Genomic DNA, 57,671 nt, shown 5'->3' on the forward strand with positions numbered 1-57,671 from the left:
CGCGGCGACCCGGTCGGCGAGCGCGGCGCCGAGGGCGGCGATGGTGGGGTGCTGGAAGAGTTCGGCCGTCGAGATCGCGATGCGCAGCCGCGCCTCCAGCGTGCGGCGCACCTCGATGGCGAGCAGGGAGCTGAGGCCGAGATCGTTGAAATCGTCGGTCGGGCCGATCGTTTCGGCGGGCAGATCCAGGGTCGCCGCCAGTACGCGGCGGATCGCGGCGGTGATCGGCTCGGGTTCGGCCGGTGCGCCTCCGGGTCGGCGGATCGGGTTGTCGGTATCGCCGACCCCTGTAGCGGAAGCGCCGACCGTCGCAGTGGAAGCGCCGACCCCTGTAGCGGAAGCGCCGACCGCGTTAGCGGAAGAGCCGAGCGCCGCAGCGGAAGCGCCCGCCGCCGTAGCGGAAACGCCCGCCGCCGTGGCAGAAGCGCCCGCCGTCGTAGCGTAAGCGCCGGTCGCCGTAGCGGAAGAGCCGAGCGCCGCAGCGGAAGCGCCCGCCGCCGTGGCAGAAGCGCCCGTCGTCGTAGCGTAAGCGCCGGTCGCCGTAGCGGAAGAGCCGAGCGCCGCAGCGGAAGCGCCCGTCGTCGTAGCGGAAGCGCCGGTCGCCGTAGCGGAAGCGCCGAGCGCCGCAGCGGAAGCGCCCGCCGTCGTAGCGTAAGCGCCGGTCGTCGTAGCGGAAACGCGCGCCGTCGTAGCGTAAGCGCCGGTCGTAGTCCGCGATCGCTCGTAGACGGACGGTTCGCCGAGGAGCTCGCGAAGCCGGGCCGCCACCGGCGACCGGTCGTCGGTCGGCGTGTAGCCCAGAGCGAGCAGATACGGTCCGCGGTACCGCAAAGCCTTGCCCAGCATCGCGGTGCCACGATCCACGTCGATGGCGTTGATCCCCGCCCGGCGCAGGTGCTCCGCGCCGCCCGCCGTCGCGGCGAGGCCCGTCGCCCACACTCCCCAGCCGATGCTGAGCACCCTGCGGTCTTCCGCGGCGGCGGCGACGGCGTCCATCGCGGCATTGGCCGCCGCGTACGCCGCCTGACCCGGCGCGCCGAAAGCGCCGGTGGCAGAGGAGAACAGGAGTACGAAATCGACGGGGTCTGTGGCCGTCAGCGCCACCAGGTCGGCGGCCGCGCCGACCTTCGGCGCGAACATCCTGGCCAGCTGGTCCGCGTCGACGGCCTCGAAGGCGGCGTCCTCCAGCGCGCCCGCGGCGTGCACCACGCCCCGGATGGTGGAACCGCATTCGCGAATGTCGTTGAGCGCGTTCGCCAGGTCGCTGCGATCGGCGACGTCGCAGCCGACGACGACCACGTGGTCCTCGGAGCCGTCCAGCACGGCGGGCACCGGGCGCGGTGAACGCGTCAGCACCACCACGTCGCGCGCTCCTGCGTCCAGCAGCCAGCGCACCGCGACCGCGCCGAGCGCGCCGAGACCGCCCGTCACCACATAGGTTCCGTCCGGGTCGATCACGATCGGCGGGACGTCCGGCGTGGCCGGGACGAAGCGCCGCACCGCCAGTTCGCCTTCGGTGACGGCGAGTTCGGCCGGGTGCGTGTCTTCGGTGATCAGCTCGACGAGCTTGGGCAGCGTGCGCGGATCGGTATCCGTCCAGACGAGCCGTACCGGACGACCCGATTCGAGCTGGAGCGTGCGGGTCAGACCGGCCAGGGCGTTCGCTGTGCTGCCGTGTCGTGCTCGTTGCGGAAGCAGGACGGTCAGCGAGCCGATCGCCGGATCGGACTGCGCGCGTTGCAGCAGGTCGAGCACGCGGGCGACCGCGCTCGTCCCCGCCGCGGATTCGTCGCCGGGCCAGACGAGGACCAGCGCGGTGCGCTCGGCGGCCTCGCGCGCCAGCAGCACGGACGCGAGGATGGCATCCGCGGCGTCGGGTTCCCGCGCGATCCGTTCGGTCGGCAGCGTGCGCTCCAGGGCGCGGGCGAGTCGAACGGCGAGATCGGACTCCCCGACTACGAGCGCGCGGCTCAGGGGCGGTGTACCGGACGTGCTTGCCGGACCCGCGGGATCGTTCTGTCGAAGCGCGGCGTCGGTGGGTGAGGGACCGGAGCCCTGGCCCGTGCGTCCGATCGGCTGCCACGTTTCCACGCGGAAGACGCGGCGCTCCGCACCGCCGAAATCCTCGTCGAGTCGGCCGTGATCCATCGACACGGCGTCCGCGAAACGCACCCGCACGCCGCCGAACGCCAGCACGGGCACGCCGTGCTGATCGGTGCCGACGATGTCGCCGATCAACCCGCGCGCCGTGCGCTCGCGGATGACGGCGTGCGCCTCGGCCACCACGCGCCCCGGCTCGGTGGACACCCACGCCGTGTCCATGGCGATGGGCAGCGGGACGAGCCCGTCGGGCAGCGGGCCGTCCGCGGCGGCGAGCAGATGCAGGCAACCGTCCAAGGTTGCGGCGCTGTGCAATTCGGCCGCATCGAAGTGCCCGATCGCGCTGCCTGGCACGGCGGCGAGGGCGCGCAGCGAACGAAAGCGCGGGCCGTATTCGAGTCCCCTTCTGCGCAGCGCGTCGTAGAACGAACCCGCCGTAAGCGGCCGCATTCGGTGCTGGGCGGCGCGATTGGCATCGACGGCGCGCATCCACGCGACGATATCCGCGGGGGTCGGTCCCGGCGCGGGCCGTGCCGAGGCGAGCACCGTCGCGCCCGCCTGCGCCCGGACGCCCGCGCCGTCGGTACGGTAAACGGCTTCGGGAAGCACGGACAGGTCGGCGCGTTCGTGGACGACGAAGTCCGCGATCATCCCGGCCGCCGCACTGTGCGCTTGGTGCAGCAGCCTGCGGACCCAGTGCACGGCTGGCACGGTGGGAATGCCGCGTACCACATGGTCTTCCAGTGAGCCGGTGCGGAATGCGGGTGCCGCTCGACCGGTTCGGTCTCGGGTGACGAGCTCGAATTGGCTGCGCCGCCAACGCCTGCGGGGCGGCGGAACGACGAAATGTCCGTTCGCGGACCAGTCGAGAGTACGGCCCTCCTCGTACAAACCGGCCAGGCAGCGCAGGAAGGCCCCGGCTTCGTCGTCGCGATCGGCGATCGGGTGCGTGGCATCCCGGAATTCCGGATACTCGCGGGCGGCCGGAGCGAGGACCGAGTGCGGCGCGATCTCGAGCACCGTCGCCAGTCCGTCCGCGGCGGCGCGCTCGAGGGCGGCCGCGAGTTCCACGGTGCCCGAGGCGTTCTCGGCCCAATAGTCCCCGTCCAGCGCGGCAGTTGTCAGCACCGCGCCGCGGCGGGTCGTGGAGTAGACGGGCGTGTGCGGCGGTCGCGGTGCCAAATCACCGAGGCCGCTGATGAATTCGGGCAGCACGGAGGTGACCTGCGGACTGTGCGCGGCGAAGTCGACGGCGATGCGCTGCGCGAACATGCCGCGGCGCTTCGCCCGCCGCACGACGGTGTCGATGTAGCGCGGCGTTCCCGACACCACGACCGAGCGCGGTCCGTTTACCGCGGCGATCGCCACCTCGGCCCGCACCGGCGCGACCAGCCGCGCCGTCTCGTCCGGCGTCGCCTCCAGCAACGCCATCGCGCCCTGTCCGTCGAGCGTCGCCAAGGCACGGCTGCGGCGCACCGCGACCAGCGCCGCATCGTCCAGCGTCAACGCGCCGCTGACCGTCGCCGCCGCGATCTCGCCGAGGCTGTGCCCCGCGACCGCGTCCGGCCGAATCCCCCAGGACGCCAACAGCTTCGCCGAGGCCACCTGGTAGGCGAAGATCGCGGGCTGCACCAGTTCGGTGGCCGCTCGCCCGTCCTCGCCGAGACCGAAGCCGTAGCGCGGAGTCCACACCTTCGGCCCGCCGTGCGCCACGATCGCGTCCGTGACCTCGGCGAGGGCACGGGCGAACACGGGATAGCGCGCCGCCAACGCCCGACCCATCCGCGCGTGCTGCCCGCCCTGCCCCGAGAACAGGAACAGCACTCCGCCGCGTCGCCGGACTGTACCGGGACCGGTGATCGCGGGACCGCGCTCGCCCCTGGCCAACGCTCGCAGTCCGGCGACAGCCTCCGCGCGGTCGTGCGCGATGACGCTGGCGCGCGCGTCCTCGGGAAGCAGCCGGGACGCCGCCGCGGCGAGGGGGCGAAGGGCGGGCGATTCGGTGGAATGCCCTGTCGCCGTGGTGCCTTCACCTCCGGTGTTCGCCGCCGACTCGCCAACGCGATTCCGCTCGGGTGTCGCGGTTTCCGCGATCGCGGTCGCGGAACAGCGGCACCATCCGGTCGCCGTCGTGCGTGCTGTTTGTTCGTTTGCCGTCGCTGCCTTTTCGCTTGTCGTCGTGCGCGCTGTGTGTTCGGTCGCGGTCGCGTGCATTCCTTGTTCGGTTGCTGTCGCACGCGCGGTCTGTCCGGTCGTTGTCGCACGCTCCACCTGCCCGGTTGCCGTCGTGCGCGCTGTGTGTTCGGTCGCGGTCGCGTGCATTCCTTGATCGGTTGCCCGCGCGCGCCCGGTCTGTCCGGTCGTCGTCGCGCGTTCCACCTGACCGGTTGCCGTCGCGCGTGCTGTGTATTCGGTTGCGGTCGCGTGCCCTGTCGGGCTGGTTGCTGCCGCGTGCCCTGCCTGTTCGGTTGCTGTCGCCTGCGATGTTTGGTCGGTCGCCGCCGGTCGCGCTGCCTGTCCGGTTGCTGTGGCGTGCGTCGGCTGGCCAGTTGCTATCGCGTGCGCTGTTCGGTCGGTCGCTGCTTGCTCGGTTGCTGTCGCCTGCGATGTTTGGTCGGTCGCCGCCGGTCGCGCTGGCTGGCCGGTAGCTGCCGTGTGCGCTGGCTGTCCGATTGCTGTCCCGGGCGTGGGCTGGCCGGTTGCTCTTGCGTGCGCTATGTGTTCGGTCGCGGTCGCGTGCATTCCTTGTTCGGTTGCCCTCGCGCGCCCGGTCTGTCCGGTCGTCGTCGCGCGTTCCACCTGACCGGTTGCCGTCGCGCGTGCCGTGTGTTCGGTTGCGGTCGCGTGCCCTGTCGGGCCGGTTGCAGTCGCGTGCGCTGCCGAGCCGGTTGCTGTCGGGCGGGTTGCTGTCGCGTGCCCTGCCTGTTCGATCGCTGTCGCGTGCGCTGGCTGTCCGATTGCTGTCCCGGGCGTGGGCTGGCCGGTTGCTCTTGTGTGCGCTGTGTGTTCGGTCGCCGCTGGTCGTGCTGCCCGTCCGGGTGTCGTCGCGCGCGCTGGCTGTTCGGTCGTCACTATGCCGTCGACGCCGCACTGCGCAAGAAGGTCCGGGGAGTTTCCCTGATCCAGGGCGGCCGCAGCAACAGCGCCGGACGTGCGGGGGATAGGCTGCGCGGTGGCGGGGGATTCGCCGAATCGACCGATCGCGCCGGGCATCTCCAACTCGGTCCCAGCGGTTTCCGGAATCCGAGTCCAAGCGGAATCATCCACCGCCCCACCGCGACAACTCGACGCGAACTCACCCGCCGAATCCAACCGCTGCGCCAACGCCAGCGCCTGGATCTGCAAATCCGCAACGTCGCGCCCGGTCACCGGGATCAGCACCGGTGGTTCGTCACCCCGCGACGCCGCCGACCGCGGATACCCGCGCAGCACGACGTGCGCGTTGGTCCCGCCGAATCCGAACGAGCTGACCCCGGCCAGCCGCTCCTCCGGCGCGGCCGTCCAGTCGACCGGTTCCGTCGGCACCCGCAGTCCGCGCTTGGCCAGCTTCAGCAGCGGGTTCGGGGTGTCGACATGGATGGTCGGCGCGATGACGCCGCGGTGGATCGACAGCGCGGTCTTGATCAACCCGGTCACGCCCGCCGCGGCCTCGAGGTGGCCGAGATTGGACTTCACCGAACCGATCCAGGTGTCCGCGCCCGCGCCGAGCACGGCGGCCAACGCGCCGACCTCGACCGCGTCGCCGAGAGCCGTTCCGGTGCCGTGGCATTCGAGGTAGCCCGCGCCGCGCGGGTCGAGCCCGGCGCGGGACCACGCCGCGCGGACGGTCTCCCGCTGGGCGCGTCCGTTCGGTGCGTAGAGGCCGTTCGAGCGCCCGTCCGAACCGACTGCCGCCCCGAGTATTTCGGCGTACACCCGGTTGCCCTCGCGCCGCGCGTCCGCGGTGCGCTGGAGGACGAGCACACTGCACCCGTCGCTGCGCGTGTAGCCGTCGGCCGCGGCGGAGAACGGCTTGCACCGTCCGTCCTCGGCAAGGAATCCGCTTTCGGCCAAGTAGTCCGAAGTGTGCGGCAGCAGCGTCAGATTCACGCCGCCGACGATCGCGAAGGGCACGGTCTCGTCCGCGAGCAGCCGCAGGGCGATGTCGACCGCGGCGAGCGAGGACGAGCACGCGCTGTCCACCACCAGGCTGGGACCGTGCAGGTCGAGCGCGTAGGACAGCCGGTTGGCGATGATGCTGAGCGCGGCACCCGTCACCGCGTACGGCGCGTCCTGCTCACTGCCGCCGAGCACCGTGACGCCGTGGTCGTATCCGCACGCGCCGAACACCACGGCGGCGTCGGAACCCCGTGTGCGATAGCCGATTCCGGCGTCGTCCAGCGCCTCGACGGACACTTCCAGCGCGAGGCGTTGCTGCGGATCCATCATCGCCGCCTCGCGCGCGGAGATGGCGAACCAGTCGTTGTCGAACCACTCGATGTCGTCGAGATAGCCCGCCCGCCTGGTCACCTGCCTGCCGGGAGGCGGATCACCGGTGGCGTCGCGCCCGGCCATCAGCAGCCGCCAGAATTCGTCCAGGTCCGCGGCGCCGGGCACCCGGCACGCCATGCCGACGATGGCGACCGATGGCTGCGTGGACGGAGTGCGTGCGGTCATCGCATCGCGAGAAACTCGGCCAACTGCTCGATATCGGGGTGGTCGTACACGGCTTCCAGCGACACCTCGACGCCCATCGCGTCCTCGAGTTGTGCGGTCAGCCGCGCCAGTTGCGTCGAACTCAGCCCGAGCTCGGCGAACGGCGTGCGGGTGGACACCGCGGCGGGCGCGACGCCGAGCAACCCGGCGATCGCGGTGACGGCGGCGTCGGTGAGGGCGGCGCGTCGATCGCGCACGCCGGTATGGCCGTTTCCGGTGGTATCACTTCGCCCGTCCGGCTGACTGGGCCGCATCTCGTCCTCCCTCCCCGTCTCCCGGCGGACTGCGGCCCGGGAACGGTACCCCCGCGATTATGCCGTACCGGAAGGGGCCGGAAAACGTCCGTTTTCCGCTGTTCGCCTGCGAGTTTGGCGACACGCCAAGAGTTCTCGCGGCCCCCGCGTGTCGTCCGGATGCTTTCCGGAAGCCGGCCCATCCCCTACGGTGGCAACCGTGCCCGAACCCGACCGTGCGACGCGCGCCGAGCGGACGCCCACCCTGCCCACCGTGCTGCGCTGTTGCGCCGCGCTCGCCGCGACCCCGGGCAGGCTGTTGCGCCCCCGCCGCCCGGACACCGACTTGCTCGCCCAGCTGACCGTCGCCGAGCCGCCGCGTCCCACCGCGACCGTCCGGCTGACGGTCCTCGCACAGGGCGACATGACCGCGCCGGAGACCATCGTCGCCGAGGGCGTGCGCAGCCTGCGGGAACTGCCGTTGATCATGTCGGCGTTCCTGATCGAGCACCCGAAGGCGAGGTTCATCGTCGACCCGGCGCTGTGCTCCGACGTGCACGAGCGGGTGATACCGGAGCTGCCGTTCCCGGTGCCGCTGCTCGTCGCGCCGGACAAACCGGTGCTCGGCCTGTCCGACGCGCTGGCGGCGCGCGACCTGGCGGGCAGCGACATCGATTTCGTGATCGCCACGCACCTGCACTGGGATCACGTGTCGGGTCTGCTCGAGCTGCCCGCCGAGGTGCCGGTCCGGCTGGCCGCCGCCGAACACGCGTGGGGCATGCTCGGCGCGCACGCACCCGTCGGCGTGGCGCGCGGCCCACTGCGCGGTCGCACCTTCGACCCCTTCGAACTCGACGGCCCTCCGGTGCTGACCTTCCCACGCAGCAAGGACCTGTTCGGCGACGGTTCGGTCGTGCTGCTCGACCTGGCGGGCCACACCCCTGGCAGCATCGGCGTGCTGCTCGCGGTGGACGACGGCACCCGCGTGCTGCTCGCCGGCGACGCCGTATGGAGCAAACTCCAGATCGACCTACTGCGCGAAAAAGCCCCCATGCCAGGCCAATTGTTCGACTCCGACCGCGACGCCGCCTTCGCCGTCATCCACCGCCTACACGCCCTCCCCGACGACATCGAGATCGTCGCGGGCCACGACCACGCCGCAGTCACCGCCCGCGCCACCCACAACCCCTCGCGCTGAGCGTGCCACCCGCGAGCACAGCCGCGATCCCCGCGGCGTCGACCTGGTGCCCGCCTACCGCGCACGGCCTCCAAATGCGCTGACTGCACCGCCGTCCGGCGTAGGGGTTCGGTCGGAGCCTGATTGGCACGGCAGGCGGGGATGGTGCCGCGTGCTGTGCAACGGCCTGGCGTTGCGCCAACCGGTCGGGATGCTACTGCATATCACGTCTTCGGATTGCGTTGAGCCGCGACGCCCTCCGGCGTAGGCGTTCGAGCGGAGCCTGATTGGCACGGCAGGCGGGGATGGTGCCGCGTGCTGTGCAACGGCCTGGCGTCGCGCCAAGCGGTCGGGGTGCTACCGCATCGCACGTCTTCGGATTGCGTTGAGCGGCAGAGCCCTCCGGCGTAGGCGTTCGGGCGGAGCAGCGATGCCTGCGGCTGCTGGCGTGGCACCGATTGCTGCGGCATGGCCTTCGAGTTATGTTGAGCGGCTCCCGAAGGCGGTGGCACCGGCGAATCTCGCCAGGGGCGGGCTCGGTGGTCGACGCACGTTGAGCTGGGATTTCGGCGGCGTTGGGGAACGGTCTCCGATGTCGAGGTTCCGAGTGGTTTGGCCTACCCAGGCTTGCCTCTGAGCGGTGCTGCGCGTTGGGTGCCGTACCCGGCTTACCTCCCGCAGTTGGCGGGCGTGGGTTCGGGTTCCGGCGTGGTCGACCGGCTGTGGTTGCGTTTCGGGGCGGTCGTGGGCTTGTTCTGTCGCGTTGTCTAGGGGGCTTCCACCATTTGACTACCGTCGATAGAGAAATGGATTCGACGGTAGTCATATGGCGGCTTTTTGATCTTGATAAGCAACCATTCGACTACCGTCGATTTCGTCTTCAGGCGACGACGTCGGCGAGGCGGGCGGTGATGAGTTGCTCGGCCTCCGACACCATGCGGCTGATGAGTTCGCCGCAGGTCGGGATGTCGTGGATGAGGCCCTGGGCCAGACCCGCCGACCAGATGCCCGCGTCCAGGTCGCCCTCTTCGAAGACGCGGCGGCCGCGCGCGCCGGCGACCAGCTCGCGAACGTCCTCGAAAGTGCCGCCCGCCTTTTCGATTTCGACCACCTTGCGGCTGATCTCGTTGTCCGCGACGCGCGCTGTGTTGCGCATGGTGCGGAAGATCAGCTGGGTGTCGAGTTCGCTGTTGGCGACGATCTGTTCCTTGACCTTCTGGTCGATCGCCGACTCCGCGGTGCACAGGAAGCGGGTGCCCATGTTGACGCCGTCCGCGCCGAGCGCGAGCGCCGCGACCAGGCCGCGGGCGTCGGCGATGCCGCCGGAGGCGATCATCGGGATGTCCAGCACGCGGGCGGCGGCGGGGATCAGGATCAGGCCGGGGATGTCGTCCTCGCCGGGATGACCCGCGCACTCGAACCCGTCGATGCTCACGCCGTCGACGCCGATCTTCTGCGCCTTGAGCGCGTGCCGCACGCTGGTGCACTTGTGCAGCACCTTGATGCCTGCCTCTTTGTAGTACGGCAGGAACGGCTCCGGATTGCTGCCTGCCGTCTCGACGATCTTCACGCCGCTCTCGATGATGGCCTGCACGTATTCGGCGTACGGCGGCGGGTTGATCGAGGGCAGGATGGTGACGTTCACGCCGAACGGCTTGCCGGTCAGCTCGCGAGTGCGCTCGATCTCCTTGCGCAGATCGTCGGGAGTGGGCTGGGTGAGCGCGGTGATGAAACCGAGTCCGCCCGCGTTGGCGACCGCGGCGACGAGCTCGGCCCGGCCGACCCACATCATGCCGCCCTGCACGATCGGGTGCTCGATCCCGAACTCCTCGGTGAACCTGGTCCGCAGCATTGCGCTCTCCTCCGTGTGACGGCGGCGTCCGTGGATCGCGCACCGCTGATCTGTCTCGCCGCGACGGCTTGCCGCATCGCAGGCCCGCGACGGCCTGCCGGTCCGCCCGACCGCATGATCGTGACACGAGGGTCGGCTCACGTTCAACCAGCAAGTGAGCCGCCGTTCGCATAGCTAAAGAGGGTCGTGGCTCAGGCGGACCGGCTCCGAACGTCCGACCAACAGCTAAAAGAGCAGCTAGAAGCACTTTCAATGACATGACCACAGCATTGAGTCAATTAACGATGATTCATCTCTTGATCTCTTGCCGTCCGGTTAAGTTAGTTGTTATTCTCGTCTCAATTCAGCCCGCCCGTGCGGTCGGCCACCCCGGCGGACGCTGTAGGCGGTCCGAGAGGAGTACGTGGCATGACCACCGGTGCACAGGCGCTCGACGAGCCGATCAGGTCGCGGCGCAACCACTGGAACAACCAGATCGCCGCCCACGCGCAGATGCGCCCGGACGCGGTCGCCCTGCGGTTCCGTGGTGTGGACACGACGTGGCAGCAGCTGCACGAGCGCTCGCAGAAGTTCGCCGACGCGCTCGCCAGGCGCGGTGTCGGGTTCGGCGATCGAGTCCTCATCCTCGCGCTGAACTACCCCGAATACATCGAAGCGGTCTTCGGCATCAACGCGCTCGGCGCCATCGCGGTGCCGGTGAACTTCCGGCTCACCCCGCCGGAGGTCGCCTACATCGTCGGCGACAGCGGGGCCAAGGCCATCGTCACCGACACCGTCCTCCAGCCGCTGGCCACCGCCGTGCTCGCGCAGTCGCCGGTGCTGGAGACCTGCATCGTGATCGGCGGCAAGAGCGCGGAGGGCGTGCTCGGATACGACGACGTGTTGGCCGAGGAGGGGACGCCCCACACGCCGCTGGACATCCCGGAGGACACCCCTTCGCTGATCATGTACACCTCGGGCACCACGGGCAGCCCGAAGGGCGCCGTGCTCTCGCACGCGAACATGAACTCGCAAGCGCTGACCTGTATCCGGGCCATGAACCTCGGTCCGGAGTCCATCGGCTTCTGCACCTCGCCGCTGTTCCACATCGCCGGACTCGGCAGTCTCGCACCGTATTTCCTGCTCGGCGGCAAGACCGTGCTGCACCCGCTCGGCGCGTTCGATCCCACCGAGTTCCTCGACGCCGTCGAGAAGGAACAGGCCACCACCGCGTTCTGCGTGCCGGCGCAGTGGCAGGCCATCTGCGCCGAGCCCACCGTGAAGGACCGCAAGCTCGCGCTCACCATGCTCAGCTGGGGCGCCGCGCCCGCCTCGGACTCGGTGCTGCGCGCCATGGCGGAGTGCTTCCCGAACGCCGCCAACGTCGCGGTGTTCGGCCAGACCGAGATGTCGCCGATCACCTGCGTGCTGGAGGGCAAGGACGCGCTCCGCAAACTCGGTTCGGTTGGCAAGCCGATCCCCACCATCCAGGCCCGCATCGTGGACGACGAGATGAACGACGTCGCGCCGGGCGAGGTCGGCGAAATCGTCTACCGCGGACCGACTCTCATGCAGGGCTACTGGAACAAGCCCGAGGCGACCGCCGAGGCCTTCGCCGGCGGCTGGTTCCACTCCGGCGACCTGGTCCGCACGGACGAGGAGGGGTTCGTCTGGGTGGTCGACCGCAAGAAGGACATGATCATCTCCGGCGGCGAGAACATCTACTGCGCAGAGGTGGAGAACGTGCTCTTCGGGCATCCCAAGATCCGCGAGGCCGCGGTGATCGCTCGTGCGCACGAGAAGTGGGGCGAGGTGCCGGTCGCCGTCGTCGCGCTGACCGATCCGGACTCCGAGCTCACCCTCGCGGAGCTGGAGCCATTCCTCAACGAGAATCTGGCTCGCTACAAGCACCCCAAGGATCTGGTGATCGTGCCGGAACTGCCGCGCAACGCAAGCGGCAAGGTCGTGAAAGTAGAGCTGCGCAAGGATTATTCGTCCTGATCCGTGCGCGTCCGCCGATTTCCACGAACTGGGTGGTGGAAATCGGCCACACGCGCGGCGCGGATGCGTGAGGATCGAGGCATGGCGATCCCCCGCATCCGCGCCGCCGTGTTGGCCCTGCATTGGCAGGTGAACATCGTTCGGCCCGAAGGGTTCTTCGGTCCGATGCTGGCCGGGCCGGTCGCGGCCAGCGGTGTCGTGCCGCGCGCGGTGGACTTCCACGACGCGGCCGCCGAAGCCGATCTCCCGGTGATCTTCACCCGCTTCACCATCCCCGTCGGCGAGGGAGCGCTGGTGCGCAATACCGGTTTCATGCGGTCGGTGGGCGCGGCGCAGACCGAATTCCGTCCGGAATCACCTGGCGCGCAAGTCATCACGGAGATGAAGGGCCAGCCGAGCGCGGTCTACGACAATCAGAAGCTCTCCGGTCTCGCGGGCAGCGCCCTACCCGACTGGCTGACCGAGCGCGGCCTGGACACCTTGTTCCTCACCGGCGTCGCCACCAACCTCACCGTCGAGCAAACCGCCCGTCACGCAACGGATCTCGGCTTCACGGTGCACCCGATCGCCGACTGCGTCACCGCCGCCGACCCCGCCGCCCACGAATCCGCCCTCGCCAACCTCGAACTCGTCACCGCCGGCTGCCTGACCGCCACCGAAGCCCTCGCCCTCATCCGCCGCTGAACACGCGATACGCCCTGAGTGCCAAGCATTCCGCCGTACGCGATGCCCATCGACAGACTCGAAAGATTGAGCGCTGGACAGGCCTACGTCGCGGTGCGCTGCGAGAGAGTGCGCGCGGCCAAGCCGGGGCCGAGCAGCGTTTCCAAGCGTCGATAGGCGACCTCCGCCGGGATCGGCGGGTCCGCGTCGGCGATCGCGCCGAGCGTGCCGGCCACGCCCCAGGACAGGAAGTTCACCATTGCCGTGAACTCCTCGTCGTCCATGGCGAAGCGGCCGAACAGTTGTTCGGTGAGCACCCGGCCGACCATGCCGCGGGTGGCGCGGAGCAGCTGACCGCCCGCCTTGCGGCCCAGCAGCGCGCGATACACCTCGGGATTCGCCTGGGCCAGCTGGAAGAGGGTGTAGACCGGCGCGAGGGGAGCCGAGATCGGCGGCGCGGCGGGGTCCTCCGGGTGGGCGGCAGTGATGGCGGCGCGCAGGTATTCGGTGCTGCTCACCAGCAGCAGGTCGTCCTTGTCGCGGAAGTGCGCGTAGAAGGTGGAGCGTCCGACGTCCGCGCGATCGAGGATGTCGCGCACCGTTATTCGCTCGTAGGGGCGTTCCAGCAACAGTTCGATCAGCGCCCGGTGCAACGTCGCCCTTGTCCGCCGCACCCGGCGGTCGGTTGTCTCGTTCATCATCGATTCCCGCGTTTCCGGACGGATCGGGCGGTGTTGTCCCGAACCGGACGGATTCCGTGCTTCTGCCTCTGGTCGCCGCGGCGACCACCTCCGATCATGAACATATGTCCGGAAACGCACAACAGTCCACAAACGATCAAGCCGCCGAGATCGGCCTGCTCATCACCCGCCCGCGCGGCTACCGCTTGGTCCGCTCCTTGTTCCTGCTCGGCCGTGGTCGCGCCCTCGACGCCGCACTCGTTGCCCGCAGCGGCGCCGCCCCCGGCGATCGCGTACTCGATATCGGCTGTGGCCCCGGTGATTTCGCTCGGAGGCTGGCGTCCCGCGTAGGCCCGCAGGGGGAGGTCGTCGGCCGCGATCCGTCACCGCGGATGACCGCCTACGCCACCGCGCACACGAAACAGCCGAACTGCCGTTTCGAGCTCGGCCCCGCGCAAACCCTCGACCAGCCCGACGCCTCGTTCGACCTGGTGACCTCCACCTTCGTCATGCACCACATCCCGGAGACCCAGCGCCGAGCCGCCCTCGCGCACATGTACCGGGTGCTGCGCCCCGGCGGCCGTCTGCTGCTCGCCGACACCCACCCGGCCGGTCGGGTCCTGCCGGCGGTGATCCGCACGATGTCACTCTTCGCGGCGCACCGCACCGGCGACGCGGCCGGACAGCACGCCGACCCGCTCGCCGCCATCGACATCCGCCGCTACCGAGAACCCTTGTCGGCGGCCGGGTTCCGCTCGATCGAGTTCGAGACGGTCGCACCGATTGCCGGAGTCTTGCTCGCCACGAAGTAATACCGGCGCCGCCGGATCCACCCACGGCGAAAGCGGGAGTGCGAAGAACGGACGCAGCCCGCGCACGGCCGGAGCGAATCGCTCAGATCATGTTCTTCGCGGTCATCCAGCGCATGGTGAACCAACCGCAGAACACCGGCAGCCAGCAGGTGAGTACGCGGTAGAGCAGCACCGCTGGCACGGCGATGTTCGCGGGCAGGCCGAAGGCGGCCAGACCGCCGATCAGTGCCGCCTCGACGGCGCCGACACCGCCGGGGGTCGGTGCGGCCGAGGCGAGCGTGCCGCCGATCATGGTGACGATCGTGACGGTGACGAACGTGGTGCCACCGCCGAAGGCCTCCACGCTGGCCCACAGCGCACCCGCCATGCCGAGTGTGATGGCGGCGCAGCCCGCCACGATGGTGGCGAACCGCTTCGGGTCCCGTGCCAGCTGGCCCAGTTCGCCGAGCACTTCCTGCAGCTGGGGACGGACCGAAGTGTTCAGCCAGCGCCGCAGTTTCGGCACGAACATGAAGGTGCCGATGATGCCGACGCCGACACCAGCGGCCAGATAGATGACGAGCGGGTCCGGCACGAAATGCGAGAGGTCCGCCGAGGTCCCCGCCACGATGCTGAACAGGATCAACAGGCTGACGTGGGTGATCACCTGCACCGCCTGCTGCAGCGCGACGGCGGCGGTGGCCCGCACCGCGCCGAGCCCGCTCTTCTGCAGGAACCGCACGCTCAACGCGAGACCGCCGACGCGCGCGGGCGTGGTCGTCGCGGCGAAGGTGTTGGCGATCTGCATGACGACCAGGTTGCGGAAGTTCGCCATGCCGGACGCGCACGCCCACAGCGCGGCCGCGGCGCCGATGTAGGTGAGGCTGGAGACCGCGAGCCCCAGCAGCGCCCACCACCAATTGGCCGTCCTCAGCTGGGTGAAGAACGTCGGAACCTGGCTGATGAACGGGTACGCCACGTAGACGAGCCCGATCAGCAGCACCAGCTGAATGATCTGGTTGCGGGAGAACCGGGTGATCTGATCGGCTTCGATCCGATCCTTGCCGGTCTGCTCGCGCACCTCGTCGCGGGTCTCGGAGACGATCGAACCCCACTCCGGAATCGAGACCCGAATACCGGATGGCATGGCCGACTTGGTGAGGCGGCGGGTCGCGGTGAGCACGGTCTGCTCGCCGAGCGCGTCGATGGCGGCGCGCACCGCGGATTCCTTGCCGTAGATCGCGGCCGTGGTGACCAGCAGCTGCGCGATGTCGGACTGGATCTGGGTGTCCGACGCCCCGAACTCGGCGTTGCCGAAACCGCTGAACAGCACGGCGTCCTCGGTGACCCGGATGTCGTCCGGACGCAGGTCGCCGTGCGCGATCCGGCCGGTGTGCAGCGCGTCGAGCGCCTTCCACACCGTGGGCAACCGGTCGATCGGGGTTTCGGCGATCGAGGCGCCGCCGGAGTCGGTATGCGCGTAGAGCATCCAGCCGCGATCCAGCGCCGCCACCGCGATCACCTGCTGACCGGCGAGCTCGAGATCGCCTGCGGCGATCGTCATCAGCGCCCGGTGCTCGACGGCTCGGTGCATGGAACCGTGCAGCGCACCGGTCTCGCTGCTGCGGAAGGTCAGCCAGCGCCAGAGCATGCGTAGCGCGCCGTGGCTGCGCTGGTTCTTGCCGTACATCTCGACGGTCAGCTCGCGCTCCGGACCGGTCACGGCGGTGGCGAGCACCAGCGGTCCCGACCCGGCCGGTCGCACCACGGTGAATCCGGTGACGGTGTGCCCGCGTTTGGCGAGCACACGCACCGCGGCGTCCAACGGAACCTCTAACGCCGGGGTGCCGACCACCCAAACGATCACCGCGCCGACCAGCCACCCCACCGCGAGCCCGAACATCGCCCGCGCGGGCACCACGGTGCTGACCACCAGATGGATCGGCGCGAAGGCCAGCAGCAGGAACCACCACCAGCGCCGCGGCTTGGTCGGCAGCCACGGGCTGGAGACCGTCAGCACCGCGGCGAGCATGGCGATCCAGCGCGGGTCGTCGAGGAACTGGGAGAGGAAGGTGTCCAGCCGATCGGGCACCTGCAGGTGCCACTGTGGCGCGGAGATGCCGGTGCCGGTGATGGAGAGCAGCAGCCCCGCGACCAGCCCGGCCGCGGCGTAGCCGGCGAGCAGCTTCCACGCCCGCCCGATGATCAGCTCGATGAGGATCGCGAACGGCAGGATGAGGATCGCGATGCCGTAGATCAGGTAGACCATGTTGGACTGGTCCGGGGTGAGGAAGTCGACGATCTCGGAGACCGACCGTTCCAGCGCCAGCCATTCCGGCCGGGTGATCACCGAGGCCGCGATCACCACGCCGAGCCACAGCGCCGCCAGCATGACCCGGACGATGTCCGTGGTCCGCCGGATCAGCGGCTGCAGGAGACTACCCGTTACCGGGATCTCCCGCCCGTCGACTCGCATGTGTTCACCCTGCCAGAGGCGGTGCCGCGACGGCAGGGCGGGCTCAACTGGCGACGACGCTGTACACGCCTCCGGTCATCGCGCCGGTGTCCAGCTCGAGGATCGCCTGCAACACCTTCTCCGTCGGCACCCGGGCAGGGAAGCTGTCGGGAGCCACCGCGTTGGCGCGGACTCCGAACTCGGCGAACTCCGCGGCGAGGTGCCTGGTCAAATGGTTCAGCGCCGCCTTGGACGCGGCGTACACCGCCTGGCCGCCGGGATACACGTTGGACCCGGACAGGCTGGAGACGTTGACGATGTTCCGGTTGCGCGCGCGGTTGCCGTCGATGTCGTGCATCCAGCCGCGCTGCGCCAGTCGAGCCGAGAGTCGCAGCGGCACACCGACGTTCAGCGCGAACTGGGGTTCGAAGTCGTCGATGGCGGAGTCGCCGTCGACGATGCCCTGCGGATGCAGCCGCAGGCTCGCGGCATTGTTGACGAGCAGGTCGACGCCGCCGAACTTGGCGAGCGCCAGATCGATGACCCGGTCGACCTCACCCGGCGCGGTGAGATCGGAACGGATCAGGAAGACCCTGGATTCGTTCTCCGGCACCGTGCCACGCGGGTCGAATGGATCGACGAACCATTCGTGTTGCGAGGGCGTCGCCGGGATGCGGGTGCCGCAGACGGCGACGATGTCGTAGGCGGTGTAGAGGGCGCGGCAGAAGGCGTCGCCCAGGAGGCCGCCCGCGCCGGTGAGCAGACAGACCCGCCGGTTACCACTGGACAATGCGGTCTCCTCCCCAACGCTGGATCGCGTCGTCCTTCGGCCGGTGCAGCCACATCACGATGCTGTTGCGCGCCGCTCGGTTGTAGCCGAGGTAGGTGTGCCAGGAACGCGGCGAGCACTCGAACAGCACCATCGAGTTGTCCAGCGGCGGCACCGCGAGCGTCGGGGCCGGGTCGGCGATGTTGGCGTACAAGCCGGTCTCGCCGCCGTCGCCCGGCTGCCATCCCGGATTGCCCAGATAGAACAGCACCGCGACCGCGCGCACCGTCTCCCGCGCGGTGACGCCGTCGGACTTCGCCCCCGTCTTCGTGTCGACGCTCGGGTCCGGTAACCGCACCTCGCCGGGGCCGGGGGCGGGACCGGAGAACCACGCCGGATTCAGGTCGTTGTGCGGCCAGCCCGCCGGGCTGTCCGGCGGATGGTGGTGGATCGACCCCTCCACGTCGCCGGTGACCTCGACCCCGGCCACCGACGCGATGAGGTCGTGCCATTCCCGCGAGGTGAACAGCGCGAGCGGTCCGTTGCGCAACTCGGCCAGCGGGATTCCGCTGGCACTGTAGTTGGTGGCCACCTTCGAGAACGACTCCGCTCGCGCGGCGCGCACTCGTTCGTACTCGGCGGCGAGTCGCTGGTAGAAGTCCTCGACGAAGACGTCGCGCACATACACGTGCGGAAACGGCTGCGATCGCCGGATCCAGCGCCGATGCGCGAACAACTCCGTAAACCACGCGGGCGCCTGACTCACCGTTTCCCCTGACAACGTCACTCCCTCCCGGACGAACACGCCGATCTTATTGCCTTCGTCCGCCGAATTTCGAGCGGCCGGGATTCCGCAGCGGGACCGGTCGCGAGAGGATCGACCGGTGGTTCGTGATCTTCGCATCTGTTTCGTCGGTGACTCGTTCGTCGCAGGTGTCGGCGATCCCCGCTGCCTCGGCTGGGTCGGCCGTCTCGGCGCCGCTGCCATGCCGTTCACCGGGTACAACCTCGGCGTGCGGCGCGAGACCTCGGCGGACATCGCCGCGCGTTGGCAGGCCGAGTGCACGCCGCGGCTGCCCGAGGGAACCGACGCAAGGGTGGTCTTCTCGTTCGGCGTCAACGACACCGTGCTCGAAAACGGTTCGCCGCGGGTGGATCCCGACGAATCGGCGGACAACCTGACCGGACTGCTCGCGCGCGCCGCCGAACGCGGCTGGCAGACAATGGTCGTCGCCCCACCGCCCGTCGACGACGACGCCCACAACGCAAGGACCGCCCACCTCGACGAGCGTTTCGCCGAGATCTGCGCCGATGTCGGAGCGCCGTACGCCCGCGTGCACCACGAACTGCGCGCGAACCAGGTGTGGATGCGGGAGGTGCGCGAAGGCGACGGCGCGCATCCCGGCGCGGCCGGTTACGACGCGATCGCGGAGCTGATCATGCCGGTCTGGCTGAAGTGGTTGTCCCGCTGAGCGTTTCGGAGTTCAGCGACCGATAGTCGTAGTCGTCCAACGGAAAGCGGCGATTGCCACGCCGAGCCTCGAAGAATCCGGACGGGCGCACATAGGTCGTGTCGCCGCGCGAGTTCCGGTAGTAGGTCGGCACGTGTCCGTTGAGTTCGGCCAGGTAGTACCGCAGCGCCGCACCCCTGCGATGGATGTCGCGGTGGTAGGCGTCGTGCCGGGAGCGCTTCACCTCCACCGCGGTCGCCGCGCGCCGCTTGGCCTCGGTGATCGCGCGGACGGCGTGGTCGGCGGTCATCTCGACGAAGGCGTGCCAGCCGCTTCCTGTCCACGAGTACGGCCCGACGAGGGTCCAGCGGTTGGGTAGACCCGGTACCGAAACACTTTGGTAAGCCTGCAATCCGCGCTCGGACCAGAAGATACCCAGATCGAACCCGTCACGTCCCACGATGGTCCCCGGCCGGTAGGTCTCCGGATCGGAGAACACCTCGTAGCCGGTGGCAAGCACGATCGCGTCGAATTCGCGCAGCGCGCCGTCGCGAGTTCGGATGCCCGCCTCCGTGATTCGCTCGATGCCGGCGGTCACCAGCTCGACGTTCGCCCGGTTGAACGCGAGCGGGTAGCCCGTCGACATGGTGGGCCGTTTGGCGATCGGTCCGTAGTTCGGTGTCAGCCGGCGCGCGGTATCCCGATCGCGGACAACCAGATTCAAATATCGCCGATAGGCCGCGAGGGCCGCGCCGTCCAGTGCGCGCATGGCGGGCTTGGCCAGCCAGAGCGGAGCGGAGGTGCCGGTGCGCAGCACGGCGTCGATCGCGACGAGTGCCGCGCCGTGTCCCGCGGCGACCACACCCGGCACCGCCGCGATCGCGCGCATGGCCGTGGGGACCGGGAAATCCGGCTTCGGGATACACCACACCGGCGTGCGCTGGAAGACCGCGAGCGCGCCGACCTCCGGCGCGATGGACGGCACGATCTGCACCGAACTCGCGCCGGTGCCGATCACCGCCACCCGCTTGCCGCGCAGGTCGTAGTCGTGATCCCAATCCGAAGGACGCAGGATCTTGCCGCGGAACGATCGCACGCCGGGTATGCCGGGATCGTCCTTGGGCCGCACGAACGCGCCGACCGCGCTGATCAAGAACCGGGCCGTGCGAATTCCGCCGTCCGCGAGGTGGAGTCGCCACAGGTGCGCGCCCTCGTCCCATTCCTCGCGCTCGACGGTGCTGCCGAACCGGATGTGCGGATACAGCCCGAAGCGCCGCGCCACCTCGATGTGATACCGCTTCACCTCCGCACCGTGCGGAAACAGCCTGGACCACTCGGGGTTTCGTGCGAACGAGTACTGGTAGGCGTAGCACGGGATGTCCACGCCGAGGCCGGGGTAGTGGTTCTCGTGCCAGCTGCCGCCCACCTCGTCGGCGCGCTCGAGCACGACGAAATCATCGATGCCCGCCCTCTTCAGCTTCACGCCCGCGGCGATACCGCCCGGGCCCGCCCCGATGATCGCGACCTCGAATTCCGGTCGCTCGACGGGACGCGGGCTCGCTGCGCTCGACACGACTTACCTCCGTTGGTAGGGCTGAACACCGCTGCGGACGAAGTCCGTCCACAGTCCGCGCACGGCCGGAGCGGGACACGGAGGTACGCCTACCGCGAGAGTAGCAGTGTCCCAGACGGGAATCCAGCGCGATCTTTCCGGACTTCGCGCAGGTCAACCCAGGGAAACCTGCGCCGAGTCGGCCGCGCGAAGCAGGGAGATCGGGGCGGTAGCAACCGGCGGGGCGGGCGCCGGGCCGTGTGCGATCTCGTCCAGTTCCGGGTACCAGCGCGCGATCTCGGCGCGGTACGGCCCCTCGGTGCCCAGCTGGCACAGCGCGCCGATCAAGGTGAGCATCGAGCGCGCGAACGGCGTCATGTACACGGGGATGGTCATCTGCCGGATGATGTTCGACAGCCGCGGATTGGTCAGCCGCAGAACGTGTTTGCGCAACCACGGGGTGCTGAGCCGATAAGTGTCGTGATTCAGCGGCTCGGTGCACGGAGCGATGGTCGAGAAGAGCGCTTCGGCGTCGAAGGCGCGGCCGGACTGGACGAATCCGTGCCGCCGTGCCGCCGCCTCCAGTTCCCGTGGCCCGCCGCGGAAGACCGCGCGCACGCAGTCCTGCGCCAACTCGTCGAACCCGTCCGGCGGCCAGACCGCGCACGCCCCGAAATCGACGACGCCGAGCCTGCCGTCGGGCAGCACCCGGAAGTTGCCGGGGTGCGGATCGCCGTACAGCAGACCGCTGCGCGGCCAGGCCGACGCCATGAAACGAACCATCAGCATGCCGACCCGGTCTCGTTCGGCGCGGGATCCGGACTCGATGACGCGGGTGACCGGCGTTCCGTCGAGCCATTCGGTCACCAGCACATCGCCGTGCCTGGCGATCACCCGTGGGACGTGGATATCGGGGTCGTCGGCGTACGCGGTCGCGAACGCCTCCTGGTAGCGGGCCTCGGCGGCGTAATCCAGTTCTTCCAGCACGCATTCGGTGATCGCCGCGAGTACGCCCTCGACGTCGGCGCCCGGCAGGAAGACATTGGCCAGCGCGGAGAATCGGCGCAATTGCTCGAGATCGCCCGCCACCGCCGCGCGGCCACCGGGATACATCACCTTCACCGCGACCGGCGTCCCGTCGCGCCAGACCGCGCGGTGCACCTGGCCGATCGAGGCGGCCGCCGCGCGGCGCTCGTCGAATTCCCGGAAATGCCAGCGCCAGTCCGGGCCCATGCTCGCCGTCATGGCGGCGTCCACGGCGGCGGGGAGCATGGCGGGCGCGGCGTCCTGGAGGCGGCTCAGCGCGATCCGGTAGGGCTCGGCGAGTTCCGGTGGCAGCGCGAGTTCGTAGATCGCGAGCAGCTGGCCGAGTTTCGCCGCGCAGCCCTTGAGTTCGCCGAGCACCTCGAAAATGTGCTGGGCGGTGCGCAACTGGATCTCGCGGTCGACCTCCGCGGCGGAACGGCCCAGCGCCCGCTTGCCGACGCCGACGGCGCGACGGCCCGCGAAGGCCACCGGAACCCCGGCCAACCTGGCATTGCGCACCGAACGACGGACCGGAGGCGCACCATCTGTTGGCACCGCGAAAAGGCGTCTACCTCGGGATTCGGTGCCCGGGGGCGCAGGCCGACGGCGAATGGCCATGAATCACCTCACACTGTGCACGGATCAGTGTTACACAGGTGCAGTCTCGCACAGCAGGGCTTAGACTGTCTGGGACGTATTGGGAAAACAGTCGAAAGGTGGCATCCGATGGGATCCCAAACGGTAGTCGCCGACGTTGCCGACGAGTTGGCGCGCCGGGTTGCCGCGGGGGAATATCAGCCGGGGGATTTGATGCCGTCGGTCCGCCAGGTCGCCGAAGAATTCGATATGAATCGCGCGACCGCGCAGTTGACCTTGGGCAGGCTGGAATCGTATGGATTCGTCGAGGCGCGTCGCGGTAAGGGTTTCACCATTCGCGATGTGCGGGAGGCGGGCGGCCTCGACGTGTACCGCCATCTGTTCCGCTTCTCGGTGCCGATGCCCGACGTCGCGATCCAGATGTTCCACGACATCGTCGACGTGCAGCGCGGCATCGTCATGGAAGCGTTGCTCGCCTACACCGCGAGCGAACAGGAGATCGACCCGGCCGAGCTGAAGGCGGCCATCGACGAGCTGGAAGCCCTTGCCCGCCTGGAGGTTCCGGACTATCGCCAGATCCTGGCGATCGAGGTCGCTCTGGTCCGGCGTTTGCTGACCGCCCTCGGGCTGAGCATGCAGCGGGCGATCATGAACACCATCGGCGAGATGGTGCTCGAGGTGCCCGAGGCGATCGAGGCGTACTTCGCGGGCGCCGCCGACCTGCACGTCCTGGTGTGGCGAGCGCTCGTCGCGGTCTGGGAATCCGGCTCGGGCCCGTCGGAGGCGCAGCTCGCGCTGTTCGAGGACCTGTTCGGGATGTACCACGACAAGGTCATCGCGCGATTCGAGGAACTGCTCGGCGGCGGGGAAGCCGAAGTCGAGGACGCGCACGCGGCGACCGCCTGATTCGGGGAAAACGTACAAATCGGACTGTCTGAGTCCAGCCCTTCCGGGCGGTCGCGCGATTCGCGGCTCTTCGGCGACTTGGTCACTTGTTCATTACGTATCTCGGCTTACTGCGTCTGAGACAGGTATTCTGAGTCTGGCTGGACGGCGTCGCCGACGCGCTCGGGGCTACCGCCGCCGCTGTCCGATCACGGGGAGGCGTGATGGGTGCGGCCGGATCCTCGACAGCGCGCGGCGACCCGCGGACTCGGCGCCGCAGCGCACGGCGTCGGGCCGTCCCGTCATCGGACTGGCGGGGGCGGGTGTGCCTACTCGTGGTGTGGATCTCCGGGGGAGTGCCTACCAACGGAAAGCACGGCCTGCCGGTGCGCCGGCTCCGCACAAGTGCGCGGGGTGGGGCGGGCAGGCCGACCGAACGATTTGCCAGCGAATTGCCGGAGTCGGTCGTACCGTTTTCGTCATGACCGAGCCAGCAGAATCGCTGCCCGCCATACCGCTGGAATCCTGGCGTCCTACCAAGGACACGCTGCACCGTTTCGCCCAGGTGGTCGGCAAGGTCGCCCTGGCCAAGGGCATCCGCCGCAACCACTGGTGGCACATGACCTTCCGGCTGACCGCCCGGGGCTGGACCACCGTTCCGCTCGGCACCGCACGCAACGGACCGGTGTTCACCTGCTCCTTCGACTTCTTCGACCACGTGCTGCGCATCGCGACCGATCGTGGCGTCGAGGTGGAGATCGACCTGCTCCAGCAGTCCGTCGCCTCCTTCTACACCGACGTGATGGGTGGACTCGGCGACCTCGGCATCCAGGTCGTCATGCCGCACCCGCACCCCTTCGACCTGCCCGACTCCGACCGGTGGTTCGAAGAGGACACCGACCACGCCGCCTACGATCCGGACAAGGCGCGCAGGGCGTTTCGCGTGCAGAGCCAGGTCGGGCGAATACTGGAGGAGTTCAGCGCCACCTACTCCGGCAAGATCAGCCCGGTCCAACTGTTCTGGCACACCTTCGATCTCGCGGTGCAGCGGTTCTCGCCGCGCCAGATCGACCTGCCCGCGACCGTCGATTCCGTTACCCGCGAGGCCTATTCGCGCGAGGTGATCAGCGCCGGATTCTGGTTCGGCGACGACAAGGTGCCCGAGCCGACCTTCTACTCCTACGTCGCGCCGGAGCCCGACGGGCTCGCGGACCGGGCGCTGAAGCCCGCGGGCGCGCGCTGGGTCGCCTCCGGCTCCGGCCATTCCGCGTACTACGCCTACGACGACGCGCGCCGCACCGCCGACCCGGTGGGCGCGGCACTGGAGTTCTTCCAATCCGTCTACGCCAACGGCGCCGAGCTCGCCGGATGGGATGCCGACCGGCTGGCCTGCTGGGGCGGCATCACCGATCCGGTGCTCGAACAGAAGGCGGCGCGCTGGCCGGAATGGCCCGCGTGATCAGCCGTTGAGCTTGTTGAGGCGGTCGCACGCCTCGACGTACTCGTTGATCAGCCGCTGGACCACGTCGGCGGAGCGCTCCACCTTGGTCATCATGCCGACCACCTGACCGACCGGGTTGAAGTTGACGTCCTTCGCGGCCTCCGGGTACCGGTGGCCGCGCTTGACGCCGTCCAGCGCCACCATCATCTGCAGCGGCATCGGCAGCGGGTCCGGGGTGTCGGCCGACTCCCACGCGTCGGTCCAGTCGTTGCGCAGCATGCGGCACGGCTTGCCGGTCCACGAGCGCGAGCGCACGGTGTCGTGGCTGCTCGCGTCGATGTAGGTCTGCATCTGCGCGGGCGGCACGTTGGCCTCCTCGACCGTCAGCCACAGCGAGCCGGTCCACGCGCCCGCCGCGCCCATGGCCATGGCAGCCGCGACCTGACGGCCGTCGCCGATGCCGCCTGCGGCCAGCATCGGCATATCGCCGATCGCGTCGATGACCTGCGGCCAGAGCACCATGGACGAGATCTCGCCGCAGTGCCCGCCGCCCTCGGTGCCCTGGCAGACCACGAAGTCCAGGCCTGCGGCCTTGTGGTTGAGCGCGTGCTTGACCGAACCGCACAGCGCGCCGATCAACCTGCCGGAGCCCTGGATCTGCTCGATCACGTCCGCGGGCGGCGTGCCGAGCGCGTTGGCGACCAGCTTGGCCTTGGGGTGCTTCAGGATGACCTCGATCTGCGGGGCCACCGTGGTCGCGGTCCAGCCGAGCAGCTGGTTGTGATGCTCCTCTGCGGGCAGGCGCGGGACGCCGTGATCGGCCAGGATCTTCTCCGCGAAGTCGCGGTGGCCCTGGGGCACCATCTCACCGAGCTTGGCTTCCAGCTGCTCGGGGGTCAGGTCGTCGATGCCCTTGCCCTCGTACTTGGAGGGAATCACCAGGTCGACGCCGTACACGCCGTTGACGTGCTCGTCCAGCCAGGCGAGCTCGACCTCGAGCTGTTCGGCGGTGAAGCCCACCGCGCCGAGGACGCCGAGCCCACCGGCATTGCTGACCGCGGCCGCCACGTCGCGGCAGTGGGTGAAGGCGAAGATGGGGAACTCGATCCCCAGCCGGTCGCAGATTTCGGTACGCATCGGGTGCTGGTCTCCCTTACCTACGCCGTGACCGGATCGCAGCGGCCGCGGACGTTCTAGAACGGGTTACATAGTTGCCGCGCGGGTTTCGCCTCGCGGGCGACGGACTGCCGCCCCGACCGGCCGAATCCGCCGAACACCGCGGGTATCGCCATGCCGCGGCGGCGTCGTCATCGACCGGTGGGGGCACCATAGGTCGACAGTAACACGTTCTAGTTTTGTCGCGGTACCCCTTCCTCGGGCGGGGCTAGATCGCGTTCTCCAGCTCCGCGAGCGCGCCCTCCAAGTGGTCGAGCATGCGGTGCAGCTGCGGCACGCTGCGGCGGCAGCCGACCAGGCCGAAGTCCAGATTGTCGGCGTTCGAGGTGAGCGTGATGTTCACGGCCTGGCCGTCGAACGGGATGGAGAGCGGGTAGATGGCGTCGAGCCGGGCGCCGTTCCAATACATCGGCTCGCGCGGGCCGGGCACGTTCGAGATGACGATGTTGAACGGCGGGCTCGTCCACGGGATGAGCGCGGGGATCAGGTTCAACGCGATCGGGCTGACCATCAGCGCCGAGAGCGCCATCGACTGCACGGGCGAGAGCTCGCTGTAGACCTCTTTGCTCTTCTGCATCGACTCGCTCACCGTCCGCAGCCTGGCGATCGGGTCGGCCAGATCGGTGCCGAGGTTGCACAGCAGCGCGCCGACCTTGACGCCGTTGGTCTCGGTGTCGTCCGGCGTGCGCAGCGACATCGGCACCATGGCGATCAACGGCTTGTCCGGCAGCGCGTCGCGCTCGGCGAGGTAGGTGCGCAGCGCGCCGGCCGACATCGCGAGCACCACGTCGTTCATCGTCGTGCCGGTCGCCTTGCGCACCTGCTTGATCCGCTCCATCGGCCAGGAACGAACGACCGAACGCCGAGCGCCGCCGATGGGCACGTTGAACATGGTCTTCGGCGCCTCGAACGGCAGCGTCACCTGCTGTTCGCGCAGCGCGGTGCGCGCCGCACGGAGCAGCGGCGAGGCGGAAGCGGCGGCGGAGACGAGAGTTCTTGCCGCGCCGAGCAATCCGGTATTCGACGGCTCCTTCTTGCGTCCCGAGCGGGGCAGGTTCCACGGCACCCGCGCCTCGGTCGACGTGGGGTCGTCGGTCAACGTGCGCTGGAGCAGCCGCTGTGCCGAGACGCCGTCGATCAAGCCGTGGTGCATCTTCGAATAGAGTGCGAAGCGGCCGTCCTTCAGACCCTCGATCAGGTGCACTTCCCACAGCGGACGGTGCCGGTCGAGCAGCGAACTGTGCAGGCCGGAGGCCAGCTCGAGCAGCTGCTCGTGGGTGCCGGGGGCGGGCAGCGCGATGCGGCGGACGTGGTAGTCCAGCTCCACCTCGTCCTCCAGCGTCCAGGCCAGCTGTGGCGAGCCGAGCAGATTGGCCGGGCGCTTGCGGAAGGTGGGGTGAATCTCGCGGCAGGACAACAGCTTTTCGTGCGTCTCCCTTGCGAACTCCGGACCGGCCCCCTCCGGCGGTTCGAACAGCTGTAGCGAGCCGACGTGCATCGGGTGCTCGCGGGATTCGGCCAGCAGAAACACGGCATCAACCGGTGCGATGAATTCCATGTATGAGTCGCCCCCTGACGACGGTGGAGATCTTGTGCAATGAACAATCGACCACGTTGTCGGGTGGGACGCACCACAGAAACCTACGCACCCGTACCAAACCTACCCGGCGGTACCCGGGGGCGTGCGCCGAATCAGCGCACCGGCTTCGCAACCATCAGGTATGCCTGATCGAACCGCTCGTCGGGGTCCGGCGCGCGGACCATTCTGGCGATCTCCGTGAAGCCCGCTTCGCGTACGAGTCCGGCAAGCCGGTCAGGTGACCAACGGTAGGCTCGAGTCACTTTGTGGTCGAAGGCGAGTACGGTGTCCGCGGCATCCGCCGCCTGGAATGCCAGCAGTGCGTGCCCTCCCGGCCGGAGTACCCGGTAGAACTCGTTCAACACGTGCGGCACCCGCTCCGGCGGGAGGTGGATGATCGAATACCAGGCGACGAGTCCGGCCAACGCGCTGTCCTCGATGGTGAGTTCCTCCATCGATCCCACCTCGAAGCGCAGGCCCGGAAACTCGTTGCGCGCCAGTTCGATCATGCGCGGCGAGAGATCCATGCCGAAGACCGGGACGCCGAGCGACTCGAGGTGCCCGGTGATTCGGCCGGGGCCGCAGCCGATGTCGGCGACCGGCCCGGAACCATTGGCCCGCAGCCGTTCCGCGAACGCGCCGAGGACGGCGCGGTCGAAAGGCTGGGCCGCCAGATGTCCACGGAAGAGCCCGGTGTAGAGCTCGGCAATGTCGTCGTAGGCCGTGCGGGTGGCGTCGACATCGGCATGGGTCAAACCGGAACTCCTTTGCGCGAAAGGTGTCTCATGGCGTCGCGGAGAGCGCGGGGTCGTCCTGCGGAGCGGCGGCGCGAGACTGCCGTGTTCCGAGGAACGATCCGAGCACTACCAGCGGGAATCCTATCGCCATCCCGGCGGTCAGCGGTTCGTTCAGCAGCGTCACGCCGAGCACGATCGCGACCGCCGGGTTGATGTAGGTGATCACCGTGGCGCGCGCCGGACCGACCTCGCCGATCAGCGCGAAGAACAGCAGGAACGCCGCCGCCGTGCAGACGATCGCGAGGCCCAGCACCGACAGCGAGGCATCCGCGGGGAAGTGCTCGGGCCTGCGCAGCGCGGCGAACGGTGCGTAGAGCACCGCCGCGAGCAGCAGCGAGGCGGTGACCACGCCCATCGGCGGTAGATCCGCGAGCGAACGGTTGATGACGATCGGGCCGACGGCATAGCCGATGGTGGTCAGCACGATGGCGCCGATCGCCGCCGGATTCGACAGGTCCACGTCGAGGCCGACCAACGCGGCGACGCCCGCGAAGCCGACGACCAGGCCCAAAAGCCTTCGCGCGTCCATCGTTTCGTGGCCGAGGCGGGACACGATCAGCACCGCGATCAACGGCACCGCCGCGATCAGCAGGCCGACGGTGGAGCTGTTGAGCGTCGTCTCGGCGTATCCGATGAGGAACCACGGACACGAGATCTCCACCAGTGTGTAGAGCAGCAGCGGTCGCCAGCGTCGGAGGACCGGTCGCAGCGCGTCGGTGTACAGCGCGATCGGCAGCAGCAACAGGCCGCCGATCAGCGTCCGGCCGAACGCGACGAACGCCGGGTCGAAGTCCTCGACGGCGACCGCGATCATCGCGTACGGCACACCCCAGATCACGCCCATCGCCAGAAACAGCAGCCAACCGCGCTTGCTCATCGCGCCGTCCCCCGAGCCGTCGCCGCAGATTTCATGCTCTCGCTCGCTTTCGATCCACGAGGAGCCTAGCGGGTGATCCCATGATCCGACAGATCCGATTTCGCTGGGCGACCGGTCATTTCGGTACGTCGATTCCGTTGGGTTCCGACGCCGGTGTATTGCGCAATAGGGCGGCGCGGCAAAGACTTTCGCGAGCGTCCGCCGATCGCAACCGAATAGGCGAACCTGACCGGTACGCGGTTGGGTCAAGTGCGCGGGGTGCCCCACAGGTTGCGCAGAAGGACCCAGGCCTGATCCGGGTCGGGCGTCCGGCCTGCCTTCATCTCGGCGGCGCCCCAGCCGTCGACCGCCCGAAGGACGGCGGCGGTGGCGGCGACGAGGAGGTTGCGGTCGGTCTCGACGGTGATGAGTCCGATGGCGATCCCGTTCGTGACGAAGTCGGCGATCCAGGACATGAACGCGCCCTGCTCGCGCAGCAGGAAGGCCGGATCGATCAGCGCGAGGTCGGCGGGGTGCGTTTCGATGTGGGCGCGCAGCCGCTGCTCGACGGTCTTCAACTGCGCCCAGAACTCGGCGTCGTCCGCGACCTGCCGCCACGTGCCGAGCACCTCCGCCAGGCGGGCGGCGACGTCGTCGAGTGCGGTGTAGAGCAGGTCTTCGCGGCCGTCGAAGTAGTTGTACGCCGAGGATTTCGAGATGCCCGCCGCCGCGATGATCTGGTTGTAGGAGGCGGTTTCCACGCCGTCCTCCGCGAAGATCCGCTGCGCGACATCGAGGATGCGGCGTTGTTCGTCGGCGGGTAGCCGGGTGAAGCGGGGGAGCGGCATGCACACATCCTAGGGCCTAGTCGTGCGCACCTCCAGTGTGTACCATCGGTACACACTGACATTCTGAAAGGTGGGAGCGGCTATGGCCGACGCCGTCATCGAAACGATCGGACTGCGCAAGCGGTTCGGCGACTTCACCGCCCTCGACGGGCTCGACCTGCGGGTCGAGGCGGGCGAGGTGCACGGATTCCTCGGGCCGAACGGCGCGGGCAAATCGACCACGATCCGGATCCTGCTCGGATTGATCCGGTCCAGCGGCGGCACCGCGCGCCTGCTCGGCGGCGATCCGTGGCGCGACGCCGTGCGGCTGCACGACCGCATCGCCTACGTCCCCGGTGACGTCTCGCTGTGGCCCGGTCTCACCGGCGGGGAATGCCTCGACGTGCTCGCCGCCGCACACGGCGGGTTCGACCGCGCCCGCCGCGACGCCCTCGTCGAACGGTTCGAGCTGGATCCGGGAAAGAAGAGCCAGGACTACTCCAAGGGCAACCGGCAGAAGGTCGCGCTGGTCGCGGCGTTCGCCTGCGACAGCGAGCTGCTGATCCTGGACGAGCCGACGTCCGGCCTCGACCCGCTGATGGAGCAGGTGTTCCAGCAGACGCTGGCCGAACGCAAGCGCGAGGGCTGCACCGTGCTGCTGTCGAGCCACATCCTCGCCGAGGTCGAGGCGCTCGCCGACCGGGTCAGCATCATCCGGCGGGGACGGACGGTCTCGACGGGGACGCTGGACGAATTGCGCCGTCACACAACGACTCACGTGCACGCCGTCACGACCGCGCCGCCGGGGTTGGACGACGTGCCCGAGGTCAGTGCCGTGCGCATCGAGCGTGACGGCGCCGGGTACGCGGTCTCGTTCGGCGTCGACGCCGGGCAGGTCGGGGCGGCGGTCGGCGCGCTGCACGCGGCGGGGTTGGTGTCGATCACCGCGAATCCGCCGAGCCTGGACGAGTTGTTCCTGCGCAATTACGCGTCCGCCGACGTCGAGACGGTGGGGGTGTAGCGATGCGCGGATTCATGGTGATGGCGGGTGTCGGCTTGCGCGGCAGCCGTCAGCAGATTCTCTGTTGGGTACTCGGACTCGCGGCGGTCTTCGCGGGGACCGTGTGGTCGTTGGACAGCCTGTATTCCACGCCGGAGGAGCTGGCGAGCTATCGGGCGGCCACCGAATCGGGCACGGCGTTGTTCGCGATCAACGGCAGGCCTTACGGACTGGATGATCTCGGCGGTGTCATCGCGTACGAATTCGGGTTCATGAGCGCACTCGCCTTCCCGCTCATGGGAATTCATTTGGTGGCGCGGATGACGCGGCGCGAAGAGGAATCCGGGCGGGCGGAGTTGCTGCGTGCCGGATCCGTCGGCCGGGTCGCCGGAGTCGCCGCGGCGGTCGTGCTGACCGGTTCCGCGCTGATGGTGGTTTCCGTATCCATGGTGGCCGCTTTGCTGATGGCGGGCCGGGAATTGCCTGGCGCCCTGCTCTATTCGGTGGCGCTGTTGTCGCTCGGCTGCTGCTTCGCCGCGATCGCGGCGTTGGCGGCGCAGGTGGTCGCGTCGGCGCGAAACGTCCTCGGAATCTGTCTCGCCGTGTTGATCGCGGCATTTCTGCTTCGCGGTATCGGCGACGTGCGCGGCAACGGGCTGGTGTGGCTTTCGCCGATCGGCTGGGCGGAGCAGGCGCGCCCGTTCGGTGCGGCGCGGTGGTGGCCGGTGCTGCTGGCGTCGGGTTTCGCCGCGGTGCTTTTCGGCGCGGCCTGCTGGATCGCGGGGCGGCGCGACCACGGCGCCGGTGTGCTCGCCGCCCGTCGCGGACCGACATCGGCGGCACCGATATTGCTGCGGCCGTTGGGCTTCGCTCTGCGCAGGCATCGCGGCGGCATCGTCGCGTGGAGCGTGATCGGTGCGCTCGTCGCCATTTCGTTCGGTGCGCTCGCCGACGCGATCCGCACCGTGATGGCGGACAACGCCGCCCTCCAGGACGTCTTCGGCGGCGGCAGCGCCGATCCGGATGCGTACCTGTCGTTCGTCGTTGTGCTGCTGGCCTTGATCGTCGCCGGATTCGCGGTGCAAGGGGTCGGCCGGATCGCGGAGGACGAGCCGGGCGATCGGCTGGAACCCGTGCTGGCCGGACCGGTTTCGAGGTCGCGATGGTTGTCCGCCGAGGTATTCACCGTCGCGTGCGGCACCGTCGTGGTCGCCGCGGTCAGCGGATTCGCACTCGGCGTGAGCGACGCGCTGGCGGTGGGGGATTCCTCGGCCGTGCCGCGCCTGACCCTCGCCACACTCTCGTACCTACCGTCCGTCTTCGTACTCCTGGGACTCGCCGTGGCGCTCTACGGCATTCGCCCCGCCGCGTTGTCCGCGAGCTGGGCAGCCTTCATCGGCGCAGCGCTGATCGCCACCCTCGCCGACACCCTCCGCCTCCCCGAATGGACCCGCAACCTCTCCCCACTGGAATGGGTCGGCCGCACTCCATCCGAACCCGTCTCCCCCTGGACCCTGATCGCCTCCGCCACGCTAGCCACGATCTTGATTGCCCTGGGCCGCAACGCCTTCAACACCCGCGACATCCCAATGCGCAGCGGCCCAGGCCTGCTCCGAACGCTGCGAACCGTACGCCTATCCCGCCCAGCGCCCACCCATATCCCGTCCTAACCCGCGCACCGACCCATCACCACCCTCGCAGCCCCGCTACACGCCTCGCAGACCTTGCAACCTCTGCGAGGCGTCAAACCCCCTGCGAACCCACGCCGACCTGCACGCGCCACCCACAATCGCGGCACACATGCGCGTCCCACACACCTTTCACACGCCTCACACAGCCGGTGCCTATGCGAGGCGTCGAATGCCTATGTGGCGCAGTGATACGGCTCGCCGATTCGGGTCGCTCCGCCCGGTCGGCGACGCCATCACGCCCTAGCGTGCCGACCCGCTGGTGCGGACCGCGTCCGCCTCGCACCTGTAACGTGTTTCACTTCGGGTCGGGTAGGCGGTCCGGAGGGGAATCGGCGCAATGGTGAGTTTCTTTGTCAGGCAAGGCGATCAGCTGGTGGCTGAGAAGCTGGCGGTCAGCCCGTGGGCACCGACCAAGCTGAGCGGGACCGGCGTATGTGGCCTGCTCGCTCGTGAAGTGGAGGCCCACTGCCCCGACGGCTTCGTCCCGGCTCGGCTGACAGTGGACCTGTACCAGCCTGTGGCCAACGCACCGTTCGAGCTGCGCAGCAGGGTTGTTCGGCGAGGTTCACGGATCGCCGTCGTCGACGCCGCCATGGTGCAAGACGGCCACGAGCGTGCTCGGGCATCGGTTGTCTTCCTGGCCACCGGCGCCGAGCCCCCAGGGCAGGTGTGGCGTGCGACCCAAGACCTGCCGATGCCTCCGGAGGGCTGCGTGTCCCCGGAGGGTTCGCCGCCGTTGTTCAAAAGCGGTGAGCGCGAATGGACTTCCGACTTCGCGGCGAATCAGAACGCCGAACGCAAGGTCTCCTGGCACAGCCTGCCGCCACTGGTCGCCGGTGAGCCGATCACCCCGTTTCAGCGGGCCGCGATTCTCGGCGACGCCACCAACCACGTGTGCCACTGGGGATCCGAAGGCGCCGGCTACATCAACGCCGATGTCACCGTATCGCTGTCTCGTCTCCCGATCGGCTACGAACTCGGGCTTCGCGCCGACAACACCATCGCCGCCGATGGCATCTCTGTCGGCAGCGCCACCCTCTACGACCGCACCGGAGCGGTCGGCACCTGCGTGGTGACCGCTCTGTCCAACGCACGCCGCCAAATCGACTTCGCCACCGTTGCAACCGGCGAACTCGCCCCGGGACCGCGCTGACCGCGGTCGGGCGCGCTATCCCACACACCTTTCACACGCCTCACACAGCCGGTGCCTATGCGAGGCGTCGATTGCCTGTGTGGCGGCTGGGCGATTGGCTCACAACGCACAACGCCTTCACGATCGGTGATCGTGAAGGCGTTGTCGGGAGATGTCGGCGGCTGTTCGGTGGCCGCCGACATCGCCGGGCTACCGGGTGGCCGTGGTGGTCGGCGCCGGGGTCGTGGTGGTGGGTTGGGTTGTGGTCGGCTGGGTGGTGGTCGGGGTCACGGGCTCGGCCGGCGCCACGGTTTGGGCGGGGGCCGCGACCGAGGTCCGCGCCTGCGGGTTCGCGGTCTCCGGAGCCGTTGTGGTGCTGGAGGTTTCGGACGTGGCCGGAGGCGTTGTGGTCGGCGCCGTGGTCGTCGGTGCGACGGTGGTCGTCGTCGACGTTGTGGTCGGCGCGGTGGTGGTTGTGGTCGGCGCGGCCGAGGTCGTCGTCGTGGTCGAGGCGGACTTCGGCTTCGTGGCCGACTCCACTGCCTCCCGCGCGGCGGCGAAATCGGTGGCGTCGGGCTCGGAGGACTTGTCGATCGTCTCGCCCGCCTGCGCCTGCTTCGCCAGATGGGTCAGCCACGCGGCCGCGTACTCGGCGGAGGTCAGCGGCCTGCCTTCGCCCGGGTTGGCGTCGCGCCAGTAGTCGAAGTGGTGGCCGGTGTGGTCCGGTCCGAGCGTCAGCTTGTACGGGTCGCTCATGATCACCGGGATGGTGTTCTGGTTGGTCACGACGAGACCGATGATCTCGTTCAGCACCTTCTGCGGCAGGTAGGCCAGCGGCGACATCTGCTCGGTCGAGATCGAGTCCGCCTTCGCGGGCTCCTTCGGCTGCTGACCCGGCTTGTACTCGGGGTCGGAGACCCGCAGCAGGACCTCGAGGAAGGTCTCGTCGCTCGCCATCCAGTTCGGCTGCGAGGCGATGTCCGCGAACGCCGCCATCGCGATCTGTCCGAGCACGACGGCGACGTCCATGCCGTTGGTCGGATTGAGTCCTTCGCGTTCGAGCTGGTCGACATTGATCTGCCTGCCCACGTTCACCACGAGCTGCAACAGCGAGATGTTCTCCGGAGCCGCGCAGGTGAGGTCGCCCTCGGAGCAGAACGACGCGATCTTGCCGTTCAGCTTGCCGAAGTCACCGCTGGTTCCGGGCAGCGCGCCCTGGCCCGAGACCGGCGTCCTGCCGTCCTGATACTGCTGGTCGAAGCCGTCCGGGTTGCTGAACGGATCTTTCGAGCCGGGGAACGGCCCGTCGCCGGCCGAGCGGCCCGAGTCGGCGAGGATGACGACACCGAGCACGTCGTCCGGATCGACGATCGCCGGATCGCCCTCCTCCTGGTGCCCGATGTTCATCGCCACGCGGCGGACCACGTCGGCGCCCTCGCTGTAACCGACGATCGAGAACTTGGTGTCCGGGCAGGCCTGCGCGATCTCCCGCATCACCTGCTGGGTGTTCGCGACGCCCGCGTTGACGGCGTCCTCGTAGGTGGCCATGTTCGCCGGATAGGCGATGTAGACCGCGGCGTAGGAGCCGGGCTCGACGTCGTCGGCCGGAGCGTTCACGACCGGGTCGACCCACCGGCTGTTGTGGTCACCGGCCAGCGCGGCGGGCAACTCGTTGCCGTTGGCGTCGACCAGCAACTTCGTGGTCCCCGCCGTGGGAGTGTCGCCGCGACCGGCGACCGAGATGGTCACCATGTCGTGGCACTCCGTGACCGAAGCCCTGAGCTGTGTATCCGCCGTGTGCGGCGGTGAATTGATGGCGAACGACGCGGCGACTATCGCCGCCACGCCGAGAACAGCTGGTGCGGCAACGGCCGAAGCGATGCGATGCCGCGCGAAGAACTCGCGAAAAGCCATGTCCCGATCCCATTCCAGTACCGACAGGTGGACAGGCCCCCCGACGGGCCATGTGTCACCAAGCACGTCGCGCTTCGACCGGCGAGCGTTACTGTGATCGATTCCGCACGGACGCCGACCCAGCCGGGGCGACAGCATCTTCGGGCGGATCCATGGTGACCTCCGGAAGCGGTCCGCGCGGGTCGATCGCGGCGGTATATTCGACAGGCTGGAGGCTCGTAGTTCGACCAGAAGATGGGACACCATTCGGACAGCTACGAAGGAGAGTCGCCATGGCCGACGCCACGCAGATCTTCGCCGAAATCGATCTCGATGATGACGGCTACATTTCCGTCACCGAGCTGAAGGAATACCTCAACCGCACCCGCTCGACCAGCGATGCGGCCGGCTCCAGGTATTTCGGGTTGCTCGACAAGAACAAGGACGACCAGATCAGCTTCGAGGAATTCGAGAAGTCCTACCTGGCCGGTCGCTAGGCCGCATCGCAACGAAGCCTTCTCACGGCTATCGCGAAGAACGCCTGGCCACGGTCGGTTTCGGGTCGGCCGGAGCGATGCCTGCGCCGCACCGTGTCCGGATCTCCCCACCGACCGTGGCCTCGGGTGATGGAAACGCCGCCGCGATAGCCGGTCTTGTCCGCCGACCTCACGCCTCGCGACCTCGAGTCCGCGATGAGCTCAGCGGACTACCCGGCGGCCGCGGCCTCCCGGATCGCCTGTGCGGCCGCGGTCGGGGTGTAGTCCTCGGGGACCCCTTCGACCATGATGATGTCGCCCTCGATGTGCCGCGAACGCAGCGGCGCGATCTCCCGGTACGCGGGCGAGTCCCACCAGGTCCGCGCCTCGTCGATACCGGGAAATCCGATCATCACCACGCCCCCTGGCCAGCTGCCCTCCTTCACCTCGTGCTGCGTGGCATGAACCAGGTAGCGTCCGCCGTACGGCTCGAAGGTTCCGGGCAGGCGTTCGATGTATTCGGCGATCTCCGCATGCGGCGCCGCGTCCTGCAGGTGGGCGATGACATAGGCGGGCATGGGCGTCCTTCCGGTCCAACATCTTTCGTGATACCGCAAGCGTGGCACGGGAACGGACCGAGATCGATTACCTGACAGGTAAGCGCCCGTCCCCCAACGATTCCGGATCGAGGTGTTCTCAGGTCTGCCGGAGCGGCTGGTACTCCTCGGCGTCGAGACCGAATGTCCACGCGACGCCGGCGCGGGCGGTCTCGGTGTCCGGCGGCACCCGCAGCCAGTAGGTGCGGCTGGTGCCGTCTGGTTCGGGGGTCGAGTTGATCACCTCCACCATCACGACGTCCTCGTCGCCGTCGAGTTCGATGCGCCAGAGCACGCCGGTCTCGTCGCGGTGGATCGGTCGCGCGCCGGATTCGTCGAGGTAGCGGTCATATCCGTAGTACTCGAGCATCACTCGGCGCAGTTCGGCGTTCTCCTCGGCGCGGATCCGCTCGGGGGTCAGTGCGCGCAGGTCGTCGAGGAATTCGGCGGGGATCGGCATGCCGCGCCAGGCGAACAGGGCGAATCCGTCGGCGTAGGCGAGGGCTGGGCCGTCTCCGTTGTCGAGCCGCCCCGCTTCGTCGCGGTGCAGTGCGGTCGGCCGCTCGCTGATCACCGCGATCTTCTCGTAGGGCCACCACCAGCCCGCCTCGCGGGCGACGCTCGCCGCCGCCGCCAACGGCTCACCTGGCTCGGTGCCGAACGCCGACAGCCACGCGGCGTCGTGCTGACCGAGGACGGCGTCGAGCAGCAGCAGGCGAATCGCGTTCCGCTCCTTGCGGTTACCGCCCACCTCGTCGATGACACCGGCCCGGATTCGATCGACCACTGCGGCGGTCAGCTCCCAGAGGTCCGCGCCGGTCTCCCGCCAGTGCGCACTGAAACCCGTGTGGCCGAGTTCGGCGTTGACGCGGGCGCGTTCGGCCGCCAGCGGAGCGTTGCGCAGCGCCTCGCGGACCGATGCGCCGGTGTCCTGCGTGGCCCGCAAGATCCGGACCGCCTCCAAGGGCGAGCGTGCCCACACGATGGTTTTCGGCGTATCGAGCCCGGCCTGCTGGTAGGCCGCCCGCACCGCGTCCTCGGCCGCCGCCCGGTCCCCGGGCCCGGTGGCCGCCGACACCGACCGCCATTCGTCACGCTTCGTCACACGCTCTCTCGATTCGGTTGTCATCGAACGCCTTTCAATGCGGTCAGTCGGCAACGACACGGACCGAGCCGGGCACGTACTCCCGCTGGCGCACCACCCGGAACCACCCCTTCGGCAACGTGATCGCCGCGTGCTCCTCGTGGACGACACGTCCACCCTCCGGCAGATGCAGCAGCATCGGCCCGGTCGCACCGGCTGCGCGGATCAGCCTGCCCGGACCCTGCACGGCGTGCGCGTGTCCGGTGACCTCACCGAGTGCGAGCACCAACCGCCCGCGCGGATCACGCGCCACCGAAGGTGCGTGCAGAAGTTCCTGCGGTACAGCACTTTCCGTAAGAGGTGCGATCAGGACATCGCCTTGCCGGTACATGAAGTTCCTCCCGTCACGGCGCGAGTTCGGCGCCGTTGTCCCGAGACCGTAGCGACGGCCACCGACAAACTGCCCGGCTCGCCCCGCTGTCGGTGTGGCTTGGTAGAAACCTCGTGACGATCACGGCACTGCCAGAAGGGGCGGGGACATCACATGACCATCGGCGACCATTTGCAGGAGTTCGGCGGCCTGCCCGCCTTCGCCTTCCCCGATGCCCCGGCGGCCGACGCGAAGAAGAAAAAGAAGCCGAAAAGCATTGTGCTGCCGGAGCCGGATGCTGTCGCGTGGCGACTGAGCGTGGAAACCTATGACGCACAGGAAACATGGCCGGAGTGCTTCGCGCGCTTCGTCGGTGCGGTCGATACGACGAAGGTCACCGCGTTGATCGTCGGGACGTGGCAGGACGTGTACGACAACGGGCCCGGCGAGGTGATCGAGACTCTGTGCGCGGCCAAGGACCGGCTGCCCGCGCTGCGCGCCCTGTTCCTCGGCGACATCGTCATGGAGGAATGCGAGGTCTCCTGGATCAACCAGGGCCTGGTCACCCCACTGCTCGAAACCTTCTCCGACTTAGAGGTTTTCGGTGTTCGCGGCGGTCAGAACCTGGAGTTCCCCGCCGTGCGGCACGAACGCCTGCAAACTCTCGTCGTGGAGAGCGGCGGCCTGCCCGCCGACGTCGTGCGCGGCATCGGAGCCTGCGACTTTCCCGCGCTCACACACCTGGACCTGTGGCTCGGCACGTCGGAGTACGGCGGAGACAGCGAGGTGGCCGACCTCGCGCCCATCCTGTCGGGTGACCGCCTGCCCGAGCTGAAGCATCTCGCCCTGCGCAACAGCGAGACCCAGGACGACATCTGCGCCGCCCTCGCCGCGGCGCCCGTGGTGGCCCGGCTGGAGAGCCTGGACGTCTCGATGGGCGTCCTCACCGACGACGGCGCGGCGGCGCTGCTGTCCGGTCAGCCGTTGAGCCACCTGAACTCGCTCGACATGCACTACAACTACCTGTCCGACGAGATGCGTAATCGGCTGCGCGAGACACTGGAGCCCGCCGGCGTCCGCCTGGATCTCGACTCCGACGACGCCGAGGAGGACAGCGACGAGGACGACGGAACCGTCTGGCGGTTCGTCTCCGTCGGTGAATGAGCCGTGTCCGCCCCGGCACCGGCGCGCTGGGTGATCGTCGGCAACGGCGAGAACCGGCGCGTCGGCATGTTCACCGATGCCGCCCGCGCCGCGGGATCGGCGGAAGTCCGCGTGGTCGAATGGCGTGACGTACTCGGTTCGGGCGGAGCCGATTTCAGCGACGACGAGATCGTGCGGCTGGATTCGCCGGGCGAGAACCCTGAGGTCGATCGGCTGTTGCGGGGGAGTTTCGAGCCGACGCGGGTGGAGGGTTCGGCCCGCTGGTACGCGCGGTTCCTGGACGCGGCGCGTTCGTTGCGCGGCGGTTTTCGGCTCGACGACACCGATGACCTGGCCGTGCTGTTCGACAAGCGGCGGTGTCATGCGCGGCTGTCGCGCGCCGGGATACCGGTGCCGTCCTCGCCCACCTCCGGCGGACGTGCCACGGTGCGCGGCTGGGCGGACGTGCGGAGTCTCATGCGCGAGGCCGAGATGCCGCGCGCGTTCGTCAAACTCGCGCACGGCTCGTCGGCCTCCGGCGTGCTGGCCATCGAATCCACCCGCGACGGACGACTGCGCGCGACCACCTCGGTGGAGATCACACCCGAGGGCCACCTGCACAACTCGCTGCGCGTGCGCCGCTACACCGCCGAACGCGAGATCGCGCACATCGTCGACCGGCTCGCACCGGACGGACTGCACCTGGAACGCTGGATTCCCAAAGTCTCCCAGGGCGGCCGATCCGCCGACCTGCGGGTCGTGGTCATCGGCGGGCGGGCGACCCACGCCGTCGTCCGGACGAGTCGCACGCCGCTGACCAACCTGCACCTCGGCGGCGCCCGCGGCGATTTGGCGGACTTCCGCGCCGCCGCGGGCGAGCACTGGGCGACGGCGCTGTCGATCTGCGAGCAGGCGGCCGCGTGTTTTCCGGCGACGCTGTGTGTCGGAGTGGATCTGCTGCCCGCCGTCGGGTGGCGGCGGTTCGTGGTCGGCGAGGTCAACGCCTTCGGGGATCTGCTGCCCAGGCTCTCCGGACTGCCGGAGGGTCCGGCCGCCGGGCTGGACACCTACACGGCTCAGATCGTCGCCGCGACAACTCGCTATCACTCTGCCCGGCAATCCGATTCGCGGACAGGAGTCCCACTGTGACGATCGCACAGCAGCCGGACATGAACACCGTCATCGGCCGAGACGATCTGCTGCTGCTCACCCTCGACACCCTGCGCTACGACGTCGCGGCCGAACTCGCGGCAGCGGGCCGGTTACCGAACCTGAGCACGCACCTCCCCGGCGGCGGCTGGGAGAAACGCCACGCCCCAGGCAATTTCACCTACGCGTCGCATCACGCCATCTTCGCCGGATTCCTGCCGACACCGGCGACGCCGGGCCCGCACCCCCGGCTGTTCGCGGCGCGCTTCGCGGGCAGCGAGACCACCGCCGAGCGCACCTTCGTCTTCGACGAGCCCGATCTGGTCTCCGCGCTGGCCGCGCGCGGTTATCACACGGCCTGCGTCGGCGGCGTCGGCTTCTTCAACAAGCAGGGCGCGCTGGGCAGCGTCCTGCCGGGACTGTTCGCCGAGAGCCATTGGGAACCGGAGTTCTCCGTCGCCTCGCCAACCTCCTTCGAGGCGCAGGTGGACTGCGCCGAACAGGTGATAGCGGGCTTGCCCGCCGAGCGGCGACTGTTCCTTTTCGTCAACGCCTCCGCGCTGCATCAGCCGAACTGGTTCCACCTGCCCGGCGCGACCCGCGAGGCGGGCGACAGCCGCGCCACCCACGCGGCGGCACTGGAATACATCGACAAGCACGTCGGCCGACTGTTCGACGTGATGCGTTCGCGCCGACGCTGTTTCGCCATCGTGTGTTCCGATCACGGCACGGCGTACGGCGACGACGGCTTCACCGGGCACCGGCTCGGGCACGAATCGGTATGGACCGTCCCCTACGGACATTTCTTCCTGGAGCCACCCGCATGACCCGCACGATCACCTTGCCCCGGCCGTATCAGAACTACGTCTACGCCTATCCGCACAAGACCGCCTACCGCCCGCTCGCTCCGCGACCCGCGCTCACCGACCTCTGGGCCGGACAGTCGCGGCGAGCGCTCTCGCTGTATCTGCACATCCCGTTCTGCGAGGTGCGCTGCGGTTTCTGCAATCTGTTCACCCGCGTCGGCGCGCCCGACGGCCTCACCGGTCGCTACCTCGACGCGCTCACCCGCCAAGCCGAGGCCGTTCGTGCGGCGCTGGGGGATACGGAGACACCGCGATTCGCCACCGCGGCGATCGGCGGCGGCACGCCCACCTTCCTCGAAGCGGGAGAGCTGACCCGGCTGTGCGACATCGCCGAAAACATCATTGGCGCCGACCTGCGCGCGATCCCGCTCTCGGTGGAGGCCTCGCCGAGCACCGCGACCGCCGACCGCCTCGCGGTCCTGGCCGAACGCGGGACGACCCGGCTGAGTCTCGGTGTGCAGAGTTTCGTCGAGGAGGAGGCACGCGCCGCCGTTCGGCCGCAGCGCCGCGCCGATGTCGAGGCCGCGCTCGGCCGAATCCGGGACACCGCGATCCCGGTGCTGAACATCGACCTCATCTACGGCATCGACGGTCAGACCGCCGCGACCTGGCGCGAATCGCTCGACGCCGCACTGGCGTGGCGCCCCGAGGAGATCTACCTCTACCCGCTCTACGTCCGCCCGCTGACCGGGCTCGGACGGAACACCGATCCGGCTGTCGCCGAACGTGATTGGGACGAACAGCGGCTACGACGCTATGCCGAGGGCCGCGACCACCTGCTGGCGGAGGGCTACGAGCAGGTCTCCATGCGTATGTTCCGTCGCGTCGACGCACCGCCGCAAGGGCCGGACGACTACGCCTGCCAGACCGACGGCATGATCGGCCTCGGCTGCGGAGCGCGCTCCTACACCTCCGGCACGCACTACTCCTTCGATTACGCGGTCGGCCCGCGCGAAGTGCGCGCGATCATCGACACCTATGTGGCAACAACAGATTTCACCCATGCCGCCTATGGACGAGTGATCGACGGCGACGAGTCCGAGCGCCGCTACCTGCTGCAATCGCTGCTCCAAGCCGAGGGGTTCGCGGTGGCCGACTACCGGCTGCGCTTCGGCCACGAGCCATACGACAGCTTCGCGTCCGAACTGGACATGCTCGCCGAGCGGGGCTGGCTAGCAGACCCACGATCGGGCTACTTGCGGCTGACCGCAACGGGTTTGGCCTACTCCGACGCCATCGGCCCCGAGTTCTTCTCCCCGGCGGTGCGCGCCGCCATGGCCGCCTACGAACATCGTTGAGCCGCAGTGGATCTCGCCATTCTCTATCGCGGACCGCTGGCCTCCTGCGACTACGACTGTCCGTACTGCCCTTTCGCCAAACGCCGCGACTCGACCGCTCAGCTCCGCGCCGACCGCGCCGCCCTCGAACGATTCACCCGGTGGGCGTGCGCGCAGACCGACGACCGCCTCTCGATTCTGTTCACCCCGTGGGGCGAAGGGCTCGTGCGGTCCTGGTATCGCCGCGCCATGGTCGAACTGTCGCACCAGCCGCACATCGACCGCGTCGCCATCCAGACCAACCTGAGCTGCCGCACCGAATGGCTCGCCGACGCGGACCTCGATACCGTCGCCCTCTGGTGCACCTACCACCCCGGCCAGACCCCCTACGACCGCTTTCTCGACAAGACCGCGCGGTTGACAAAGGCGGGCATCCGTTTCAGCGTCGGAATCGTCGGACTACCAGAACATCTCGAACAAGCTCGCCGCCTGCGCGCCGACCTGCCCGAGCACGTCTACCTCTGGGTCAATGCCGCCGAAGGCCACACCTACACCGATGCCGCCGCGGCCGACTGGACCGCTCTCGATCCCCTCTTTCCGTTCAGTCGCCATCCCCACGTCTCGGCCGGCCTCCCGTGCCGCACCGGTTCCTCGGTCCTCTCGGTGAACGGCGACGGCGACGTCCGCCGTTGCCATTTCGTCCCGGCCACCCTGGGCAACCTCTACGACGGCTCCTACCGAACCGCCCTCGCTCCCCGGCCCTGTCCACGCACCGAATGCGACTGCCACATCGGCTACGTCCACCTGGAAACTTTGCCGCTCTACGACGTGTTCGCGGGCGGAGTGCTGGAACGAATCCCTGTTCGGCCCGTCCGCGTCGAAACCTCGCTGGGCCTTCCGGCGATCCCCGGGCACACCTCGATTCCCACTGGTCGATGATCGTGAGCGGGCGCTCAGCCCTCGCCCGAGAGGCGCTGCCGGAGGGTCGCCGCGCGAAGCGTGAGGTGATTGCGCTCCGCGAGGTTCTGCGCATGTGCCGCCGCCTCCACGTAAAGCTTTGCCGCCGTGGCGATGTCGCCTGCTTGCTCATGGAGGTAAGCGGCGGAAGCGGTGTACCGCGGAAGCCTCGGGTCGAGGTCGGCGAGCGCGGCGAGCCCGGCGCGCGGTCCGTCCGCCTCGCCGACGGCGACAGCGCGGTTGAGCCGCACCACCGGACTGTCGGTGAGACGGACGAGCTCGTCGTACCACTCGACGATCTGCACCCAGTCGGTCTCCTCGGCCGTCTGCGCGTCGGCGTGCAGCGCGGCGATCGCGGCCTGCGCCTGGTATTCCCCGAGCCGGTCGCGGGCCAGTGCCGCCTGGAGTATCACAACGCCTTCGGCGATCAGATCGCGCCGCCAGAGGCTGCGGTCCTGCTCCGCCAGTGGCACGAGGCTGCCGTCGGCGCGCGTCCTGGCCGGGCGTCTCGCGTGGTGCAGTAGGAACAGCGCGAGCAGTCCCGCGACCTCCGGGTCGCCCGTGGTCGCCGCGAGCTGCCTGGCCAGCCGGATGGCCTCCGCGGCGAGGTCGACATCGCCGCTGTACCCCTCGTTGAACACCAGGTACATGACCCGGAGCACAGTGCGCAGGTCACCGGGACGATCCAGCCGGACCTCGCTCACGGTGCGCTTGGCCCGGCTGATCCGCTGGGCCATCGTCGCTTCCGGAACGAGGTACGCCTGCGCGATCTGGCGGGTGGTCAGGCCGCCGACGGCGCGCAAGGTCAGTGCGACGGCCGACGCGGGGGTGAGGCTCGGGTGCGCGCACAGGAAGTAGAGCCGCAACGTTTCGTCAACGGTGGCGGTCGGTCCCGGCGGCGGCTCCTCGGAGACCCGCAGCTCACGGCGCCGCCGCGCGGTGTCGGAGCGGGCGAGATCGAGGAAGCAGCGCCACGCCGTGGTGACCAGCCAGCCCTTGGGATCGTCGGGGCGCCGGTTCGGCCACGTCTCGACGGCACGGACCAGCGCCTCCTGAACGGCGTCCTCCGCGGTCGCGAAATCCGCCCCGCGGTGGACGAGAGCCGCCAAGACGCCCGGAATCAGGTCTCGCAGCTCGGCCTCGTCCACCGCGTCGGCGCCCATCACTCGGTGACGGTCGGCGGGGCGGTCAGGAACGGCCGAACCTCGAGCCACTCGTGGATCGGCTTGCCGCCCGCGCCCGGCGCCGCGGACAACTCGCCCGCCAGCTCGACGGCGCGTTCGTAGGAGTCGACGTCGATGATCATCCAGCCCGCGATCAGGTCCTTGGTCTCCGCGAACGGGCCGTCGGTCACCGGCGGCTTGCCCTCGCCGTCGTAGCGGACCCACGCGCCCTCCGGTGCCAGGGCCTGACCGTCCACGTACTCGCCGCTTTCCTCCAGGCGGGCCGCGAAGTCGTTCATGTACTTCAGGTGCGCTTCGATCTCGGCGGGCGTCCACCGATCCATCGGCACGTCGTTGACGGCCGCCGGGGCGCCTCGGTAGTGCTTGAGGAGCAGGTACTTGGCCATGAGATTCTCCCTTCGGACTTGCGACCCTAGTTGGTCGCTCACCCCTGGGACGGAACTGTCACGACGTTCTCGACATCCGCCGTGGAACTTTTTTCGCACTTGCTGTACGGCACCCGAATCGACTGTTTTCGATCCCTCCGAGACCATCCACAACCCGACCATCGCCCGGTTGGCCGCGCTGTCGCGGGCCGGAGTCTCTTCCCCGGCGTGGAATCGGCTCGCCCAGCTGGTGAAAGGCCAAGCGCCCTAGTCGGTCTCGGTTCGAACCTGGTCGTCGAAGCGTGCGCGGGCGAGCTCGACGTCCGGCAACGTGGTGGTGGTCCAGTGCAGGAGCGCGTCGATGAGGTCCTGCAAGGACCTTCCGAGTGGCGAGATGCGGTACTCGACGGACACGGGGCGCGTATTCGTGACGACGCGTTCGACCATCCCATTGCGCTCGAGTCGCCGAAGGGCGGCCGTGAGCGACTTCTGCGTCACGACCGGAATCGTTCGGCGTAACTCGTTGAAACGCAAGGGTTTCGCGCACAGCGCGTCGAGGATCTGCAGCGACCACTTGTCGAGGACTTGGTCGAGCAGCTCGCGGTGTCGCTCGGTGAGCTGCGGGCCGGTTTCCGTCATGAGACCTAGTCTCGTTGAAGTTCCCTTCGAATACCAGGTAGTCATTGGATACCGACTCGGTCCAGTGAAAGGGACACCCATGACAGTGCGGCTGCTGACCCCGGAGGGCATGTTCGCTCCCGTTCCGTACCACCACGTTTCGATCGGCACGGGTGCTCGCCAGGTACACGTGGCGGGCCAGATCGCGCGCGACGCCGAGGGAAATCCGGTCGCGACCGGAGACCTCGCAGGCCAGGTCGCGCACGCGCTGCGCAACACGGCACGCGGCCTCGCCGGCGCCGGGGCGAGCTTTGCCGACGTCGTACGCCTTCGGTTCTTCGTCACGCACTGGAGCCCGGACAAGTACGACGACTTCATCGCGGGTATCGAGCGCGTCACGGAAGAGCTCGGCATACCGACGCCGTTGCCGCCCTTGTCGGCGATCGGCGTGGACTACCTTTTCGAGCCCGACGTGCTCGTCGAGGTGGAGGCGTTCGCGGTGCTGGACTGAGGATCAGGGACGGGTGGTCGGCCCGCTCGGCTCATGGTCGGTACCGCTGTGCGAGCCGGATCGCACGTGCGCGCGCATCCCCTGCGGGCCGAACAGGATGAGGAGTTCGACCACCCCGCCGTCGGCACTGCCCAGCCAATGCGGCAGCGACGTGTCGAATTCGGCTGCCTCACCGGCCGGTAGCGTCAGGTCGCGCTCGCCGAGCACCAGCCGCAGGCGACCGTTGAGCACGTACAGCCACTCGTAGCCTTCGTGCGTCTGCGGTGTCGGTTCCAGCGGTTTCGGCCGGGCGGGGATGATCATCTTGAACGCCTGGATGCCGCCCGGCCGCCGGGACAGCGGAATGAAGGTCATCCCGAACCGCCGGATCGGCTTCAGGTGGATTCGCGGGTCGCCGGTGCGCGGTGCGCCGACCAGGTCGTCCAGCGGAATGTCGTAGGTGCGGGCCAGCGGCAGCAGCAATTCCAGGGTCGCCCGCCGCTGCCCGCTCTCCAATCGCGACAAGGTGCTCTCCGAAACCCCGGTCGTCGCGGCGAGATCGGCCAGGGTGATGCCGCGGTCGCGGCGCAGCGCACGCAGCCGGGGCCCCACCGCGTCGAGCACGTCTTCCGTATCGCGGTCCACGCGCTAATCTTGCCGGAACCGCAAGAAGGCGTGCCAGATCCTGGTCGGCCCGGTGAGACTCGTGGCGTCCCGACAGAAGGAGCCACGATGAGCACCACCGATGCGGTCACATTCAGGGACGGCGTCTGCGCGACCCGAACGGCAACAAACGATCCGAAGCCGAATTACCGTCTTGCCGAGACGGTTACGGGGCCCGCGCGGACCGTGGCGGCCGCCGTACTCGCCCTCCTGCTCACGATCGGCACCGCGGCGTGCGCCGCACCGGCCGCCGACGACGTCCCCGCCTACGCCGCCGTCACCCAGGACGACCCGCGGTTCACCAGCACCTTCCGGCACGCATTCGCCGACGTCGACGGCGTCCGGATGCACTACGTGACCGGCGGAAGCGGCCCGCCGGTGGTGCTGATCCACGGCTGGCCGCAGACCTGGTTCGGCTGGTGGCCGATCATGCCCGCGCTCGCCGAGCACTACACCGTCTATGCCGTCGACCTTCCCGGCTTGGGCGACAGCACCGGCTCCCCAACCGGTTACGACAAGGCCACGCTCGCGCGATACGTGCACACCCTGATCGCCGAGCGGCTCGGCGTGCGTGACGCCCGGGTGATCGGGCACGACTTCGGCGCCGCCGTGGCGTTCCAGTACGCGGCCCAGTTCCCCACCGACACATCGCGTCTCGGCTACTTGGATCTGCCGCTCCCCGGTCCCGGAATCGACGCGCCGACATATCGAACACTGAGCTGGCACATCGCCTTGCACTCCCAGCGTCGGGTCCCCGAGGCGGTGGTCGGCGACGACGTCCGCGAGTACCTTGCCCTGTTCTACCCCCAAGTCTCCTACGGCGGAACAGCTTTCGGCGGCACCTCGGACCGATCCCCGTTCACCGACACCGAGATCGATGAGTACGCGCGCACCTACCGCCGACCCGAGGTCCTGTCGGGCGGCTTCGAGCTCTACCGCGCCCTCGACGAGGACGTCCGCGACACCACGGCGGCCGCACCGGTCCACACTCCGACCCTGCTCATGGCCGCCCAAGGCCAACTCGACCCGATCCGCGCCACCACGACCCCGCGCATCACCAACATCGTCCGCGCGGTGGACGTTCCGAACGCGGGACACTGGCTGGTCGAGGAGAACCCCCAATTCGTCACCGCGGAGCTGCTGCGCTTCCTCGGCGGATGATGTCGGTTCGCACGTGCCGATGTGGACCGTGCCCTCGAACTTTCACCGGCACTTCGCCGCGCGGAGTCCTGGCCGACGGCGCCGGCCATCGCGTCTTCACGGGCGATCCGGCCGGCGCGGTCGAGGACGCCACGGCCGTCGTGAGCACCGTCGCCGCTGCCGCCCTGTCGACCCGTCGGATACGAAGCGATAGACCGGCACGTCGACCGAGTCCTACGAATTCGTCTCAGCCGCGGGCCATGTCCACGAACCTGCTCAGGTGCAGCTGGTGGGCGACGGTGATCGTGGCGGTCGGACCGTTACGGTGCTTGCCGAGGATCAGGTCGGCCTCGCCGCCGCGCGGGTCGTCGCGTTCGAAGGCGTCGGGCCGGTGCAACAGGATGACCATATCCGCGTCCTGCTCGAGACTGTTATGCGAGGTTATTCCGTTGGCCACATAATTATGCGTGTCGGGGACGGTGCCGTCGTAGACGTCTTGTTCACCGAGGCTGGTGATTTCGACGATCTTGTCCCAGAACACGTCGTTGGTCGCGAACATCTCGATGTCGGCGTCGTCGAGGACGGCGGCTACACGAGCTAGTTTCGCGCGCCCCGGAGCGTGCTTCCACTTGGACGCGCAGAACCTGGAACCGAGTGCGGCGCCGAATTCCTTGTGGGTCATCTGCCTTGTCCTCAGCAGATCGCTAACCTTGGTCCAGACTTCCTTCGGGACAGTGTCAGAGCCTGGCCGAGGAGCAATGGACTCGAGTTGCCGGAGCAGTTCACGTGCAGACTCGCCCCGGGCTCCGTTGACATTGACGTCGCGCAGGAATCGCGTCTGGTTCTCAACGCGATCGATAGTCACGTGCCAGCATGGCCGATACCCGGACTTCTGAACACGAGCGATGCGAGCGTGAATCCCGAGGCGCAGCAGAAGCTGTCCGACATCGTCGGCAAGGCGTCGACTAGTGGATGCGTAGTACACACGGCCCATGTGTGCCTTCTCGTCCCAGCGTACCGAGCCATCGGTTGCCCACAGATGATGCAGAAAAAGCGCGATTTGATCGTTCGGCAAGGCGAAAACAGCCTGCGGAATGAACTTCTCGTAGCTGCGCAGGCCGAAGAGCCCCAGCTCGTCGAGCCACGCCGCGATCGGGTTTCGCTTGCCATGCGTCAGGCGGTAGGGCGCGGGCAGGCGCAGGGTGGTCACACGCGCCGCCGCGTACTCGTCGCGCACCGCAGCCACACCGAAGTGCTGGGCCGCCGTCGTGACGGCGGCGAGGTTCTCCTCGTCGATGCTCGCGTAGCGGATCGGCTGACGCTTCACACAAGAGCCGTCACCGATCATGTGGGCCAGCAGGATCACCTCCGCATCGGCCATGCGAGTGGTGTGCACCGGTTCGGGGACCTGCCGCGGTGTTGCCAGGCAGTCGCCGATGGTCAGCTTCTCCAACGGGATCCAGCCGTCCACCGTCAGGAACGGGTGGTTGCCGGTCGCTTCCACTTCGCGACCGGAGGCAAGCCGCAGCTTGAAGACTTCCTTACGACCGCTGGGGAACACCTTCACCATCGGACGCGCGACCATCCGCATTCGTTCGTCCAGCGACCACACCAGGGGCTGCTCACCACTGGCGAGCAGCTCACCGAGCGTGGTCTCGCCGCCGTTGTCGGCGCGCAGGATCCGCGTCGAGGCGGGCATACAGCCCGACTCGCGGAGGTCGGACACCATGGGCCGCTTGTCGGTTCGCTGTTCGGGACCGCGGTTCAGCTGGCTGATGGCGACCACCGGTACTTCGAGCTCCTTGGCAAGCAGCTTGAGGTTTCGGGAGAAGTCCGAGACTTCCTGCTGGCGGGATTCGACCTTCTTGCCGGAGGTCATCAGCTGGAGGTAGTCCACCACAACGAGTTTCAGGTCGTGGCGCTGCTTGAGGCGACGCGCCTTCGCGCGAATCTCCATCATGGTCAGGTTGGGCGAGTCATCGACGAACAGCGGCGCCTCACTGATCTCGCTCATCCGCCGAGCCAGCTTGGTCCAGTCGTCGTCGCTCATCCGCCCAGACCGCATGTCACCGAGCTTGATCTTCGCCTCCGCGGAAAGCAGACGCATGACGATCTCGGTCCTGCTCATCTCGAGCGAGAAGATGACGCTGGCCAGCCCATGCTTGATCGAGCAACTCCGCATGAAGTCCATGCCGAGGGTCGAATTGTGGGTCGGCACTCCCGATCGCCCAGCGAGGTAGAGGTGCTGGGCGTTGTCGACCTCGACGCACCGCACGGGGACGCTGTCGATCTTGCGAACGTCGACGATGCGGCGTGGCGCTGAACGGGCCGTGCCGCTAACGGCGTGGTTGAGGTCACCCGTGAGGTCGCGCAAGGTGTGGGCGATCTCGCCGGTGGTGCGGATCGCGACCGGGCTGGCTACGTCCAATGCCGATCGGGTGACCCATTGGTGGGATTCATCCGCGACGACAACTGTTCCGTCGGAGAACTCGACCTCGTAGCAAGGCCGGTCGGTGAGGACGTCGGTGGCAGCGAGGACGCGGGTGGGGCGCCCTTCGGCGTCGAGGAGTTCGTCGCCGACCTGAACTTCGCCCATGGTGGTCCAGCCGCTGGGGGTCGGTAGCGGGGTGTCGAGGGCGAGCGCCTTTCCGACACCGGGTCGCGCCGCGACGATGATCATCTGGCCCGGGTGCAGGCCGTTGGTGATCTCGTCGAGTTCGGTGAAGCCGGTGGGGACGCCGAGGGAGATGCCGCCGCGGGAGGCGATGGAGTCGATTTCGTCCATCGTGGGCTGCAGGAGTTCTTCGAGGGGGAGGAAGTCCTCGGTGGTGCGGCGTTCGGTGACCTCGTAGACCTCGGCCTGGGCGCGGTCGACGACCTCGGCGATGTCTTGGCCGTCGGCGCCCGCGTAGCCGTACTGGACGATGCGGGTGCCCGCCTCGACGAGGCGGCGCAGAATGGCCTTCTCGGCGACGATTTCGGCGTAGTAGCCAGCGTTGGCCGCGGTGGGGACGGTCTGGGTGAGGGTGACCAGGTACGGCGGGCCGCCGATGCGCTTGAGTTCGCCGCGGCGGTCGAGGCCCGCGGCGACGGTGACGGGGTCGGCGGGTTCGCCGCGGCCGTAGAGATCGAGAATGGTGTCGTAGATCGCCTGGTGCGCGGGGCGGTAGAAGTCGCCGGGCCGAATGACTTCGACGACGTCGGCGATGGCGTCCTTGCTCAGCAGCATGCCGCCGAGGACGGACTGCTCGGCGGCCATGTCGTGCGGCGGCTGGCGGCCGAAGTCTTCGCCGGGAGGTTCGGGCGGGAAGTCGGTGTGCCCGCGGTCATCGGTGGTCGTCACCAGACTCGACCGTCCTCTCTACCCCACGATCGGATTTCACCGTATCGATGACTCGTTCTTACTCCGGGCCTCTGACACGTTTGCCTCGGCCACGGACGCGTGTGCCACAGCCCCGTCGACCGGTTCCAGCAACTCTCGCGACAGCTCGAATTCGCGCCATTTCGTGCGGCCCGATTCGGGCAATGCGACGAACCTAGGCGACTCGGTGGGGCGTCGCCAAACCGAGCTGTGCACACAACTGTGGATAAGTTGGGGACTGTTTACCAAACCGTGTGCACCCCCTGTGTACAACTTGGGGAAAACCCAGGTCACTCCGGCGAAAGGCGCTGATGGATGCGCGTTTCCGCATCCATCCACGTGTGGATAGATCTCATCTCGGCGTGTCGCTCGAGATGAACAGCCGGGCGTGTTGGGTAAACAGCGCGTGTGCACGCTATGAGCTGAGTCACATTGCGATCGGTCGGTTTGCCCAGTAATCCACAGGCCGAATAACCGGAGGTGAAACGCGATAGCCGACGCGAGCCGGTGGTGTCCCACTTCACTGCCTTACATTCCAGCAAATAACTGGCTAATAAAGAAGGAGGCGCGAAGGGGCAGGCCGAAGACCACCCCCGTGCGATCACAGGGGTGGTCTTCGACGTGAATGCGCGAACCGCCCGAGAGCGGTGCGGACTCAGCTCGCCGCGGCGACCTGCAGGTCGAACTTGGCGACCACGTCCGGGTGCAGGTGCACCACGATGCCGTGCTTGCCGGTCGACTTGATGTGCGCCTTCGGCAGCTCGATGCTGCGCTTGTCGACCACGGGGCCGCCTGCGGTCTTGATGGCCGCGGCGACGTCCGCCTGGGTCACCGAGCCGAACAGCTTGCCGGTGCCCGCGGTCTTCACGCTCAGCGAGACCGACTCCAGGCCCTCGATGGCCTGCTTCAGCTCGTTGGCGTGGTCCAGGTCGCGAACCCGGCGGGCGTCCTGCGCCCGGCGGATGCCCTCGACCTGCTTCTGCGCGCCACGGCTGGCGACGATGGCCAGGCCGCGCGGCAGCAGGTAGTTGCGGCCGTAGCCGTCCTTGACCTCAACGGTGTCGCCGGGGGCACCGAGGTTGTCCACATCAGCGGTCAGAATCAACTTCATTTGCGTGCCTCCCTTACTCAGCGAGCCGTCGACACGTAGGGCAGCAGGGCCACCTCACGCGAGTTCTTCACGGCAACGGCGATGTCGCGCTGGTGCTGCACGCAGTTGCCGGTCACCCGGCGGGCGCGGATCTTGCCGCGGTCGCTGACGTACTTGCGCAGCAGCGTCGTGTCCTTGTAATCGATCGAAACGGTGCCGGACTTGGCTTCCTTGCAGAAAGCGCAAGCCTTCTTCTTCAGCACCTTTTCGCGCGCGGGCGCTTTGGGCATGGTCTCTTACTCCAAAATTATTGTGGCCCAACTGATGCGGGCCTATGAAAGCCGTCTCAGAACGGCGGTTCGTCATCCATGCGGCTGTTGCCCCCGAAGGAACCTGCCGCGGGCGCGCTGCCCCAGGGGTCGTCCTCGGCGCCGCCGGAACGACCGCCGCCACCACCGCTGCTGCCGGAGGAGGCGTAGCCACCGCCGCCGCCACCACCGAAGCCGCCGCCCCCACCGCCGCCGCGGCTGGCCTTGTTGACCTTCGCCGTCGCGTAGCGGAGCGAGGGGCCGACCTCGTCGACCTCGAGCTCGACGACCGTGCGCTTCTCACCCTCGCGGGTTTCGTAGGAGCGCTGCTTGAGCCGTCCGCTCACGATGACGCGAGCGCCTCGGGTCAGGCTTTCGGCGACATTTTCCGCGGCTTCGCGCCAGATGTTGCAGCGCAGGAAAAGCGCTTCGCCGTCTTTCCATTCATTGGTATTACGGTCGAACACGCGGGGGGTGGACGCGACGGTGAAGTTCGCCACCGCCTGCCCCGCGGGCGTGAAACGCAGTTCGGGGTCGGCCGTCAAGTTTCCGATGACGGTGATGACCGTGTCGCCTGCTGCCATGGGTTCCTCCTGCTCGGTGTGCAGTCCGCATGCACTCGCTTCGTTGCGCTAGAGCCTAGAGACAGGCACCGACGCAGACGAGTGCTGGTTGTTTCGAGCGACCTGCGAGCAGTCGCTAGCGGCGGAACTACTTGTCGTGGCGCAGAACCTTGGTGCGCAGCACCGACTCGTTGAGCCCCAGCTGGCGGTCGAGCTCGCTCACCGTGGCCGGGGTCGCGGTCAGATCGACCACCGCGTAGATGCCCTCGGCCTGCTTGCGGATCTCGTAGGCGAGCCGACGACGGCCCCAGATGTCGACCTTGTCGATCTTGCCGCCTTCGGTCTTGACGACGCTCAGCATGTTGTCCAGCGACGGACCAACAGTGCGCTCGTCCAGGCTCGGATCGAGGATGACCATCACTTCGTAATGACGCACGGACCAATCACCTCCTGTGGACTCAGAAACGGCCACGGACGGTCCGTGGCAGGAGGGTTCGTTGCGTCAGCAACCCGACAAGGCTACATGAGGGGGGCGGGTTTGCCTTGCCCAGGGGTGGTTCTCCGGGTGCGTGCCCGCAATGGGAGAACACGGTCTGCTCGTGCGGCGTCTCCGCACAAGGGCACCTGCCGGGGGCGGGTGTACCTTGCCCAGGGGTGGTGGGGGCAGGTGTGCCTGTCCATACGGTGGTTCTCCGGGTGCGTGCTCGCCAACGGGAGAACACGGTGTGCTCGTGCGGCGTCTCCGCACAAGTGCACCTGCCGGGGGCGGGTGTGCCTTGGCCAGGGCTGGTTCTCCGGGGGCGTGCCCGCAATGGGAGAACGCGGTCTGCTCGTGCGGCGTCTCGGTCGGCACAAGGGCACCTGCCGGGGGCGGGTGTGCCTTGCCCAGGGGTGGCTCTCCGGGTTGCGTGCTCGCCAATGGGAGAACACGGCGTGCTCGTGGAGCGTGTCCGCCCAAGGGGGCGGGTGTACCTGCCCATGGCATGGGTTCGGGTCCTAAGGTGGTCAGCATGTCGACCGGATCCGCCGCTACCGAGGTGCGGGTCCGGCGCGCGTCGCGCGGGGGTGCGCTCGCTGCCGTGATCGTCCTGCTGTGCGGGCTGACGTTGGCGCTCGCGTACGCGAACAAGGCCCGGTGCGCGGGCGCGCCGTTCTATGAGAACGGTCGAAGCACGGTCTTCGACGTGATCAAGGATTCGGACGTCTGCTATTCCGACATCCAGTTCCTGTGGCTGGGCCGCGACATCGATCGGCACGTCTTCCCCTACGTCGACGGTGGCATCACCGACGACGGACTGCTCACCGGCGGCGCCGTCGAATATCCGGTGCTCAGCGGCACGCTCATGTGGGTCGGCGCGATCGGCGCGGAGACCGACGCCGACTTCCTGCGTCTGTCCGCCTTGTTGCTCGCGCCGTTCGCGCTGCTCACCGCCTGGTTCCTGGCCCGGCTCGCCGGCCGCGCCGCGCTGCTCTGGGCGATCGGTCCGCCGCTGGTGCTCTACGCCTTCCACAACTGGGAGTTGCCGGTGGTCTGTACGGCGGTCGCGGCCGTCTACGTGGTCACCATGGCGACCAGGTATTCGCTGCGCACCCGCGCCGTGCTGGCCGCCGTGCTGCTCGGGCTCGGCTTCTGTTTGAAGCTGTATCCGGGAATCTTCGTGCTGCCGTTGATGATCTATGTGCTGACCGGCGGCGCCGAGCGCGATCCCGACGACGATTCCGGTCTCGACTGGCGCGGCGCGCTGGCGACCGCGGGCGCGGCCATCGGCACCGTCGTCGCGGTGAACCTGCCGTTCGCTCTGATCGGATACGAGGGCTGGCGGGCGTCGATCACCTTCCAGCAGCTGCGCCAAGCCGACATCACCACCAACTCCATCTGGTACTGGGGACATCACCTGCTGTACGGCCGCGAGACCGAGACCAGCCAGTCCTGGCACGACGGCGTCTCCATCGCCTCGCCGGTCCTGATCCTCGCCGCGTTCGTGCTCGCGGTCTGGCTGGGCTGGAAGCGTTATCGAGCGACCGGTGTCTTCCCGTGGGTCGGCGTCAGCGGCGCGATGCTGTGTGGATTCCTGGTTTTCCACAAGGTCCATTCGCCGCAGTACACGCTGTGGCTGATCCCGTTTCTGGTGTTGCTCGCGGTCCCGTGGCAGGTGATCGGCGCGTATCTGCTCGCCGACGCGGCCATCGGTATCGGCGTGTTCCGCTACTTCTACGCGATGGGCTCCGGCGCGCCGTTCGAGATCCAGGAAACAATCGTCCAGTTCGGCGTGTGGGGGCGCGCGATCCTGCTCGTCGCACTGTTCTTCCTGTTCATCAGGGCCGATCCGCGCGGAAGCAACGTGAAGTCCGCGCGGGCGACCCCGGACCGCGGGGATCTGGTCGCCGCCTGAACCCGAACCGCACACCCAACCCAACCCCCAGGCCGTCCTCTTGTGCGGAGACGGCGCACGACCAGACCCCGTCTTTCCGTTGGCAGGCACGCTCCCAGAGAACCCCCTCTGGGCAAGCACACCCGCCCACGGCAAACTTGCCCGCATGCTGCACATGCGGATCATGTCTCCGGCGGCGCTGACCGACGACGTGCTCGACATCCTCGACCGGGACACCGCGGTGAGCGGGCTGGCCGTGATGCGCGGTGCCTCGCTGCGACCGCCCGGTGATCTGGTGCTCGTGGACGTCGCGCGGGAAGCGGGCAACGACATCGTCGACAAGTTGCGCGCGCTCGGCGTGCACAAGCACGGAAGCATCGAGTTCGACCAGGTGCGAACGTGGCTGTCGCGCAGCGGTTTCGACGCCGAAGTGCGCACGCCGGGCAGTAGCGCGGACGCGGTGGTGTGGGCCGACGTCGCGCAGCGCTCGTACGAGGAAACCGAGCTGAACTGGACCTACTTGAGTTTCATGACGATGGCGACGGTGATCGCCGCCATCGCGATCGTGCTGGATTCGCAGATCCTGGTCATCGGCGCCATGGTGCTCGGCCCGGAGTTCGGGGCCATCGCCGCGCTCGGCGTCGCGCTGGTGCGCCGCCGTTTCGTGCTGCTCGGCCTCGCGGTGCGCACGTTGTTCCTCGGTTTCGCTGCGGCCATCGTCGTGACGTTCATCCTGGTGCTGATCGGCCGCGGGCTCGGCTGGATCACCATCGAGGACGTGACCGGTCCGCGGCCGGACACGGCGTTCATCTACACGCCGGACAAGTGGTCGTTCATCGTCGCGGTGATCGCGGCGGCCGCCGGAGTGCTCGCACTGACCTCGTCGAAGGCGTCCGGTCTCGCCGGTGTCTTCATCTCGGTGACGACGGTGCCCGCCGCCGGAAACATCGCGCTCGGTGTGGCTTTCGGTGTCGGCGAGGCGATCTGGGGGAGCACCTTGCAGCTGCTGGTCAACCTCTCCGGCATGGCGTTGGCGGGATGGGCGACGCTGGCGTTCCAGCAGGCCGTGTGGTCGCGCGTTTCGGTGCGGCGGGCAAGGGCGATGAGCAGGCCGCGCCGGATGCTGTAGCCGTCACTTGCTCGCGCTGCTCCACTGCATTCCCCAGCGGTAGGCCTCGTCGATGTGCCGCTGGGTTCCGTTGATGTACTGCACTTCTCGGTGCACGGTGATACCGCGGCCGTTGTTCTGGAGCAGGGCGATGGCGCAGGAGCGTGCGCCGTCGACCGGGGAGTCGAGGCGCATTTCCACCTGCGGTCCGGTGCTCGGGTAGAGGGTGACGACACCGTCGGCGGCCGCCCAGTTCGGCACGCCCTCGTAGATGAAGGCGAAAATCAGGATGCGCTTGAACAATTCGGGCCGGGCGAGATCGATGTGCATGTTCTCGCCCGATGTGACGGCGCCGCTGCGGTCGTCGCCGTCGAGCTGGATGTACGGTTCGCCCGCCAGCGAGCCGAAGTTCTCGCCTACCGCCTGCACGACACCCTTGGTGCCGTCGGCCAATTCGTAGAGGCAGCCGAGGTCGAGATCGACCGGCTTGGACCTGCGGAAGAAGCCCTTGGCGGCCCGCGACCAGTTCAGATTGACCCGCAAGACCCCTTGCTGCTCACCGGGTTTGGTGAGATTGATGCTCGGCGTCGCCTTGGACAGTGTCACCTTCGTCGGATTCGCACCGCCGGACTGCTGCTCGGACGCCATGCGCGGTCCCCCTCGGGAAAAGAGAAGCGGCAACGGCTTCCTCCGTCGGAGGGGCCGCTGCCGCATGGAGTTTCGTCGGCTGCCTGCCGAAAATCAGCCTACCGGCGTGACAGCTCGCTCGCTCTCGAGTTCCTCCTCGTCGCCGCCCTCGCGCTTGTTGCGAAGCACGCTGCTGATGAACGCGGCGCCGATGAACGCCACACCGATCAGACCGGTGACGAGCTCGTTGACGTGCACGCCGATCGAGATCAGCAGGATCGCGGCGAGCGCGCCGATCGCCCAGTGCGCGCCGTGCTCCAGGTACACGTACTCCGAGAGCGTGCCCTTGCGCACCAGGTACACCGTGATGGACCGGACGAACATGGCGCCGATCAGGCCGAGGCCGAGCGCGATGATGATCGGGTCGGAGGTGATGGCGAACGCGCCGATCACGCCGTCGAAGGAGAACGAGGCGTCCAGCACCTCGAGGTAGAGGAACAGGAAGAAGCCCGCCTTACCGGTGGCCTTGGCCAGCTCCGACGGTCCGCCCGTGTGCTCCTCGGTGT

The 57,671-nt window shown here is 68.5% G+C and carries 49 protein-coding genes (1 of these 49 running past the window's edge); 20 read left to right on the forward strand and 29 right to left on the reverse strand.

Going from position 1 to position 57,671, the window contains the following annotated elements; translation table 11 throughout:
* Positions 1–6,756: type I polyketide synthase (locus tag NAM01S_RS17950; protein WP_157107782.1), on the reverse strand; the 6,756-nt coding region annotated here is incomplete at its 3' end.
* A complete protein-coding gene (locus NAM01S_RS17955; RefSeq protein WP_084483039.1) occupies positions 6,753–7,049 on the reverse strand; it encodes an acyl carrier protein in 297 nt (98 codons plus the stop codon). The genes NAM01S_RS17955 and NAM01S_RS17950, both read right to left, overlap by 4 nt.
* Positions 7,050–7,248: 199 nt before the next feature.
* Between NAM01S_RS17955 and NAM01S_RS17960 the strand changes: the two genes are divergently transcribed.
* Positions 7,249–8,226, forward strand: a complete 978-nt coding sequence (locus NAM01S_RS17960) for an MBL fold metallo-hydrolase (protein WP_253799333.1) — start codon at positions 7,249–7,251, stop codon at positions 8,224–8,226.
* 859 nt (positions 8,227–9,085) lie between these two features.
* On the opposite strand, the gene NAM01S_RS17965 is transcribed toward NAM01S_RS17960, so the two are convergent.
* A complete protein-coding gene (locus tag NAM01S_RS17965) occupies positions 9,086–10,057 on the reverse strand; it encodes an NAD(P)H-dependent flavin oxidoreductase (protein ID WP_174554824.1) in 972 nt (323 codons plus the stop codon).
* A 408-nt stretch (positions 10,058–10,465) separates the two neighbouring features.
* On the opposite strand from NAM01S_RS17965, the gene fadD5 reads away from it, so the two are divergent.
* Together fadD5 and NAM01S_RS17975 are read left to right on the forward strand one after the other, a co-directional pair.
* The gene (gene fadD5, locus NAM01S_RS17970; protein WP_067786731.1) at positions 10,466–12,037 is read left to right on the forward strand and encodes a fatty-acid--CoA ligase FadD5; all 1,572 of its coding nucleotides are present in this window, start codon (positions 10,466–10,468) and stop codon (positions 12,035–12,037) included.
* Between the two features lie 81 nt (positions 12,038–12,118).
* Complete coding sequence (locus NAM01S_RS17975) at positions 12,119–12,721, forward strand: cysteine hydrolase family protein (protein WP_067786733.1); 603 nt, start codon at positions 12,119–12,121, stop codon at positions 12,719–12,721.
* Between the two features lie 83 nt (positions 12,722–12,804).
* On the opposite strand, the gene NAM01S_RS17980 is transcribed toward NAM01S_RS17975, so the two are convergent.
* Positions 12,805–13,398, reverse strand: a complete 594-nt coding sequence (locus tag NAM01S_RS17980; protein ID WP_067786735.1) for a TetR/AcrR family transcriptional regulator — start codon at positions 13,396–13,398, stop codon at positions 12,805–12,807.
* A gap of 107 nt (positions 13,399–13,505) precedes the next feature.
* Between NAM01S_RS17980 and NAM01S_RS17985 the strand changes: the two genes are divergently transcribed.
* Positions 13,506–14,192, forward strand: coding sequence for a methyltransferase domain-containing protein (locus NAM01S_RS17985; RefSeq protein ID WP_067786967.1), 687 nt, complete (start codon positions 13,506–13,508; stop codon positions 14,190–14,192).
* 82 nt (positions 14,193–14,274) lie between these two features.
* Here the strand turns inward: NAM01S_RS17985 and NAM01S_RS17990 are convergent, their stop codons facing one another.
* Genes NAM01S_RS17990 through NAM01S_RS18000 form a run of 3 tightly spaced genes read right to left on the reverse strand, consistent with a single transcriptional unit; the run spans position 14,275 to position 18,161 of the window.
* Positions 14,275–16,647 (reverse strand): lysylphosphatidylglycerol synthase transmembrane domain-containing protein, encoded by a 2,373-nt coding sequence (locus NAM01S_RS17990; protein ID WP_067786737.1) that lies wholly within the window; start codon positions 16,645–16,647, stop codon positions 14,275–14,277.
* A gap of 43 nt (positions 16,648–16,690) precedes the next feature.
* Positions 16,691–17,416: an SDR family NAD(P)-dependent oxidoreductase gene (locus tag NAM01S_RS17995; RefSeq protein WP_067786739.1), complete on the reverse strand. Its 726-nt coding sequence runs from the start codon at positions 17,414–17,416 to the stop codon at positions 16,691–16,693.
* A complete protein-coding gene (locus NAM01S_RS18000; protein ID WP_253799336.1) occupies positions 17,403–18,161 on the reverse strand; it encodes a 2OG-Fe(II) oxygenase in 759 nt (252 codons plus the stop codon). The genes NAM01S_RS17995 and NAM01S_RS18000 overlap by 14 nt, the downstream gene beginning before the upstream one ends.
* A gap of 118 nt (positions 18,162–18,279) precedes the next feature.
* Here NAM01S_RS18000 and NAM01S_RS18005 point away from each other — a divergent pair, with 118 nt between their 5' ends.
* Positions 18,280–18,867 carry a GDSL-type esterase/lipase family protein gene (locus NAM01S_RS18005; protein ID WP_067786741.1) on the forward strand — a complete coding sequence of 196 codons (588 nt, stop codon included), beginning with the start codon at positions 18,280–18,282 and terminating at the stop codon, positions 18,865–18,867.
* Here NAM01S_RS18005 and NAM01S_RS18010 read toward each other — a convergent pair.
* Complete coding sequence (locus NAM01S_RS18010; protein WP_067786743.1) at positions 18,833–20,419, reverse strand: flavin-containing monooxygenase; 1,587 nt, start codon at positions 20,417–20,419, stop codon at positions 18,833–18,835. The genes NAM01S_RS18005 and NAM01S_RS18010 overlap by 35 nt on opposite strands.
* Before the next feature lie 153 nt (positions 20,420–20,572).
* Entirely contained in the window at positions 20,573–21,979 is a 1,407-nt protein-coding gene (locus NAM01S_RS18015) for an ABC1 kinase family protein (protein WP_253799339.1), read from the reverse strand.
* Between the two features lie 171 nt (positions 21,980–22,150).
* On the opposite strand from NAM01S_RS18015, the gene NAM01S_RS18020 reads away from it, so the two are divergent.
* Both NAM01S_RS18020 and NAM01S_RS18025 read left to right on the forward strand, forming a co-directional pair.
* Positions 22,151–22,927, forward strand: coding sequence for a FadR/GntR family transcriptional regulator (locus NAM01S_RS18020; RefSeq protein ID WP_067786747.1), 777 nt, complete (start codon positions 22,151–22,153; stop codon positions 22,925–22,927).
* A 460-nt stretch (positions 22,928–23,387) separates the two neighbouring features.
* Positions 23,388–24,365, forward strand: a complete 978-nt coding sequence (locus NAM01S_RS18025) for a DUF5996 family protein (RefSeq protein ID WP_067786749.1) — start codon at positions 23,388–23,390, stop codon at positions 24,363–24,365.
* On the opposite strand, the gene NAM01S_RS18030 is transcribed toward NAM01S_RS18025, so the two are convergent.
* From NAM01S_RS18030 to NAM01S_RS18050, 5 genes are all read right to left on the reverse strand, one after another.
* The gene (locus tag NAM01S_RS18030; protein ID WP_067786751.1) at positions 24,366–25,484 is read right to left on the reverse strand and encodes an NAD(P)H-dependent flavin oxidoreductase; all 1,119 of its coding nucleotides are present in this window, start codon (positions 25,482–25,484) and stop codon (positions 24,366–24,368) included.
* 247 nt (positions 25,485–25,731) lie between these two features.
* Positions 25,732–27,081 (reverse strand): WS/DGAT/MGAT family O-acyltransferase, encoded by a 1,350-nt coding sequence (locus NAM01S_RS18035; RefSeq protein ID WP_067786753.1) that lies wholly within the window; start codon positions 27,079–27,081, stop codon positions 25,732–25,734.
* A gap of 134 nt (positions 27,082–27,215) precedes the next feature.
* Positions 27,216–27,857 (reverse strand): class I SAM-dependent DNA methyltransferase, encoded by a 642-nt coding sequence (locus NAM01S_RS18040; protein ID WP_067786755.1) that lies wholly within the window; start codon positions 27,855–27,857, stop codon positions 27,216–27,218.
* A 28-nt stretch (positions 27,858–27,885) separates the two neighbouring features.
* Entirely contained in the window at positions 27,886–28,776 is an 891-nt protein-coding gene (locus tag NAM01S_RS18045; protein WP_067786757.1) for a DMT family transporter, read from the reverse strand.
* A gap of 245 nt (positions 28,777–29,021) precedes the next feature.
* Positions 29,022–29,603 (reverse strand): TetR/AcrR family transcriptional regulator, encoded by a 582-nt coding sequence (locus tag NAM01S_RS18050; RefSeq protein ID WP_067786759.1) that lies wholly within the window; start codon positions 29,601–29,603, stop codon positions 29,022–29,024.
* Positions 29,604–29,685: 82 nt separating this feature from the next.
* On the opposite strand from NAM01S_RS18050, the gene NAM01S_RS18055 reads away from it, so the two are divergent.
* The 3 genes from NAM01S_RS18055 to NAM01S_RS18065 all read left to right on the forward strand — a co-directional run bounded on the left by NAM01S_RS18055 (position 29,686) and on the right by NAM01S_RS18065 (position 33,426).
* Positions 29,686–30,603, forward strand: coding sequence for an ABC transporter ATP-binding protein (locus tag NAM01S_RS18055; protein ID WP_067786761.1), 918 nt, complete (start codon positions 29,686–29,688; stop codon positions 30,601–30,603).
* A gap of 2 nt (positions 30,604–30,605) precedes the next feature.
* The gene (locus NAM01S_RS18060) at positions 30,606–32,252 is read left to right on the forward strand and encodes an ABC transporter permease (protein ID WP_067786763.1); all 1,647 of its coding nucleotides are present in this window, start codon (positions 30,606–30,608) and stop codon (positions 32,250–32,252) included.
* 394 nt (positions 32,253–32,646) lie between these two features.
* Positions 32,647–33,426 (forward strand): acyl-CoA thioesterase domain-containing protein, encoded by a 780-nt coding sequence (locus tag NAM01S_RS18065; RefSeq protein ID WP_253799341.1) that lies wholly within the window; start codon positions 32,647–32,649, stop codon positions 33,424–33,426.
* A 189-nt stretch (positions 33,427–33,615) separates the two neighbouring features.
* Here NAM01S_RS18065 and NAM01S_RS18070 read toward each other — a convergent pair whose 3' ends face one another.
* On the reverse strand, positions 33,616–35,319 hold the full coding sequence (locus NAM01S_RS18070) for a cutinase family protein (RefSeq protein WP_067786767.1): 1,704 nt from the start codon (positions 35,317–35,319) through the stop codon (positions 33,616–33,618).
* Between the two features lie 272 nt (positions 35,320–35,591).
* Here NAM01S_RS18070 and NAM01S_RS35760 point away from each other — a divergent pair, with 272 nt between their 5' ends.
* Positions 35,592–35,795 (forward strand): EF-hand domain-containing protein, encoded by a 204-nt coding sequence (locus NAM01S_RS35760; RefSeq protein WP_067786770.1) that lies wholly within the window; start codon positions 35,592–35,594, stop codon positions 35,793–35,795.
* A 209-nt stretch (positions 35,796–36,004) separates the two neighbouring features.
* Here the strand turns inward: NAM01S_RS35760 and NAM01S_RS18080 are convergent, their stop codons facing one another.
* From NAM01S_RS18080 to NAM01S_RS18090, 3 genes are all read right to left on the reverse strand, one after another.
* On the reverse strand, positions 36,005–36,352 hold the full coding sequence (locus tag NAM01S_RS18080; RefSeq protein WP_067786772.1) for a DUF1330 domain-containing protein: 348 nt from the start codon (positions 36,350–36,352) through the stop codon (positions 36,005–36,007).
* 118 nt (positions 36,353–36,470) lie between these two features.
* Positions 36,471–37,475 carry a DUF6745 domain-containing protein gene (locus NAM01S_RS18085; RefSeq protein ID WP_067786774.1) on the reverse strand — a complete coding sequence of 335 codons (1,005 nt, stop codon included), beginning with the start codon at positions 37,473–37,475 and terminating at the stop codon, positions 36,471–36,473.
* Between the two features lie 43 nt (positions 37,476–37,518).
* The gene (locus tag NAM01S_RS18090; RefSeq protein WP_067786776.1) at positions 37,519–37,845 is read right to left on the reverse strand and encodes a DUF8820 family protein; all 327 of its coding nucleotides are present in this window, start codon (positions 37,843–37,845) and stop codon (positions 37,519–37,521) included.
* Between the two features lie 153 nt (positions 37,846–37,998).
* Between NAM01S_RS18090 and NAM01S_RS18095 the strand changes: the two genes are divergently transcribed.
* From NAM01S_RS18095 to NAM01S_RS18115, 5 genes are read left to right on the forward strand one after another with little or no spacing between them, the layout of a single operon-like run.
* A complete protein-coding gene (locus tag NAM01S_RS18095) occupies positions 37,999–38,988 on the forward strand; it encodes an STM4015 family protein (RefSeq protein WP_067786778.1) in 990 nt (329 codons plus the stop codon).
* 3 nt (positions 38,989–38,991) lie between these two features.
* The gene (locus tag NAM01S_RS18100) at positions 38,992–40,116 is read left to right on the forward strand and encodes an STM4014 family protein (RefSeq protein WP_067786780.1); all 1,125 of its coding nucleotides are present in this window, start codon (positions 38,992–38,994) and stop codon (positions 40,114–40,116) included.
* Entirely contained in the window at positions 40,113–40,943 is an 831-nt protein-coding gene (locus NAM01S_RS18105) for an STM4013/SEN3800 family hydrolase (protein WP_253799344.1), read from the forward strand. Before NAM01S_RS18100 ends, NAM01S_RS18105 begins: the two co-directional genes overlap by 4 nt.
* On the forward strand, positions 40,940–42,280 hold the full coding sequence (locus tag NAM01S_RS18110; RefSeq protein ID WP_067786782.1) for an STM4012 family radical SAM protein: 1,341 nt from the start codon (positions 40,940–40,942) through the stop codon (positions 42,278–42,280). The genes NAM01S_RS18105 and NAM01S_RS18110 overlap by 4 nt, the downstream gene beginning before the upstream one ends.
* Before the next feature lie 6 nt (positions 42,281–42,286).
* A complete protein-coding gene (locus NAM01S_RS18115; protein ID WP_067786784.1) occupies positions 42,287–43,198 on the forward strand; it encodes an STM4011 family radical SAM protein in 912 nt (303 codons plus the stop codon).
* A 14-nt stretch (positions 43,199–43,212) separates the two neighbouring features.
* On the opposite strand, the gene NAM01S_RS18120 is transcribed toward NAM01S_RS18115, so the two are convergent.
* From NAM01S_RS18120 to NAM01S_RS18130, 3 genes are all read right to left on the reverse strand, one after another.
* The gene (locus NAM01S_RS18120) at positions 43,213–44,379 is read right to left on the reverse strand and encodes an RNA polymerase sigma factor (protein WP_067786786.1); all 1,167 of its coding nucleotides are present in this window, start codon (positions 44,377–44,379) and stop codon (positions 43,213–43,215) included.
* Positions 44,379–44,786 carry a YciI family protein gene (locus NAM01S_RS18125; RefSeq protein WP_067786788.1) on the reverse strand — a complete coding sequence of 136 codons (408 nt, stop codon included), beginning with the start codon at positions 44,784–44,786 and terminating at the stop codon, positions 44,379–44,381. The genes NAM01S_RS18120 and NAM01S_RS18125 overlap by 1 nt, the downstream gene beginning before the upstream one ends.
* Positions 44,787–45,032: 246 nt before the next feature.
* Positions 45,033–45,404: a winged helix-turn-helix transcriptional regulator gene (locus NAM01S_RS18130; protein WP_067786790.1), complete on the reverse strand. Its 372-nt coding sequence runs from the start codon at positions 45,402–45,404 to the stop codon at positions 45,033–45,035.
* 79 nt (positions 45,405–45,483) lie between these two features.
* On the opposite strand from NAM01S_RS18130, the gene NAM01S_RS18135 reads away from it, so the two are divergent.
* Complete coding sequence (locus NAM01S_RS18135; RefSeq protein ID WP_067786791.1) at positions 45,484–45,894, forward strand: RidA family protein; 411 nt, start codon at positions 45,484–45,486, stop codon at positions 45,892–45,894.
* Positions 45,895–45,897: 3 nt separating this feature from the next.
* Here the strand turns inward: NAM01S_RS18135 and NAM01S_RS18140 are convergent, their stop codons facing one another.
* Positions 45,898–46,518, reverse strand: coding sequence for a helix-turn-helix domain-containing protein (locus NAM01S_RS18140; RefSeq protein ID WP_067786793.1), 621 nt, complete (start codon positions 46,516–46,518; stop codon positions 45,898–45,900).
* Positions 46,519–46,605: 87 nt separating this feature from the next.
* Here NAM01S_RS18140 and NAM01S_RS18145 point away from each other — a divergent pair, with 87 nt between their 5' ends.
* The gene (locus NAM01S_RS18145; protein ID WP_084483042.1) at positions 46,606–47,697 is read left to right on the forward strand and encodes an alpha/beta fold hydrolase; all 1,092 of its coding nucleotides are present in this window, start codon (positions 46,606–46,608) and stop codon (positions 47,695–47,697) included.
* Between the two features lie 226 nt (positions 47,698–47,923).
* Here NAM01S_RS18145 and NAM01S_RS18150 read toward each other — a convergent pair whose 3' ends face one another.
* From NAM01S_RS18150 to rpsF, 5 genes are all read right to left on the reverse strand, one after another.
* Positions 47,924–51,019: a replicative DNA helicase gene (locus NAM01S_RS18150; protein ID WP_067786797.1), complete on the reverse strand. Its 3,096-nt coding sequence runs from the start codon at positions 51,017–51,019 to the stop codon at positions 47,924–47,926.
* Positions 51,020–51,692: 673 nt separating this feature from the next.
* On the reverse strand, positions 51,693–52,148 hold the full coding sequence (gene rplI, locus NAM01S_RS18155; RefSeq protein WP_067786799.1) for a 50S ribosomal protein L9: 456 nt from the start codon (positions 52,146–52,148) through the stop codon (positions 51,693–51,695).
* A gap of 17 nt (positions 52,149–52,165) precedes the next feature.
* Positions 52,166–52,417: a 30S ribosomal protein S18 gene (gene rpsR, locus NAM01S_RS18160; protein ID WP_067786801.1), complete on the reverse strand. Its 252-nt coding sequence runs from the start codon at positions 52,415–52,417 to the stop codon at positions 52,166–52,168.
* Positions 52,418–52,473: 56 nt separating this feature from the next.
* Positions 52,474–53,019: a single-stranded DNA-binding protein gene (locus NAM01S_RS18165; RefSeq protein ID WP_067786803.1), complete on the reverse strand. Its 546-nt coding sequence runs from the start codon at positions 53,017–53,019 to the stop codon at positions 52,474–52,476.
* Positions 53,020–53,146: 127 nt separating this feature from the next.
* Positions 53,147–53,434 (reverse strand): 30S ribosomal protein S6, encoded by a 288-nt coding sequence (gene rpsF, locus NAM01S_RS18170; protein WP_067786805.1) that lies wholly within the window; start codon positions 53,432–53,434, stop codon positions 53,147–53,149.
* A 574-nt stretch (positions 53,435–54,008) separates the two neighbouring features.
* Here rpsF and NAM01S_RS18175 point away from each other — a divergent pair.
* Positions 54,009–55,391, forward strand: a complete 1,383-nt coding sequence (locus NAM01S_RS18175) for a glycosyltransferase family 87 protein (protein WP_067786807.1) — start codon at positions 54,009–54,011, stop codon at positions 55,389–55,391.
* A gap of 145 nt (positions 55,392–55,536) precedes the next feature.
* Positions 55,537–56,499 (forward strand): DUF389 domain-containing protein, encoded by a 963-nt coding sequence (locus NAM01S_RS18180; RefSeq protein WP_067786809.1) that lies wholly within the window; start codon positions 55,537–55,539, stop codon positions 56,497–56,499.
* 3 nt (positions 56,500–56,502) lie between these two features.
* Here NAM01S_RS18180 and NAM01S_RS18185 read toward each other — a convergent pair whose 3' ends face one another.
* Together NAM01S_RS18185 and NAM01S_RS18190 are read right to left on the reverse strand one after the other, a co-directional pair.
* Positions 56,503–57,126, reverse strand: coding sequence for a TerD family protein (locus tag NAM01S_RS18185; RefSeq protein ID WP_067786811.1), 624 nt, complete (start codon positions 57,124–57,126; stop codon positions 56,503–56,505).
* Positions 57,127–57,219: 93 nt separating this feature from the next.
* On the reverse strand, positions 57,220–57,671 hold the 3' end of the coding sequence (locus NAM01S_RS18190; protein WP_067786813.1) for a DUF475 domain-containing protein. Its footprint extends 652 nt past the window's final position; 452 of the gene's 1,104 nt are visible here — the last part of the coding sequence; its start codon lies beyond the right edge, outside the window; it ends in the stop codon at positions 57,220–57,222.

Source organism: Nocardia amikacinitolerans NBRC 108937 (assembly GCF_001612615.1).
Taxonomy (GTDB): Bacteria; Actinomycetota; Actinomycetes; order Mycobacteriales; family Mycobacteriaceae; genus Nocardia; species Nocardia amikacinitolerans.

Excerpts from the sequence above, each read along its gene's own strand:
- NAM01S_RS17975 (WP_067786733.1), top strand. The coding sequence starts at position 12,119 with ATGGCGATCCCCCGCATCCGCGCCGCCGTGTTGGCCCTGCATTGGCAG.
- NAM01S_RS18125 (WP_067786788.1), bottom strand. The coding sequence starts at position 44,786 with ATGGCCAAGTACCTGCTCCTCAAGCACTACCGAGGCGCCCCGGCGGCC.
- NAM01S_RS17955 (WP_084483039.1), bottom strand. The coding sequence starts at position 7,049 with ATGCGGCCCAGTCAGCCGGACGGGCGAAGTGATACCACCGGAAACGGC.
- NAM01S_RS18030 (WP_067786751.1), bottom strand. The coding sequence starts at position 25,484 with ATGCGTACCGAAATCTGCGACCGGCTGGGGATCGAGTTCCCCATCTTC.
- NAM01S_RS17980 (WP_067786735.1), bottom strand. The coding sequence starts at position 13,398 with ATGAACGAGACAACCGACCGCCGGGTGCGGCGGACAAGGGCGACGTTG.
- NAM01S_RS18070 (WP_067786767.1), bottom strand. The coding sequence starts at position 35,319 with ATGGCTTTTCGCGAGTTCTTCGCGCGGCATCGCATCGCTTCGGCCGTT.
- NAM01S_RS18180 (WP_067786809.1), top strand. The coding sequence starts at position 55,537 with ATGCTGCACATGCGGATCATGTCTCCGGCGGCGCTGACCGACGACGTG.
- NAM01S_RS18080 (WP_067786772.1), bottom strand. The coding sequence starts at position 36,352 with ATGCCCGCCTATGTCATCGCCCACCTGCAGGACGCGGCGCCGCATGCG.
- NAM01S_RS35760 (WP_067786770.1), top strand. The coding sequence starts at position 35,592 with ATGGCCGACGCCACGCAGATCTTCGCCGAAATCGATCTCGATGATGAC.
- NAM01S_RS17985 (WP_067786967.1), top strand. The coding sequence starts at position 13,506 with ATGTCCGGAAACGCACAACAGTCCACAAACGATCAAGCCGCCGAGATC.
- rpsR (WP_067786801.1), bottom strand. The coding sequence starts at position 52,417 with ATGCCCAAAGCGCCCGCGCGCGAAAAGGTGCTGAAGAAGAAGGCTTGC.
- rplI (WP_067786799.1), bottom strand. The coding sequence starts at position 52,148 with ATGAAGTTGATTCTGACCGCTGATGTGGACAACCTCGGTGCCCCCGGC.
- NAM01S_RS18110 (WP_067786782.1), top strand. The coding sequence starts at position 40,940 with ATGACCCGCACGATCACCTTGCCCCGGCCGTATCAGAACTACGTCTAC.
- fadD5 (WP_067786731.1), top strand. The coding sequence starts at position 10,466 with ATGACCACCGGTGCACAGGCGCTCGACGAGCCGATCAGGTCGCGGCGC.
- NAM01S_RS18175 (WP_067786807.1), top strand. The coding sequence starts at position 54,009 with ATGTCGACCGGATCCGCCGCTACCGAGGTGCGGGTCCGGCGCGCGTCG.
- NAM01S_RS18185 (WP_067786811.1), bottom strand. The coding sequence starts at position 57,126 with ATGGCGTCCGAGCAGCAGTCCGGCGGTGCGAATCCGACGAAGGTGACA.
- NAM01S_RS18090 (WP_067786776.1), bottom strand. The coding sequence starts at position 37,845 with ATGTACCGGCAAGGCGATGTCCTGATCGCACCTCTTACGGAAAGTGCT.
- NAM01S_RS17990 (WP_067786737.1), bottom strand. The coding sequence starts at position 16,647 with ATGCGAGTCGACGGGCGGGAGATCCCGGTAACGGGTAGTCTCCTGCAG.
- NAM01S_RS18145 (WP_084483042.1), top strand. The coding sequence starts at position 46,606 with ATGAGCACCACCGATGCGGTCACATTCAGGGACGGCGTCTGCGCGACC.
- NAM01S_RS17965 (WP_174554824.1), bottom strand. The coding sequence starts at position 10,057 with ATGCTGCGGACCAGGTTCACCGAGGAGTTCGGGATCGAGCACCCGATC.
- NAM01S_RS18025 (WP_067786749.1), top strand. The coding sequence starts at position 23,388 with ATGACCGAGCCAGCAGAATCGCTGCCCGCCATACCGCTGGAATCCTGG.
- NAM01S_RS18120 (WP_067786786.1), bottom strand. The coding sequence starts at position 44,379 with ATGGGCGCCGACGCGGTGGACGAGGCCGAGCTGCGAGACCTGATTCCG.
- NAM01S_RS18020 (WP_067786747.1), top strand. The coding sequence starts at position 22,151 with ATGGGATCCCAAACGGTAGTCGCCGACGTTGCCGACGAGTTGGCGCGC.
- NAM01S_RS18055 (WP_067786761.1), top strand. The coding sequence starts at position 29,686 with ATGGCCGACGCCGTCATCGAAACGATCGGACTGCGCAAGCGGTTCGGC.
- NAM01S_RS18035 (WP_067786753.1), bottom strand. The coding sequence starts at position 27,081 with ATGGAATTCATCGCACCGGTTGATGCCGTGTTTCTGCTGGCCGAATCC.
- NAM01S_RS18135 (WP_067786791.1), top strand. The coding sequence starts at position 45,484 with ATGACAGTGCGGCTGCTGACCCCGGAGGGCATGTTCGCTCCCGTTCCG.
- NAM01S_RS18130 (WP_067786790.1), bottom strand. The coding sequence starts at position 45,404 with ATGACGGAAACCGGCCCGCAGCTCACCGAGCGACACCGCGAGCTGCTC.
- NAM01S_RS18060 (WP_067786763.1), top strand. The coding sequence starts at position 30,606 with ATGCGCGGATTCATGGTGATGGCGGGTGTCGGCTTGCGCGGCAGCCGT.
- NAM01S_RS18050 (WP_067786759.1), bottom strand. The coding sequence starts at position 29,603 with ATGCCGCTCCCCCGCTTCACCCGGCTACCCGCCGACGAACAACGCCGC.
- NAM01S_RS18165 (WP_067786803.1), bottom strand. The coding sequence starts at position 53,019 with ATGGCAGCAGGCGACACGGTCATCACCGTCATCGGAAACTTGACGGCC.
- NAM01S_RS18045 (WP_067786757.1), bottom strand. The coding sequence starts at position 28,776 with ATGAGCAAGCGCGGTTGGCTGCTGTTTCTGGCGATGGGCGTGATCTGG.
- NAM01S_RS18095 (WP_067786778.1), top strand. The coding sequence starts at position 37,999 with ATGACCATCGGCGACCATTTGCAGGAGTTCGGCGGCCTGCCCGCCTTC.